Source organism: Chryseobacterium rhizoplanae (genome assembly GCF_900182655.1).
Classification (GTDB): Bacteria; Bacteroidota; Bacteroidia; order Flavobacteriales; family Weeksellaceae; genus Chryseobacterium; species Chryseobacterium rhizoplanae.
The window spans coordinates 173,015-230,685 of record NZ_FXTC01000002.1; the positions used below are offsets into that span (position 1 = coordinate 173,015).

Consider the following 57,671-nt stretch of genomic DNA (forward strand, 5'->3'; position numbering starts at 1 on the left):
ATTCAGAAATAAAATAGGTATCGCTGATCTCAATTCTACCTACCGGACCACCTGATTTCTCTTTGGTTTCATAATAATTATTCTCGGTTTTAAAATGATTGATCTCAGCAAAATCATGATCTTCTGATGCCATCCAATAGACCGGGACAAAATTAAAATCCGGAAAATTTTCTTTCAGATAGGTACATGTCTTTATGGTCTGAAGAATTTTATAGACAAAGAAAACAGGCCCCGAAAACAGGTTCAGTTGATGTCCTGTTGTAATGGTAAATGTATTAGGCTGTCTAAGATTTTCAAGATTTCCCTTCTGTTTTGAAGAGAGGGAAAGGCTTGAAAGCTGACCTTCAAACACCTCTGATAAAATTTCTCTCTTCCCTGATGAAAAAGAGTCTTTTTTCAAATGAATCTGTTGTTTAAAATGATCTAAAGAAAATGTATTATTCTCAAAACCCTCAATTTTCTGATTCAGAAAATCTTTTACCAATTGAGGAATGCTTTCTATATCGTTGAATGATATTTTATTTATTGTTTTCAACCTGTACAGTTTTTAGTTGAACAAATACCACACAATCCCGATATTCAATCTGAAATCATATACCGGATAATGTGGAAATGCATATGCTTTGTTATTGGAAATAACAGTTCCTATCTGCTGACCTTCTATGAAAAAGAACATCTTTTTCACTTTCATATTGATATAAATATCGGCGATAGGCTGTCCTCCAATTGAAAATGAATCTGCTCTTGGGAGGATATATTCGTTAAGAACAGGGAAATAATCTCTTGATGCAAACTTAGAGAAGTAATATACTTTAATACCTGCCTGAATTTCTGCAGCTTTTTTGAATGCCTGTGTCTGGTAGAAAAAATTAGCTCTACCAATAAAACCTGGCATAGGAAGCAATTCTTTATTCGTTAAAGTATTTTGGAAATGTACCCTTGTATTCAGATGGAATTTGTTGAAGCTGAATGTAGCATCACCTCCGATCTGAGAAATATTCACAGAATTATCACTTTGTTTTGGATTTCCGTTGCTGTCAAAATAAGTAAAGTTATCTATTCTGAAATAGTTGGCAAAAATCTCTGTTTTGAACCATTTCAAATTGATACTTCCTCCCACTTCCATGACAGACTGGTTCTTTGCGTTTTCAAGATAATAATTGAAATTATTGTAAACGGAAGTATTCAACAAATAATTAAATGAAGGATAAGCACTTTGGAAATTTACTTTGGCATTAACAAAATAATCCTTAATAGGCTCGAACTTTAGGTTATTGGTTGTTTTCAGATAGCTTTTAAACTGACTCCCGTTTGAAAATTCAAGGAATGAATTCAGCTGGATTTTATCCCAAAGTTTCACCTGTAAGTTTCCTACCGCTCCGATTCTGTTTTCTTTAAGTTCACCAGGAAAAGGAACGCCGTTAAGGGCAACAACATCTCTTATTCCCAATTTGATCATCTGATAACGCACACCAGCATCCAGTTTGAATTTTTCATTATTAAAAATCAAGCTTACCGTATTGCTGAAGTTTTCAGAATATTTTTTTGTAGTCAATGGGAAACCATTAACCAATTCAGTAGGAGCATCATACCAATAAGACTCTAAAGCTGACTGGTTATAATAATATTTATTCCCCTGATGCGAAATAATATGTCTTATGCTGAAAGGAAATTTTCCGGAATTAAATGGAGTGAACTGATGGCTCAGGTAGTATCTTCTGTAAGAAAACTGTGAGCTGCTGGATGCAAGATTTACCTGGGCATTTTGCCTGTTGCTATAATTACTGTCACCATTCATAAAAAGGTTATCTTCTGTAATACCCCCACTTTCCTGATTGTTTACATTCTGGTGAAGATAGTGAGCGAAAATTTCATAGTTTCCACTTTTTGAGATATAGTGACCTGAAAATAAAGTATTGTTATTCGCTGCTAATGAGTTTCTGTAAAGTCCCTGAGAACGAAGCCCCATATACTCAAGAGCAAAATTGAATCTTTTTCCAATATTCTGGGTATAAGTAGATGTTAAAGCCGCTCCGTTTCGCATTGCATTGTGATAAACAAATGTTGCGGTAGGAGTTTTTACGTCATAATATTTCACATCATTGGCCCCAATGATCATATAAGATTTGTTGGATGGCAGCAAAGATAGGTTCTGCTCATCATTCACCTCAAATACAAGAGGATTGAATCCCGATCCTATATTAGCAGTCTGTACTCTCCCAAAATTATCTTTATTATTTTGTTGCGAAAAGATATAGGTTTTATCAAAAGTCATTACCGTATCAAAAACTTTTTTTTCAGAAAACTGAGTCTGATACTGGTAATCATTAATAGTAGGTTTAAAAATTTTCAGGGAATCTTTTTTCCCGGAATCAATTACAAGAGTGTCTTCTTTTTTAGGCTGAGGCTTTGTATCAGCTTTATTAACGACCTGAGCCCTGGCTACAAAACTTAAAGAGAAGAGTATGAAAAGGATGTACTTCATTATTCATTATTGTACAGCAAAAATAAGAAATAAAAGGACATAAAAAACCCCACAATAAATGTGGGGTTTTGAGATATTTTTGTTAGAAAAATTTTAGTTTTTCTCTAAGACAAATTTTTGACCACTAGCAGTTCCAGCAGGACCTGAGAAAGTAAGAGAAGAAATATTTATACCTCCAGTACAAAAGTTAACTGTCCCTGTACCTGTTAGGGACATATTACCTGTCGTTCCTCCATAACTGAAAGGTTCATTGGAAGCCAATGTAACACTACCATTAGTTTGAACTGTTACAAGCATGTAAGATGTACCTGGATTGCTAATATAAGGATTGTTCGTTGACAATATCTTAAATTGGTTAGCAGCAGGACCTGGCTGTACAGTAATCAAGTCTCCTGGTGAATAGTCTTCCCAAGTATCAGTTACCACCTTGTATGTTCCGGTGAAACCTGACATATTAAATGGACACTCTAATGAATATTTCAATGTATGAGTTTGATTGAAAGTAGCATTAGGTACAGAAGAAGAAAGTTTAAAAGTAATCACTTTTTGTGTTTCCTTAGCACCACTTTCTAATAATTGTATTTTAAAACTACCAACCTTTTGCCCTTCAGCAAGGTTATCCGTTTTATTTAGAATCTTAAAATCTACTCCTTCTACTGCTGTAGAATTAGCAGCATCAACAGCAATTTTTACTTCTGTATTTTGCTTTGCTTCACTTAAAGTAGTATATACAATTGCAACTTCTTTAGATGTTGAACCTTTTACTACTGTTGCCTCTGAGCTTGTAGCACCAAAACTCACATAATTATCACCGTCATATACTGCATCATCTCTTTCTGAACAAGCAGAGAATAATAATGCAAAAATCGGAATACTTAAATATTTTAAAATTTTCATAGCTAAAATTCGCTTTTAATTATATTAATAACCAGGATTTTGTTGCACTTGAGGATTTAAATTAATCTCCTGAACCGGGATAGGCAATGTATACTTGTAGCTATTGTTCGGAAGGTTTGTAACTGTCACAACATCATCTGTCTGGTTTCTATCCATAGTAACACCTGCTGCAGTAGCCAATCTTTTTAAATCGATGTATCTGTGTCCTTCTAACGCAAGATCTACTCTTCTCTCTTTCAGGATATCCGCATAAGCTGCTGTTGATGAAGCATATACAGGAAGAGGAGCCGTTCCACTATTATATCTTTTTGCTCTTACTTGTTGAATTAATGCTGCTGCACCAGTAAAATTGCTAGCTGCTGTTTCACATTCTGCTAAGATGAAATACATTTCTGATAATCTAAATACCTTTAAATCATTTCTTGTTGCAGCACTTGTTTTACCTGGATATTTATCCACTACTAGTTGATCAGTATCTCTAGGAGAAGTACTTGTTAAATAATTAGGATCAATTATAGATGAAGGATCAACATATACTGTTCTTCTAACATCACCTGGAGTTGTATTAATGATATTAAACAGGTTTCTGCCTAAAGCCCACATTGGGTTCCCTGTAATACTAGAACTGTTAGTGTTCCATCTTGTTCCGATTGAGCTTCCGTTTCCTGTAGCCAATCTGTTTAATGCAAAAATAATTTCACCTCTTGCAGTATCATTCCACATTGTTGGATATGCTGAAGCAGCAGTTAATGTCAATCCGGCATTAGATATTACATCCTGTGCATATTGCTTAGCTAAAGTCGTATTCCCTCTGTAAAGGTTAAACCTCGCTGAAACTGCGTTTACAAATCCTTTATCTACATAAAATCTACCTGTTGGAGTATTATAAGCTAATATTCCTCTCGCATAGTCTAAATCTGCATTAATAAAATCATAAACATCTTGATTTTTGCTTCTTGGTAATTTTACATCTATTACCGGAACGTCTTTTAAAAGTAAAACTCCCAAACCATTAGGATCTTTCATATCCGGAGCAAAAAAAGTTTCCAATTGAAGGTAGCAGAAAGCTCTGATCGCTCTCGCTTGAGCAATTATTGAATTATACTGAGCTACTTCACTAGCAGCTGGAGTAACTTTTGCAGCACCGGCAATTAATCTATTTACACGGTTAATTACCAAATAATGCTGAGCCCAAATTCCAGTAGTCAAGCCCGTTGTAGGATCAATAAAATAACGGTGTATTTCATATTCCTGACCTCCACTACCTGCTCCAGGTTTTACCTCATCCGTAAATACCGCAGAGAAATAGATATCATTGTTGGTATCCATGTTAGCATACACAGATCCTACTAAATAATCATTCAGATTTGATACACTTGTAAATAATGTCGCATCATCTAGTAATCCAGGCTGCTCTATATCAATAGCATCCTTACAACTGTTTAAAGTAAAACCAACTGACGATAGACATACTGCTATCACTAATGCTTTTTTATATATTTTATTCATTTTTTTCTTTTTTTTAAAAATCTACATTAACCCCTACAGAATATGTTTTAGGATTCGGATATACGTTAAGTGAATACGTTGTAATCGGCTCTACATCGAAACCTTTCCATCCTGTGAAAGTATAAATGTTTTCAGCTTGCGCAAAAACCTTAATAGAATTAATTGGTAAATTACCTAATGCTTTTTTGTCGAAAGTATATCCAACGCTTACATTCTTCAATCTAACAAAATCAGACTTGAAAAGGAATCTATCAGAAGAACCTTCTAATGTTGAATTCACAGCTGATAAACTTGGTACTGTAGCATTCGTATTATTTGGAGTCCAAGCATTCAATAGATCAGCTGAAACGTTAAGTCCAGAAGCAGCATAAGAAGGATTCATTACCCACGAATATAGGTTATCATAAATATATCCTCCTTTCTGATAAGAAAATAATGCATCTACAAAGAACCCGTCATGCTGGAAGTTAAATCCAAATCCACCTGTATATTTAGGCATAGGGCTTTTCCCCGTAAGTCTTCTATCGCCTGCTGTTGGTGTTTGAGTTACATTTCCATTTATGTCTAAAAACAACTGTTCTCCGTTAGCTGGATTAACTCCTAGATAAGGATAAAGCTGCCATTGATCTGCTGGTCCTCCAATACCATCAACAAAATCACCAGTAAGATCAGGAGCTTCCATGCTGATAATCTTGTTAGAGTTATACCCCACATTCCCAAATACAGATAGTTTTGTATTCGCTTTTCTTAGTATGTGAACTCTTAGTGATCCTTCAACCCCTTTGTTATCCATAACACCATTATTTCCTCTTAATGAACCTTGGCCTGTAACATAAGTTACCGGAATAGAGTTAAATAATCTTGATGTTCTTTTTTGATAATAATCAAACGTACCTTCTACTAATCCTTTGTAGTTGAAATCTACTCCTAAATCAAGTTGTTTTACCTCTTCCCATTTCAAATTCTTATTTCCAAGGTTTGCCAAATAATATCCAGGTAAGCTTTGGTAAGCCGGAGCTGTAGTAGGGTTCGGTCCATTATAATCTAAATATGAAGAAGGACCTACTGTTAATACATTGGTATTGTTAGCAACTGTAAATAAGTTTTGGTTACCTGTTGTTCCTAGTGAAGCTCTTAGTTTCAATAAATTGAACCCAGATCCTTCCATAAAGTTTTCTTTATCAATATTCCATCTTGCCGCTACTGACCAGAAAGTTTCCCATCTGTTATCTTTAGGGAATCTGTATGATCCATCTCTTCTTATCACCCCAGACACACCATATTTTCCTTGGTAGTCATAATCTACAGTTCCAAAATAAGCCAGCGTTCCTGCAGTAACTTTCAATGCACTTGCAGAAGGACGGTAGATATTTGGTGTAGCAGGGTTAAAAGGAACATATCCGGTTCCTGCACCGAATTCCCAAACTAAAGGATCAAGACCGTTCTGCTGTTGAGTATAACTTTGCCAGTTTACTTTAATATAATCTAGATAAGCAGCAGCAGTAATAGTATGATCACCAAATGAATGGTTATACGTAATATTTGTAGTGGTATTGAAAGTTAAATCGTTTACTGTATTAAATTGCTCAAATCCACCATATTTTGCTCCTTGTCCTGCAGCCACTACTAAAGATAAGTAACCGTTTGCGGCTCTTGCAAATTGTCTTTGATAATTTTTATAGTCAACACCTGTTCTATTTCCAATACTTAAATCTGATGTAAGTTTGTAATTACCACTTACGTTAGCTGTTAAGCTGGTTTCCGTAAACTGGTTTCTAATACCCCCCATGATATTATCATAAAGAATATATGCTCCGTTTCCGTTACCACTAGCCGTTCCGATTTGATTAAATAAACCCAATCCATTGCTAAATGTTGGCGCTGCTAAGTAAGGTGCAGAAAGCACTGTTCCAAATAGTGGATTCTGTACAGTGTTTGCATTAATAGCAGTATTGGTTTCGTCGTCCAACTGATTTCTTTTAGAAAATCCTAACCCAATTATTGCACCGAAGGTTAATTTTCCATCGCTGCTTTTTCCATTAAGGTTATTTCTCAGGGTAAATCTTTTGAAATCTGTCCCACGAATGTTACCTTCGCTATCAACATAACCTAAGGAAACAAAGTTACTTATATTTTCTCCACCTGCACTCACCGATAGTGTATGTTGCTGGCTCATACCAACTCTTGAAAATAGATCTCTCCAGTCTGTATTAGTGGTGAAATTATTGATATCATTTTGAGACATAGTAGCCCCTTTTCCTCCTCCGGCATTTTTCTGAACTTGTAATAGTTCTCTTCCGGAAGACATGTTATAATCCGTTTTTGGCAAAACAGAAAAAGAAGTTAATGCATCATAGGAAATTCTAAGCTTTGAGTTAAACTTACCACCTTTAGTAGTAATCACAACAACCCCGTTAGCAGCTCTGTTTCCATAAATTGCAGTAGCCTGTGCATCTTTTAGAATACTAAACGTATCAATATCGTTAGGATTTAAGTTTCTAAACTGTGATCCAGATGTAATGATCCCGTCTATAACATATAAAGGATCCGTAGAACCATTTAGGGAACTAAGTCCTCTGATGATAATATTAAACTTACCAGAACCCGGAGATCCAGATGCCGAGTTCGCTACTATACCAGGTGCTGTACCCTGTATAGAGTTAAGAACAGAAATATTGGGTCTGTTCTCTAATGTTTCAGAACCAATGGTTACTGAAGAAGCACTAGATTTAGCCTTAGTAGATGTCTTGCTATAACCTAACACAACAATTTCATCAATTTTCTGTTCTTTGTCCTTTTTAGAACCTGTTGTGTCTTTTTGAGCAAATACTACCTGCCCTGTGAAAAATAACACACCGGCTGTCAGTACACGTAATTTAACATTCATATTAACAAATTTTAATATATTTAATGGGCAAATATGTTAATAAATATTAACATCTACAAATCAAACCATTGTTTAAACTACGCTTTTTTTTTATATTTCATTTAAATTCCACACAAATTAAATAAGATTCCTTAATAATAGATACTTTTTATTATATGAAAATTATTTTTTTTACACTTTTAGTTTATTTTAACAAATTATTGATAATTGAAAAATTATTATTTAGAATTATTATAAATTAATTGGATTTAAAAAATAGAAACACACCCTTATAAAAAAGTGGTTTTCACCTATTTAGGATATAATTATTTAAATTTTAATTGACAGCGATATTTATTAAACTTCAAAACATATCGATTTTGATGTTATTGTAGCCTTCAGATTTATACCAAATTATAAGTCTTTAAAAATTCAAACTTTAAACTTCACCACAAAATTAAATATATCATCCCTCGGTTCTCATACTTTAAAAGTTCCTGCTCCTATTCTTAAAGAAATACATAATAACTAATACAAATCCAAAAGAAAACCAAGTATTAAAATTACAAAAGCAAGCTAAATTTAGCTAACCTATTTTTTCAAATTTTTGAAAATGAAATTTTGAAGCGTGCAAAACTATATTTCAACTGAGATTAACTTTTTCAGGACAAATCTCCAAAATATTATCTGGTGAGATTTATAACAAAAACAAATCAATAAATCTAAACTGTATCTTATAGATTCATCATTTTTTATTAACTTTACGATGAAAAACTAATTAATCATATAAAATAATTAAAAATATCTTAAAAATGAAAAAAATATTAACTATCGCATTATTTTTACCATTTGTACTTGTAAATGCTCAACAATCTTTAAACATAAATAACATAACTGGTAGCCAGTCTGTATTTGAAAGCGTAGCTTCAGGAACCGGAACTCCTTTAAGATATGAAGATATACAAGGTTCTCCATATCAATCACCACTTTTCCAAAAAGCTTCTGTTGGAGAAAAATATGGAAATATTGAAGTAAGATATAATGCTTACACCGACGATATGGAGTTTTTAAACAATGGAAAGACTGAAGTTTTACCTAAACAAGACGATTTCTCCAGAATTGAAGTTCTTTCGTCTAAACAAGCTTTTGTTTATTTTAAGAACTCTACAGAACCGAAAGGTTACCTTATCGAGATTGCAAAAGGAAAAAATTCCGTTTATAAAAAGGAAAAAACTATTTTTAAGGATGCAGCTGCAGCTGCTAACACCTATCAGACAGGGAAACCCGCTATGTTTGTAAAACAAGATCCTGTTTATTATATAAAAACAGCTTCAGGAATCACAAGTAAAGTATCATCATTAAAAAAAATAACAGATCTTTTTCCAGAAAAAGAGAAAGAGTATAATGCGTACATTAAGTCTAATAATTTAAAATTTAATGATGCTGATATAGTTAAATTAACAGCTTTTATCAATCAATAATTAAAGATTAAATTATTCTGAAATTAATAAAATCCGAGTATAAATAAATTATACTCGGATTTATATATAGCCCATATTCAGCGTACATCAAATATTAGAGGTATCTTCAGCATTTTGCTGGTAGTTTTCAATGTTTTAATTAAGGCAATTTGATATTATTAACTTTATTTTTTATGTTCAAAAACCATCATCATTAATAAACCTTTAAAACACCAGTAACAAAAAAATCCACCTCAAAAGTGAGATGGATTTTTTGATATTTGTAATTATTAGTTTCAGACTAATATCACCTATTATTTCAATTTCTTCTTAACTGCTACCTCTTCATAAACTTCAAGAATATCACCGATTTCGATATCATTGTAACCTTTCAAGTTCAGACCACATTCGTAGCCTTTTGTGACTTCTTTAACATCGTCTTTGAAACGCTTCAAGCTTTCAAGTTCACCGTCAAATTTAACAATACCATCTCTTAACAGACGTACTTTCGATTGTCTTGTAACTTTTCCGGTAAGAACCATACATCCGGCAATTGAACCAACTTTAGAAATCTTGAATACCTCACGGATTTCAACATTACCAATTACCTGCTCCTGAATTTCCGGAGAAAGCATTCCTTCCATTGCTTCTTTTACCTCGTCTATAGCTTTATAGATTACAGAGTATGTTCTGATTTCAATTTCCTCACGGTCTGCAAGTTCTTTTGCATTAGCACCTGCTCTCACATTGAATCCAATGATAATTGCATCTGACGCCGCTGCTAAATTGATATCAGATTCTGTGATCTGTCCTACACCTGAGTGAAGAATTTTCACGCTGATTTCCTCTGTTGACAATCTTTGTAACTGATCAGAAAGTGCTTCCACAGAACCATCCACGTCACCTTTAAGAATAATATTCAATTCTTTGAACTCTCCTAAAGCAATACGTCTACCTAATTCTTCAAGTGTTGTATGTTTTTTCGTTCTGATAGAAAGTTCTCTCTGAAGCTGTTCTCTCTTGTTTGCAATAGCCTTACCTTCACTTTCGTCAGCATATACACGGAACTTATCACCAGCTGTTGGCGCTCCATCTAAACCTAAGATTGTTGCAGGAATTGAAGGCCCCGCTTCCGCAAGGTTTTTCCCTCTTTCATCAAGTAAAGCTTTTACTTTACCATGATTTTTACCAGCTACTACATAGTCTCCAACTCTTAAGGTTCCGGTTTGTACTAACATTGTAGCAACATAACCTCTACCTTTATCTAAAGACGCTTCAATAACAACACCGTTTGCTGAACGATCAGGATTCGCTTTTAATTCAAGCATTTCAGCTTGTAATAAAACTTTCTCCAATAATACATCTACATTATTACCAAACTTAGCTGAAATTTCCTGCGCCTGAACATTTCCTCCCCATTCTTCAACTAAAACCGGTGGGTTTAAGCCTGAAAGCTGTTGACGGATGTTATCAGGATTTGCATTTGGTTTATCAACTTTATTGATTGCAATAATCATTGGTACCTGTGCAGCCTGTGCGTGAGCAATTGCTTCTTTCGTTTGTGGCATTACATCATCATCGGCAGCAATTACAATAATCGCAATATCCGTGATCTGTGCACCTCTCGCTCTCATTGCTGTAAAGGCTTCGTGACCAGGAGTATCTAAGAATGTAATTCTCTGACCGTTTTCCAGTTTCACGTTATAAGCACCAATGTGCTGTGTAATACCTCCGGATTCACCTGCAATTACGTTAGTTTTTCTAACATAATCCAATAATGAAGTTTTACCGTGGTCAACGTGTCCCATTACAGTAACTACCGGTGCTCTTGACACTAAGCTTTCTTCGCTGTCGATTTCATCTTCGCTATCGCCTTCTTCAAGGTCAGCATCCGAGAATTCAATTTTATAACCAAACTCATCTGCTACTAATAATAAAGTATCAGCTTCAAGTCTTTGGTTCATGGTAACCATTACCCCTAGTGAGAAACAAGCAGAAATTACTTCAGTTGGAGAAACATTCATCAAACTTGCCAATTCACCTACAGTGATGAATTCTGTTACTTTAAGAGTTCTGTCTTGTGCCTCAAGCTCTTGCTGACGCTCATCCTGCTCTCTACGGAAAGTTCTTTTGTCTTTTCTGTGTTTTGCAGATTTAGATTTACCTCCTTTATTAGTAAGCTTTTCTAATGTTTCTTTGATCTGGTTTTTAACTTGCTCGTCAGTCAGCTCAACTGGCATAACTCTTTGTCCAGGTCTGTTGTTGTTCTGGCCTCCTTTTTTGAAGCCACCGCCACCTTGCCCCTGACGGTTTCCACCACCTTGGTTGTTTCCAAAACGGTTTCCGCCCTGACCCTGGCCGCCCTGGCCTTGAGGACGATTTCCTTGTCCTCCCTGACCTTGACGGTTTCCGCCTTGTCCACCATTGTTATTATGCGGACGGTTTCCTTGGCCTTGACCTTGTCCACCTTGGTTATTATTATTTCCTGAGTTTTGATTATTCCCCTGACCTTGTTGGTTATTCTGGCCACCAGGTTTTTCAATTCTCTTTCTTTTCTTTTTTGCCCCTGCACCTGGTTTTGGTGCAAATTGAGTCAAGTCAATCTTTTCTCCAACGATCTTAGGACCGTCAAGTTTTTGATAAACTGTCTCAATTTTCTGAGGTTCCTGAGATTCAGGTTCAGCCTCTGCTTTTGGAGTTTCCACTTTTTTCTCCTCTACAACAGCTGGTTTTGGAGTTTCTTTTACTGGTTCCACAGGTTTCACTTCTTCTTTTTTCTCCTCCATTTTTGGCTTGTCTTTTTTCACAGGTCTGTTTCTAGATTCTATTTGAGACAAATCAATTTTATCCAAAACTTTGAATTCCTGCTTTTCAGGAGCTGCTTTCACTTCCGGCTGTTCTTCTTTCACAATTTCTTCTTTCTTTTCTTCAACCGGTGTTGCAACAGGAGCCACAGGAGCTGCAGGAGCTTCTTCAACTTCAGGCTTCTTAGGTTCTAGATCAATTTTACCTAAAATTCTAGTTTCTGGTTTATTTGCTTTAGCTCTTATCACTTCAGGGGTTTTCTTTTCTTCAATTTCCAGTTTTTCTTCCGGAACTTTAGTGATCACCACCTCATGGGAAGCCTTTCTTTGTTCGCCGTCTTTAGCAAACTCAGCCTCCAATGCAGAATATGCCGATTCTTCCAATTGAGCGTTAGGATTGCTTTCAACTTCAATACCCTTTGATTGTAAAAACTCTACTAATCTGGACATCGAAATGTTGAATTCCTTAACCGCTTTATTTAATCTAATTTTTGGCATCTATATTATTTACTGTTTTTTAATTTTTAAAATTAAAGTATTTCCTTTTTACTGTTTATTAAGATTTATTTAAATCTTAATCTTCAAATTCTTCTCTTAAAATACGTTTTACCTCTTCGATTGTTTCTTCTTCAAGGTCTACCATATTTAAAAGACTTTCAGTTTCTTTATCCAATACTGATTTTGCAGTTGTAAGTCCTACTTTCTTAAACTCATCCAAAATCCACTGCTCGATATCGTCATTAAATTCTCTCAATTCAACATCGTCATCCTCGCTGGACTCTCTGTATACATCAATTTCATATCCTGACAACCAAGAAGCCAGTCTAATATTCTGTCCTTGTTTTCCAATTACTTTAGAAATCTCTTCAACAGGAGTATATACTAATGCATAATTTTGATCCTCATTGATGTCAATTTTATTGACCGTAACGTTTCCTAAAGCTCTCTTCACCAAAATCTCAGGGTTTTTAGACCACTGAATAACATCGATGTTTTCATTTCTCAACTCTCTTACAACCCCATGAATTCTGGACCCCTTAACACCTACACAGGCACCTACCGGATCAATTCTGTCATCATAAGCATCTACTGCAATCTTCGCCTTTTCACCAGGAATTCTTACTACCTTTTTCAGCATAATTGTTCCGTCCTGGATTTCAGGAATTTCCAGCTCTAATAATTTCTCAAGGAATTTAGGCGCAGTTCTGGAAATAATAATCTGTGGTTTAGAACCTTTAAAGTCTACTGTTTCAACAATAGCTCTGATATTCTCACCCTTTTTAAAGAAATCGGATGGGATCTGGTTTTCTTTTGGTAAAATAAATTCATTTCCTTCATCATCCAGCAGAATTACGTGCTTGTGACGGATATGGTGGATTTCTCCTACAACTATTTCTCCAATTTTATCTCTAAACTGCTCGTACAGCATTGCATTATTGTGCTCCTGAAGTTTTGTAGCCAGGATCTGCTTAAGGGTAAGAATATTTCTTCTTCCCAATTGAGCAACAGGAATTTCCATTGTAAAGTCCTCACCTACTTCGAAAGTAGGGTCAATCTTCTTTGCTTCAGAAATTTCAATTTCCAAATCATCATCTTCAGACATTTCGTCCTCAACAATTGTTTTATTTAAAAATATCTGAAAATCTCCTTTATCCGGGTTTACAATCACATCAAAATGATCATCTGAGTCAAATCTTTTTCTCAAAAGAGTCTTCAGAGAATCTTCAATAATTGCCATAAGATCAATTTTACTGATCCCCTTTTCGTCTTTAAAATCACCAAAGGATTCAATCAACGCTATATTATCCATCTATTCTTTTTTCTTTTTAAAATTTAATTACTACTAATGCTTTCTTGATGTCAGAGTAAGAAATCTCTTTCTCCTCTTCTACATCTACTTTTCCTTTTCCGATATCTTTCGGCTTACGGTAACGCAAAGTAAGTGTGATCTTTTCATCATCTACTTTTGACAATTCTCCTTCTATTTTAGAAGAATCTTCCAGCATCACCTCAATCTCTCTTCCAATGTTTTTACCGAACTGTCTTGGTGTGGATAATGGCTCGCTCAATCCGGCAGACATCACCTGAAGGCTGAAGTCATGCTCTTCACGATCCATATTGAATTCTATTGCACGGCTTGCATCAAGACAGTCCTGCAGCGAAACTCCGTTATCACCATCTAAAATCACTGTAATATCATCCCCCGCAGAAATTTTAAGATCAATAAGAAAAAGATCTTTTCTGGTCTCAAGGAATTCATTTAATAATTCGTCAATTCTTTTTCTAAACTCCATATAATTTTATCTTGATTTACAGTACGAAAAAAGGCTTTCTTCCGAAGCCTTCCCATTTTTTCCCGTAAATCCATTGCAAATATAAGCATTTTTTCCAAAAACACAAAATTATCTTAAGTATCAAGCAAATAGCGCCAGATTCATTTACAATAAATTAAAGGAATATGTCACAGGATTTTTATTACTTTTGTCTTTAGAATTTTAAAACAAACATTTTGAACATAACGATTGTAGGAACAGGTTATGTAGGGTTAGTTACAGGAACTACTCTGGCAGAACTTGGTAATTCAGTATACTGTGTTGATATTGATGAAAAAAAAGTAAAAGGTTTGAAAAACGGCATTGTTCCCATCTATGAGCCGAACCTTGAAGAAATGTTTTTAAGAAACATCCAGTCTGAAAGATTATTTTTCACTACCGATCTTAAAGAAGCCTTAGACAAAAGCGAAGTCATATATCTTGCATTACCAACTCCTCCGGGAGAAGACGGCTCTGCAGATTTATCTTATGTACTTCAGGTAGCCAATAATATTGGTGAAATGATGACGGAATACAAAGTTGTTGTCAATAAAAGCACTGTTCCCGTAGGAACTGCGGACAGGGTAAGAGAAACCATCTCTTCCAAAACGAATCTCCCTTTTGATGTCGTTTCAAATCCTGAATTTTTAAGAGAAGGTTTTGCCGTTGAAGACTCTATGAATCCCTCAAGAGTAGTTGTAGGCGCCAGCTCAGAAAGAGCAAAAGACATCATGTCTAAAATTTACCAGCCTTTTACCAATACAGGAATTCCAATCATCTTTATGGATGAAAAGTCATCGGAGCTTACAAAATATGCTGCGAACTCATTTTTAGCGGTAAAGATCACTTTTATGAACGAAATTGCCAACTACTGCGAAAAAGTAGGTGCAGATGTTGATAAAGTAAGACTGGGAATGGGTAGTGATGACAGAATAGGGCACAGATTCTTGTTCCCGGGAATCGGATATGGAGGAAGCTGTTTTCCTAAAGATGTAAAAGCTCTTATAAAATCTGGTAAGCAGGAAGATTTTAACTTTCAGATTCTTGAAGCTACTGAAAATGTAAATACCGCTCAAAAAGTAATTTTAGTCTCGGAAATAGAGAAGTATTTCGGCGGCAATATAAAAGGAAAGAAAATTGCCATGTGGGGACTTGCCTTTAAAGCCAATACAGATGACATCAGAGAAGCTTCATCTTTAGATAATATTGCTCTTTTATTAGAAAAAGGAGCAGAAATCATAGCATATGACGCTGTTGCCGAAAGCAATGTTCAGAAACTCCTTGGCAGTAAAATACAATATGCCAAAGGAATGTATGATGCACTGGAAGATGTTGATGCATTATTTATTGCTACAGAATGGCCGGAGTTCAAAAATCCAAATTTTGAACTTATGGCTAAAAAAATGAAAAACAAAGTCATTTTTGACGGCAGAAATATGTATCCGCTGGAAATCCCTGAACAAAATGGATTTCATTATAAAAGCATAGGAAGAAAGACCATCTCAAAATAAATCAATGAAAAACATTATCATTACAGGAGGTGCCGGCTTCATCGGCTCTCATGTTGTAAGAGAGTTTGTAAAAAACAATCCGGACATTACGATCATCAACCTTGATGCTCTTACCTACGCCGGAAATCTGGAAAACTTAAAGGACATAGAAAATGAACCTAATTATGTTTTCGAGAAAGCAGACATCACCCAGCCTGAAGAACTTAGAAAAGTTTTTGAAAAATACAATCCTGATGCTGTAGTACACCTGGCAGCAGAAAGTCATGTAGACAGAAGTATAACTGACCCTATGGCGTTTATTAACACTAACGTAAACGGAACAGCTAATCTTTTGAATCTTTGTAAAGAGTTTTGGACATTAAACCCTGACCACACTCATGGCAGATTCCCAAATGAAAAGAGAACCAACCTTTTTTACCATATTTCTACTGATGAAGTATATGGAAGTTTAGGGGAAACAGGATTCTTTCTAGAAACGACGTCATACGATCCTCAATCTCCATATTCCGCTTCAAAAGCAGCTTCTGACCACCTGGTAAGAGCTTATGGAAATACATATGGAATGCCGTTTATCGTATCTAATTGTTCAAACAATTATGGACCAAATCATTTCCCTGAAAAACTGATTCCTCTTTGTATTTCAAATATTATCAACGAAAAACCTCTTCCTATTTATGGTGACGGCAAGTATACCAGAGACTGGTTATTTGTCATTGATCACGCCAAAGCGATTCATCAGATCTTTAAGGAAGCAAAAACCGGTGAGACTTACAATATCGGAGGATTCAATGAATGGCAGAATATTGATCTTGTAAAAGAGCTGATCAAACAGATGGATGCTAAGCTGGAAAGACCGGAAGGTTATTCTGAAAAACTGATCACTTTTGTAAAAGACAGACCGGGCCATGACAAACGTTACGCTATTGACGCAACAAAGCTAAATAAAGATTTAGGCTGGAAACCGTCGGTAACCTTTGAAGAAGGATTGGGGAAAACCATCGACTGGTATCTTGAAAACAAAGAATGGCTTGAAAATGTAACTTCAGGAAATTATCAGGATTACTACAGCAAACAATACAGCTAAAGATCCTGCTATTGAGAAAAATAAAGAATGAATTACAGCAAATTTCCATTCTTTATCACACCTCTGAATAGCAAAAAAATTCAATTTATAACACAAAAGAAATAAGCGTAATACGCACCACCAAATGAAAGGAATAATATTAGCCGGGGGATCCGGAACAAGACTTTACCCTCTAACGATAGCAGTGAGCAAGCAGCTGATGCCTGTTTACGACAAACCAATGATCTATTATCCGCTTTCTACCCTTCTTTTAGCAGGAATCAAGGATATTCTGATTATCACTACACCACACGACCAGGCAGGTTTTATCAAACTTTTGGGCGATGGTTCACAAATTGGCTGTAATATAGAATACGTTGTACAGCCAAGCCCTGATGGTTTAGCACAAGCATTTATTTTAGGAGACCAGTTTATCGGCAATGATTCTGCGGCCCTGGTACTGGGCGATAATATTTTCTACGGCTCCGAAATGGGAACTTTACTAAAAAATAAAACCAATCCGAATGGAGGAGTTGTTTTTGCCTATCATGTTGCTGACCCGGAAAGATATGGCGTTGTAGAATTTGATAAAGATTTAAAAGCAGTTTCTATTGAAGAAAAACCTCTAAACCCTAAGTCAAATTATGCAGTACCAGGTCTTTACTTTTATGATAACGATGTGGTAGAAATTGCTAAAAACATCAAGCCTTCTGCAAGAGGCGAACTGGAAATCACCGATATTAATAATGTCTATTTAAAAAATGAAAAGCTTGAAGTAGCTGTTCTTGACAGAGGTACTGCATGGCTGGACACCGGAACTTTTGATTCTCTTCATGACGCTTCAGAATTTGTAAGTGTAATAGAAAAAAGACAGGGATTTAAAATCGGATGTATTGAAGAAATTGCGTTCAGGAACAAATTCATTAATGAAGAAAAACTGCTTGAAACTGCTGCAAAATATGGCAAAAGCGGTTATGGTGAGTACCTGAAACAACTTATCGGCAAATAACAAATACAATTTATAAAAATCATAGACTATTGGCTTTATGGCCAATAGTTTTTGTTCATACCGCCAATTATCAATATATTAGTTGTTGATTTTTAGTTTTATTTACCATGAAAATTTATAAACAAAGAGATACAGTAAGAATTAATTATTATAAATTTGCAAAAACTTACACAGATGAATGAACCACAACAGAAGTGGACTGAGACGATTGATGCAGATCATTCGTTATTTGACTTGAAGCTAAAAGAAGTCTGGAGATACAAAGATCTTGTTTATATGTTTGTAAAAAGAGATTTTGTATCCAGTTTTAAGCAGACTATTTTAGGACCTATATGGTTTTTTATCAATCCCATTCTAACGACCATTGTATATCTTGTTATTTTTGGCAGAATTGCAAAACTTCCAACAGATGGAGCTCCGCCTCTTCTTTTTTATCTGGCAGGCGTTACCCTTTGGAATTATTTTTCGTCCTCATTACTGGCGACATCATCTACTTTTACCGGAAATGCCGGAATCTTTGGGAAAGTATATTTTCCAAGACTGGTTACCCCGCTTTCAATTGTCATTTCTAATCTTATGCGATTTGGAGTACAGTTTGTTTTATTCATCCTGGCGTGGGCATATTATTACTATAAAGGAGAAGCTCATCCTAATATCTGGATCCTTGCAACTCCATTTCTTATACTTCTGATGGCACTTTTCGCATTAGGTGTTGGAATGATATTTTCTTCACTTACTACGAAATATAAAGATCTGGCAATGCTTTTGGGTTTTGGGGTAAGTTTATATATGTATGCTACACCAGTAATTTATCCGGTATCTTCATTGCCTGGATTCTTCAAAAATTTAGCCTATTACAATCCGTTAACAGGTATTTTTGAATGTTTCAAATATGCGTGGATCGGCGTGGGAGATTTCTCTCCTGCTATGCTTGGAATCAGTACTGGCATTATTCTTATCCTTTTAATGATAGGAATTGTGATCTTCAATAAAGTTGAAAAGAGCTTTATGGATACTGTATAGTATTTACTAGTACCTTTTTATTAATTTAAATCAATTAAGAATATGCTGGCTTTAAAAGCAGAAAATATATCTAAACAATACCGCCTGGGACAAGTGGGTACAGGAACCCTTTCTCATGACCTCAACAGATTCTGGTATAAAATAAGGGGAAAAGAAGATCCTTATCTGAAAATTGGAGAAACAAACGATAGAACTACAAAAGGAGATTCTGAATATGTGTGGTCTCTTCGCGATATTAATTTTGAAATCGAACAAGGAGATGCTGTTGGAATTATCGGAAGAAATGGAGCTGGGAAATCAACCCTACTAAAGGTTTTAAGCAAAGTTACAAAACCTACAACAGGACATATTTCTACCAATGGAAGAATTGCCTCTCTATTGGAAGTAGGAACAGGATTTCATCCCGAAATGACAGGGCGTGAAAATGTTTTTCTTAATGGAGCCATCCTGGGAATGACAAGAAAGGAAATCAAAAGAAAATTTGATGAAATTGTAGATTTCTCAGGTGTTGAACGATATATAGATACTCCCGTTAAAAGATATTCTTCAGGAATGTATGTGCGTTTAGCTTTTGCTGTTGCTGCTCATCTGGAATCTGAAATCCTTATTGTAGATGAAGTTTTAGCTGTAGGTGATGCAGAATTTCAGAAAAAATGCCTTGGTAAAATGAATGATGTAACGAGAGGAGAAGGCAGAACTATTCTTTTCGTTAGCCATAATATGACAGCTGTTAAAGAATTATGCACCAAAGGAATTCTTTTAACTCATGGGCAGATTGATTACCAGGGTGATATTCTTAGCACAATTATAGAATACCAGAAAAGCAGTGCAAGAGAAAGCTCCTATATTTATAATGGAAATCTTGATGAAGCTATAGGTAATGAAAATATCAGAATAAAAGAATTTTCCGTTTCACCAATTAAAGGAAATTTGTTAGATATAGATTCCGGGGTGCATGTAAAGCTTACTTTTCATAATTACTGTCCTGATATTACACTTGACACTACCTTTGAATTGAAAAATTACGATGAGCTCGTGATTTTCCATGTTGGAAAATTTGTTTCAGCAAAAGGAGATGCAAAAGTAGGTGAATATACTGTAGAATTTGATATTCCTACAGGGCTCCTGAATGCAGGAAATTATTATTTCAAACTTTATTTTGGAAAAGATCAGAAAACACTTCTATATGGAATTGATAATTTTATCGGATTTGAAGTAGAAAATGTAAAAGTAGGAGACATCATGTATGTTTACCCTGGAGTGACCAGACCTCAATTTGAATATAAAGTACAAACACCATAACTGCCTATAACATTCGTTTTATCGTCTTATCAAAAACAACTTTATGACAGGCCCTCACATAATAAATTTAAACAAAATAGGTTCTCCCGAACTTGGATATATCACTATTTCTGAAGCACAGAAAGATGTACCTTTTGATATTAAAAGGGTATATTGGACTTATTACACCCCACAGGATGTCAGCCGTGGAGGACATGCCCATAAAAACCTTCAACAACTCATTGTTGCCGTAGCAGGAACAATTACGTTCAATACAGAAGATAAGGATGGGAAAAAAGAGATTTTCGTATTAGACAGCCCCAATACCGGTTTATATATTCCTAAATTAGTATGGAGAGATATAAAGTTCAGCCACAGCGCTGTCTTATTATGCCTGGCATCCGAACTATACGACGAGGATGACTATTTCAGAAATTATCAGGATTTTAAAAATTACCCGAATGAAATTTAATAATAAGAATGTATCTATAAGCGATAAAGCCAGAATAGGCAAAAACGTAAAAATAGGCGACAATACCGTAATTTATGACAACGTTATTATTGGTGATAATTCTATTATTGCGAATGACTGTGTCATTGGAGAACCGCTTAATGATTATTATTTTAAAGATGATTATGTAAATCCTGAAACTATAATTGGTGAAAATGCATTAATAAGAAGTCATACGATCTTATATGCAGGTTCCCGTTTTGGTAATAATTTTTCTACAGGACACAGGGTTACGATAAGAGAAAATTCTGTTTTCGGGAATAACTGTAGATTGGGTACGGTAACAGATATACAGGGACATGTTACTTTTGGTAATAACTGCTGGCTTCACAGTAATGTTCATATTGGTCAAAAGTCTACCATAGGAAACTTTGTTTTTATTTATCCTTATGTAGTACTTACTAATGATCCTACTCCTCCTTCTGATGTGTGTATAGGTGCTACCATCGGAGATTTTTCTCAGATAGCTGTAGGCACTGTTTTACTTCCGGGAACAGTAATCGGGAAACATTGTCTGGTAGGAGCCCAATCACTGGTAGGGGGTAATTATGAAGATTATTCTTTAATTCTTGGAAATCCTGGAAAAAAAATCAAGGATGTCAGAGAAATGAAATCGAGAGAGACAGGAAAATCACATTACCCATGGCCTTATAATTTTTCAAGAGGCTTACCTTGGGAAAAACAAGGGTTTGATGAATGGAAAAAAGAAAACGGATACGAAAACGATTAAGCAAAATAATTGAAAAACAATAGTTTCAGATACGACATTTCTTTTCTGCGGGCATTTTCTGTACTCGCTGTTCTTTTCTATCATTATAAATTTCAATGGTTTAAATCCGGATTTATCGGCGTCGACATATTCTTTGTTATTTCAGGGTTTTTAATGACCAAAATTATTTTGTCTTCTTTTGATAAAGGAAGCTTTAATCTCTGGGATTTTTACAGAAGAAGAATTGTCAGGATTATTCCCGCACTTTTGGGGTTAGTTGTTACTTTCTCATTGGTCATCTTCTTTTTCCTTCAACCGCAGATTGTCAATTTTTTCAGAAGTGCTTTTTCCAGTGTCCTGTTTTTTTCTAATATTTATTATTACTTAAACAACGGATACTTCGACGCTTCATCTCAGTATAACTTTCTATTACATTCATGGTCGCTTTCCGTAGAATGGCAGTTCTATTTAATTTATCCACTCATATTACTTCTCTTAAAGAAATTATATACCACTAAAAAGAACATCTTTATTGCAGCCTTTTTGGCATTAGCTTTTATTTCGTTTGCTACCATGCTAATCCATAGAAGTTATGATCCTGATTTCTCTTTTTACATTTTTTATCCCAGAGCCTGGGAAATGATGTTGGGTGGACTTGCATTCCTGTTGGAAGATAAAATGCAGTATATTCCAAAGAAAGTAAAGCTAGTTTTGGCTTTGACTTCTCTTTCAGCAATAATATCTTTTATTTTTCTTTTTCATGCATCCTCATGGCCATCGTTGTACACCATCATTCCAGTATTCTTTACAGCATTGCTTATCAGCCTGAATTATGAATTCACAGCGTACAAAAATAAAATAGTTACCTACCTTGGAAATATATCTTATTCCCTGTATCTATATCACTGGCCATTGTATGTATTGATCCTGTTTTTTGAAGTGGATATCAGTTTGAAATATCGTGTTCTGGCGATATGTGTTTCATTTATTCTTGCTATACTTTCCTACGAGGGGATTGAAAAAAGAAATTATTCTAATAAGGCTAAATCAGTTCTGGCAGTGAGTCTGCTTATATTTATTTTTTCATTCTCAATTACAAAAGTAGATGCTGAGAATTATACAAATGAAAATAAAGATCTGATCAATACTACCTCAAACTATAAGTATAGTAAAAAAGCTGAAGATCAATATAAAATTGACACAAAACACCTTACCCATAAAAAGGACTATAAAACAATTATACAGAATTTAGATATTCCTGTTTCTGATAAAAAAAATGTTGTCCTTTTAGGAGACAGTCATGCAGGAATGTTTTCAGAAACAGTTAATAATATCTTTGCAGATCAAAAAGATATTAATCTTATCCAGATCACTGCTGATGCTACCTATCCAATGGAAAATTCCAAAGGTATTTATCCTAATCCTGTACAATATTTCAATTATATATTCACGGAATATTTTCCCAAATACTATAAAAATATAGACCTTATCATTATTAATGCTAATTATTCGGGATACCCTGAAAAAGAGATAAAAAATAATCTCAAAATAACCGAAGAATATTTTTCAAAATATAAAGTGCCTACCCTTTACATAGGCATGACTGATTTCTACGTGATAGATTTCCCTACATACTATTACATCAAGAAAAAGTATAATGCCAATATGTATACAGAGGAAAAGAAAATCAAAGAGACTGAAAAATTCAATACCTTTTTAAAAAACTATTTGGGTGATCAATATATTGATCTTCTTAATGTAAAGATTAATAAAGTATCTCCAGAAAACTACCCATACATCTATGATACCAATCACTTAACACTGTTTGGTACGGAGCAATATAAAAATATATTATCACAGAAAATATACAAAACACTGAATAACAACACAAATAAAGATAATTAAAGAGATGATTAAATTTTTAGACTTACAAAAAATCAATTTAAAGCATCAGGAAGAAATTGAAACAAAACTTTCACAGGTTTTCCGTTCCGGATGGTTTCTTATGGGGCAAGAGCTTTCATCTTTCGAAAGTAATCTTTCTCAATATATCGGAGCTAAACATGCTATTGGTGTAGCCAATGGGTTAGATGCTTTACGCCTTATTCTTCGTGGATATATTGAAATGGGAATTATGGATCGTGGGGATGAAATCCTTGTACCATCCAATACTTACATTGCCTCCATTCTTGCTATTTCAGACAATGGCCTGATTCCTGTTCTTGTAGAGCCTGATATTAATAATTATAATATTGACATCACAAAAATTGAAGAAAAAATCACTTCAAAAACAAAAGGAATCCTGATTGTTCATCTCTATGGGCGCACTGTTTTCTCAGATCAACTTAAAGATTTAGCAGACAAGCACCAGTTAAAATTAATAGAAGATAATGCTCAGGCTATCGGTGCAATATGGAATGGACAAAAAACAGGTAATTTAGGAGATGCAGCAGGTTTTAGCTTCTATCCCGGAAAGAATCTGGGAGCTATAGGGGATGCAGGAGCTATTACAACCAATGATGATGATTTGGCAAAAGTTATCAGAGCATTGGCCAACTATGGATCTAATCAGAAATATGTCAATATTTATCAGGGATTAAATTCAAGATTGGATGAAATTCAGGCTGCAGTCCTGGACGTTAAGTTGAAATATATTGATGAGGAAAATACGGTAAGAAAAAATATTGCAAAAAGGTATATTGCAGAAATATCAAATCCAAAAATAATTCTTCCGGAAAACCCAGCAGATGTAAATGAGCATGTTTGGCACTTATTTGTCATCAGAACAGAAAAACGCGATGAGCTTCATAAATATTTAACAGAAAATGGTATTCAAACACTGATACACTATCCTATTCCTCCCCATAAGCAGCAGGCTTATAAAGAATGGAATGATCAGTCTTTCCCCATCAGTGAAAAAATCCATGAAGAAGTATTAAGTTTACCTATTTCCCCTGTAATGACAGAGGAAGAAATTAAAAAAGTAATAGAAATTGTAAACGAATTTTAAAGTTTTTTAACTCTTATAAAAAAGCTTGAATTCAATAAAGTAAAATATCATGACAGAATTGCCTCTGGTTTCAATTTTATGCCTTAGTTACAACCAGGAAAGGTTTGTAACAGAATCTTTAGAAAGTTTCAAATCTCAGAAATACAGTAATATTGAGATTCTGATTTGTGATGACTGCTCTAAAGACAATTCTGTTGAAGTCATCAATAACTGGATTAAAAATAATCCCCAATTGGATATCCGGTTTATTCCTCATTCTCAAAATAAAGGAATCTGTAAATCGTTAAACGAACTATTGAATATATCAAAGGGTAAGTATATTATTACCATAGCTCTTGATGATCTTATGGAACCTGATAAAATAGAAAGACATGTGACTATTCTTGAAAATTCATCTCCTAACGAAGCTCTGGTATTTTCCAATGCTCACATCATAGATGATAATTCAGTACGATTCCAAAATACTTTTATCCCTTATTTCCACAGATATCTGAGTATTGAATCAGGAAATTTTTACAAAAGATTGCTTGAAGACAATTTTCTTCCTGCAATGTCATGCGTCACCAAATCTTCTTTGATAAAAGAGATTGGAGGATGGGATGAAACTTTAACGTTTGAAGATTGGGATATGTGGTTGAGACTGAGCCAAAAATATGACTTCATCTATGATGACACCAAATCATGCAGCTATAGAATGCATGCGACGAATTCTCATAAAAAGAAAAACTTTTTAGATGTCTCATTTTTTGATATCTACCTGAAACACAAAGAACAGCCTGAAATGAAAAAGAGAATCCAAAAACTTATTCATGAGGCTTACAAAGAAAACAGATTGACTGAAGCTCATAAAAAATACCTTAGAGAACTTGATAATAAAACACTTAGTGAAAAATTAATTCTGAAGAATGTAGGTAAGTTCACTTACAATACAATGCTTTATCTTCAAAAAGTTTATTATAAAAGTTGGTAACATTATTCTTAATCGATTATGAAAAAAATAAAACCCCTTGCATTTTACCTCCCTCAATACCACCCCGTCCCAGAAAATGACGAATGGTGGGGAAAAGGTTTTACAGAATGGACGAATGTAGGAAAAGCCCAACCTTTATTTGAGGGACACGAACAACCTATTTATCCGGGAGAACTGGGATATTATGATCTACGCGTTCCTGAAGTAAGAGAACAGCAGGCTCAGATGGCTAAAGACTATGGAGTACACGGATTTATCTATTATCATTACTGGTTTGGTAATGGTAAACAATTGTTGGAACGTGTTGCCAACGATGTTCTAAAATCAGGAAAACCGGATTTCCCATTTTGCTTCTGCTGGGCCAATGAAACATGGTCAGGCATATGGCACGGATTATCAGAAAAAATTCTGGCTCAACAGGTTTATCCTGACGAGCAGGACTTAGTGGCCCATTTTGAATATCTTCTCCCTTTCTTCAAGGATCACAGGTATATAAAAGTGGATAACCAACCTCTTCTCATTATCTATGATCCCAACCATTTGAATGACGGAGATCCTCACTATATTTCCAGATTCAGAGAGCTTGCAAAAGAAAACGGATTTGATGGCTTGTACGTCATGGCATCCAACAAGCTTCGTGATGATTTGGATTTTAAATCTATGGGGTACGACAGTAAGATTTCCAATGCTTTTCAGAAAGCATGGATCCCATATATTGACAAAAAAGAATATATCTCCCATTCTCAATATTATAAAAACAGAATAAAAGGATTAATCGGAATTAAGAAAAAAGAACAGCCTAAAGTAAGAATTCAGGATGCACAGGCAGTTGTAAACGATTTAAAGTTTGAAGAAAGCAACGTTCCTACCTATCCGTGTATCCTGCCTAATTGGGACAATACACCAAGAAGCGGCTACAGAGGCATCATACTTGCTAATAATTCCCCGGAAATATTCGAACAGCAGGTTGAAAAGGCTGCAAAATATCTTGAAAATAAGAAAGACTATCCTGAACAGTTTTTAATTGTTAAATCCTGGAACGAATGGGCAGAAGGAAATATCCTGGAACCAGATAGAAAAAATGGTTTCGGATATCTGAATGCATTAAAAAAAATCTTGAATAAACACAGTCGAAATGAGTAAATTCAGCGTACTTATTGCCAATTATAACAATGGCCATTTTTTTGAAAAATGCTGCCAAAGTTTAGTTGCGCAGACTGAAACTGATTGGGAAGCTGTAATTCTGGATGACGGCTCTACCGATGATTCTCTTGAAGTTATCAAAAAAATCATAGGTAGTGATTCCCGGTTTAAAATACATCAGAATGACCAAAACAGGGGAATTGGATATACAAAAAGAAGATTAATAGATCTTGCCGAATCAGAAGTATGTGGTTTTCTGGACCCTGATGATGCTTTGGCTCCTCATGCTCTGGAAATTGTTTTAAAAACGCATTCCGAATATCCTGAAGCAGGCCTGGTTTATTCAAATTTTGTCCGTTGTGATGAAAATCTTAATCCTCTCTCTGTTCATAAAGCAAAACAGATCACAGAATTGGATCAGTCTTACTATAATTTCAATGCGGAGATTTCACATTTCGTCACTTTCAAAAAGAAGATTTATGAAAAAACGTCCGGTATTGATCCTTTTTTAAAAATTGCTGAAGATAAAGACTGGTACATGAAAATGTGCGAAATCGCTCCTGTAAAATATATTGACGAAGATCTATATTTATACAGAATCCATGACAGTGGGATCTCTACAACCAAAAATGCAGAAAAAGCATTGTTCTGGCACTGGGTTGCCCTGATCAAAATGGCGGAAAGAAGAAACATCAATGTTGAAGATCTTTTTCTTCAAAGCTATGTTCCGAAAAAGAAATATGACCAGGCAATCAATCAATTGAATCATGTGAAAAATTCAAGATGGGCAAAACTGGGAAATACAATCGGACTTTTTAAAATCTTTAAAAAACTTTAAATCTGTTGGTGTACTTAAAAGATTTAAAACTAACATCTAATGAGAAAAGAAGCATATGATAATTGGTAGTGGAATTCTGGCAAACGCCGTAAGACTTTATGATAAAGAGGATGTTGTTTTTTTTGCATCAGGGGTTTCCAATTCGCTGGAAAAGAATCCTGCGGAATTTGAAAGAGAAATATCCCTGTTGAAATCGGTTATTAGCCAAAATCCGGATAAAAAGCTGATCTATTTTTCCACATGCAGTATTTATGATCCCACCAAAACCGACAGTCCTTATGTAATTCACAAAATTGCGATTGAAAAAATAATTGCAGAGCATTGTACAAGCTTCATTATTTTCAGAGTTGGAAATGCTGTAGGCCGTGGAGGAAATCCCAATACGCTGATCAACTTTCTTAAAAACTCAATTCTATCTGAACATAAACTCACCATTCACAGCAATGCAAGAAGAATCCTGATTGGTACAGATGATATTGCATCATTTGTCGGGAAGTATATGCAATACCTCAACAATGAGATTGTTAATCTGGCCTATCCTTACCAGTATTCATTACCGGAGATTTTATCTCAGCTGGAGAATCATCTTGCCAAAAATGCAGATTATGAAACGGTGGATGAAGGTTCCTTTTATAATATAGAATTCAACACCCTTACAGAAGATTTTTTCGAAGGTTTGTCTCCCGATGAATACCTGAAGAAACTTTATTCATCTTATTTATAAAAAGAATCATGATCTATTCTGAAAAATACCATTCTGTACCGGGAAAAATAATTTTTGTACCTTCGGCCAGAAAGCTTCAGATAGTATTAAGGCCAAGAAAAAACAATTAAAAAGTAGTGGTTTTACGACCATATGAAGCATAAAAAACACATTAAACCTATTGAATAAAAAATGAAAATGAATCCCAAAGTATCCGTAATTGTCCCCTGCTACAAACAGGCTCAGTTTTTAGATGAATGTCTGCAGTCTATACTGGATCAGACCTATGAAAACTGGGAATGTATCATTGTCAATGACGGATCACCCGATAATACTGACGAAGTAGCCGATAAATGGGTAAAAAAAGACAGCCGTTTTAAATATCTTTATAAAGAAAACGGAGGTTTGTCTTCTGCAAGAAATGCAGCCCTGGAAATTGTAACCGGAGATTATATACAGTTTTTGGATTCTGATGATCTGATACACCGTGAAAAATTCTCAAAAAGCCTTTCCGGAGACAAAGAATATCCGTTGATTGTAAGTCAGTACACCATCTACAGAAATCAAACCCATCTTCCGGGCTATAAAGATATTGAGCAAAATTTCGTGACCTTTGAAGGAATTGTATACGATTGGGATCTTAAATTTTCCATCCCGATACACTGTGCTTTGATAGGCAAAAAACTGCTTGAAGGTTTTCTTTTTGACACTACCCTTACCAGCTGTGAAGATTGGGTCATGTGGATTTATATCACCAAAGATCATCCTGATGCCCTTTTGATCAATGAAGCTCTTGCCCATTACCGAAAAGACGTCAATGACAATATGTCTGCTGACCCGATCAAAATCATGAAGCAGCGCCTTAAAATTTTACCAACCTTAAAAAAACTTTACGGTGAAGAGGTACACGACAAACTGGCCTACCATATCATAGACGTTCGTACCACACAGCTTATACAGCAAAGAAAGGAATTTCAGAAAATGATTCCTCTGGCCGTAGTTGCAAGATATCTTTCTTTCAAAAGATTTTACTACAAGCTTTTCAGAAAGAAAGTAGATGGTTAAACTTAAACTTCAATGTACTTCGGACAACTATATTTCCATAAAAACTACACAAATGAGTGGGTACTGCCAAACAGAAACACAGCAGAAACCCTTGTAAATTATATAACTTAAAATAAATTTATTTAGATGAGTCAATTTGTACACGTAATCATGACAAGATTCAATGTTCCTACAAAAGGCTGGAACGAAACACGTTCAGGATATAAACCTCTTACTGAAGAATGGCTGGATGACCGCTTCAAATTATTCAGAACTTACGTGCTTCCTTCTTATAAAAATCAGACCAATCAAAACTATGTCTGGCTTACTTTTTTCGACACCAATACATCGGATAAGTTTAGAAAAATTATCAAAGAAATTGAAACAGAATACCCAACTTTCAAAGCGGTATTTGTAGAAGATTTTGATGTAATGAAAACAAAAGCAGTAGAAATAATCCCTCAATATTTCACCCCTGAAACAAAATTTGTAATCACCAGTGAGCTGGATAATGATGACATGCTTCATCAGGACTATATAAAAACGGTACAAGAGCATTTCAAACCAATTCATGACCTGGTCATAGATTTAAGAAGAGGATACCAGCTTACCATGTTTCCGGACCGTAAAGCGGTAGTGAATGTTTACAATGCTGTAGTAAACCCGTTTGTAAGCTTAGCAGAAAGTGTAGACAACTTCAAAACGATGCTAAAAGAAAGAGCGCACAACAGCTATCGTCATTACCCGAATTTTTCTGTGGAAGACAGTAAAGAGATGTATATCCAGGTCATCCATCAGTACAACTTAATGAATGTTACCTTTAAACATAAAGCTGTGCCTGAAGTAGATTTTTCTGAATATGGAATGACAGAAGATACTAAATTTACCATAGACGGGTTCAAGACGTTTCAGCATAATATTGCCAGAGTACCATTTGTAATGGGACTTATTTTGAAAAAGATATTTAAAAAATAAGATTCATCCAGTCATGAAGCTTAACAATCTCCAGATATTAAGAGGGATTTCAGCCTTATTGGTATGTTGCTTTCATTTCCGTGAAACAATAAATCTGCCCGGACTGAATCTTGGCGATATTCTCTTTAAAAAAGGTAGTATCGGTGTTCCTGTATTTTTTATTATCAGTGGATTTATCATGGCTTTCACCACTCAAAAAATAAATTTCAGTAAAGATTCTTTTCAGCAGATCACTTTATTTTATAAAAGAAGGGTGATCAGAATTGTTCCGCTGTATTATCTTCTGACCTTCGCAGCAATGATACCAGGAGGCAGTTTTCTCCTGTATTTTCATGGCGCAGGACTTTATGAACTTATCCATTCATTATTATTCCTTCCCACAAAGAAAGAATTCCCGGTGCTTTTTTTGGGCTGGTCCTTAAATTTTGAGATGTTCTTTTATCTCATATTCGGGCTCTCATTATTTTTTAAAGAAAAAAGATACTATTTCATTGCAGGCTTCTTCATCCTTACTTCAATCCTGGGATATTTTATCCATTTTGAAAGTCCATACCTTCGGATGGTAACTCATTCACTGAACCTTTATTTTGTTGTGGGAATTCTTTTTTCACTTCTACTAAACAGGTTTACAATTCCAAAGAATTGGGCTGCATTACTTTCTGTAACAGGAATCGTATTATTTACATTGGTACTGCTTAGCATTATCCCTGTAGATAATGATATGGTTAAGCTGGCCATTATCTCCCTGTTTGTATTTTCTTTCTTAACTTTTGATTATGTATTTCAGTTTAAAGGAAACAAAGCCTTTATTTTTCTGGGAGACATTTCCTATTCACTATACCTGTCACATCCTTTTGTAGAAATTGCTTTAAAAAGATTTAAAGTTGGAGGTTACCTCAGCTTTCCCTTTTTCCTATTTAAGATTGCTCTGGTCATTATAGTGGCATCACTTCTGTATTATTTGGTTGAGAAAAGAGTAACCAATTATTTAAAAATTAAATTAAAAGCATAAATCCGATACCAATGAAAATTTCAGTAATTATTCCCGTTTACAATGCCGAAAAATATGTTTCACAGGCCGTAGATTCCGCGCTTCAGTTTGAGGAGGTATATGAAGTGGTACTGGTAGAAGACAAGTCTCCGGACAACGCACTGCAGGTCTGTAAGGAACTTGCTGAAAAACATAGTAGGGTAAAGCTTTTTCAACATCCTGACAAAGGCAATCACGGAGCAGGTGCCAGCAGAAATTTAGGACTGGAAAAAGCGGAAGGAGATTTTATTGCTTTCCTGGATGCGGATGATTACTATCTCCCCAACCGTTTTGATGCAGAAAAAGAACTGTTTCCTAATAAAGATGTAGATGGGGTGTATGGTGCCATCGGAGTTCACTATTATTCGGAGAAAGCAAAAGAGCAGTATTATAAGGTCTTTGGAGACCGTCTGACTACAGTTTACAAAAAGCATTCTCCAAAAGATGTATTTCCGGGACAGCTTAATATGATAGGAACTTTCGGACTTTTCAGCATCGATGCTTTGACCATCCGTAAGAGTTCTTTAAAAAAGATGGAGTATTTCTTTAAAACTCATTTAAAGCTTCATCAGGACACTGAATTCCTTTTCAGACTCTCCTACTACCTGAATTTATATCCGGGGATTCTTGATAAGGCAGTAGCCGTAAGAGGAGTTCATGAGAATAACAGGATTACCAAAATAGATTCCAGAGAAGTGAAACCGGCCTCCACAAGAGTTGTATTGTGGAAAGAGGTTAACCATTGGGCAGAGAATGAAAATACCATTCCCGATGATGTTAAGCTTCATATCAAAAGAGTATACAGAAGTTTCCAGATCGCCAATGCTCCTCTATTCAAAAAATGGGGAATGATAACGAAATACCTGCTTACGGATTATAAAAGTATACGTTCGGGGTTGTATAATATTAATTTCAGAAACGATTTGTTCTAACAACACAATCAAACTAAATATTTAGTTTTTATTTTTTTTATCGCTTACCAAAATGAATCTTTCTCAAAAGATCACGCATTGGTTTTTCAATACACTGATAAAAAATTGCAGAACTGAGCAGCATAACAATAATGTAAATTACAAATACAATATCAATACTGAACGTGTAGTTCTGCCACTTTAAAAACTCTCTGACCAGATAAAGAACTGGAATATGAGTAATGTATATACCATAACTTATTTCTCCCAGATATTCTAGAGGTTTAAGTGAAAAGAGCTTACTTACTTTTCCATTGTTAGCAGAAATCAGAAGAATTGCCGGGACAAACAGTAAAGCCATCAACCCGTTGTGGTAAAAAAGCGGAACAAACATCAGCGACACGAGGATCAGTAAAAAGACCGCAATCACCTGACGATCGTAATTTTTCTGCTTATAATTTCTCACGAAAAATATTCCTGCCAGATTTCCGATCAGAAATTCATTAAGATGCCAGAAAGGAAAATAATAAAGAAGCTCATGGCTTTTCGTATGTGGCCCTTCATACGCTCCATACATAGGATAAAGGTTTGAAAACACCTGAGTAATCAGCCAGAGTCCAATGGCAAATACCCAGATCATTTTATTTTTCTTTGCGTAGAAATAATTATATAAAAACGGAAAAAGCAGGTAAAAGAAAAACTCAACAGAAATAGACCATCCCGGAAAATTAAGAATCATGGCTTCTCCCGGTATCCAGCTCTGAATGCCCAATCCGTATAAAACCAGCTTATACCAATCAAACATTTCATATCTGGTCATAAAATACAGCAGAAGTCCCAGCATATAAAGCGGATAAATTCTGGCAAACCTGTTTTTATAAAACTCCAGATAATCAATTTTTTCCTTTTTATGATAAGCAATGATCATGATAAACCCTGAAAGAATAAAGAAATAACTTACCCCTACATTCGCTCTCAGAAAAAGATTGGAAATGTAATCTATCTTATATAAAAACAGATCTTTATTGAAATGGGAAATAACAATTGCCATAGCGGCAACAAACCGGGTAAATGTAATCTGACTTATCTTCACAGAACCGCAAAATGCTTTACTTTATCAAAACACAGGAGACTCAACGCTGAGGACTGTTTTTATTACTATAAAGTGTTAATTTTAAGGCACAAAAATAAGATTTATTATTATAATTATGTAAAACAAATTATATTTGTAGGCTACAAATGTGAAAATAAATTCAGGTATGCTTTATGAAATTTTAGCAAAACTTCAACGGAAAAGCCAGATTTCACTTCTCAAAAAACACCCTAACGTTTCTTTCAAGGGGATAAAGCTTGGGATCAGTGATCATTTCATTCTGCATGAAAATGTAAAGAAAGTGACTATTGGTAATGGTGTCAGTTTCAGAAATTATGTACACGTTCTTGTACAGCAGAATGCCACTTTAGAAATCGGGAACAATTTTTTCATGAATAACTTCTGTTCCATCAATTGTCTGGACAGTATTTCAATAGGTGACAATACATTATTCGGAGAAAATGTAAAACTGTATGACCACAACCATGCATATCAGACCCATCCGGATTTTAAACTGTCTCATGCTGAATTTACCACATCTCCCATCAGAATAGGAAGCAATTGCTGGCTTGGAAGTAATGTTACCGTTCTAAAAGGAGTCACTATCGGGGACAACTGTATTATTGGGGCAGGATGTACCATTTACAAAGATGTGCCTTCCAATACAACCGTAATCAATCATCAGGAATTAATATTTAAGGAACATTCATGAAGTTTTCTATTCTTATAGCCCATTATAATAACGCTCATTTTTTCAAAGACTGTTTTGAAAGCATACTTCAGCAGACGTATACAGACTGGGAAGCCATTATTCTGGATGATGCCTCCTCTGAAAGCGAAAAGAAAATGATCCGGGAAATGATTTCAGGTGATAAAAGGTTTAAATTTTTTGAAAATGAAAAAAATTCCGGTGTAGGTGTTACGAAAAGTAAACTGATTGAGCTCGCAGAAGGGGAAATCTGTGGATTTTTAGATCCTGATGATGCTATCAACCCTACAGCCATTCAAAAATGTATGGAGATTTTTCAGACTAAAAAAAATACAGTCCTTACCTATTCAAGGTTTATGACGTGTGATCAGAATCTGAAACCTATTTCTCCGTTCAGATCTGCAATGCAGGTACCGAATGGTGATCCTTATTTTTTTAATTTCCCGATTCAGATCGCTCATTTTGTCACTTTCAGAAAAGCAGTGTATGAACAGACTGAAAAAATGAATCCGGATTTGAAAATCGGTGAAGACCAGGATCTGTACCTTAAAATGTATGAAAAGGGAAAAGTTCAGTTCATTAATGACACCAACTATCTCTACAGAACCCACCAGGGGGGAATTTCCCAGAATGACAATAAAAAGAAATCCCATGAGTATTTTGCACAGGTGATTTTCAACACCATGAAGCGCAGAGGACTTACCACCATCAATGGCCAGAAAATTCCGGATCATTATACAGGTGCGGATGAAATATTCGGTCTGCTACAATATCAGCACAAGCTTCCTTTCCGTATCAAGAAAAAAATAAAAATTACTTTACAATCAATCTTCGGATAATGATAGAAAAAAAAATAAAAATTTTGTTCAGACACCGCTCCATGGAAATGGGAGGCGTAGAAAAAGTACTGTTGGGACTTCTCAACAATCTGAATCCTGACAAATTTGAAATGACGGTATGCCTTACCCTTAATCAGGGCAAGTTGCGTGATGAACTTCCGAAACATATCAGAAAAATATACCTTACTGATGGAAAAGAAGATTTTTCAGACAATGCTCTGCTTCAAAAACTTCAGCTTGCCAAGAGAAGGTTAAAACTTCGTAAACTGAAAAACAACCCAGCCATTGCTGACAGGCTTATCAATGATACCTTTGATATAGAAATCGGGATGGATTACAGGGATTATGATGCTATTCTCAGCTCTACCCATAAGAATTCAAAAAAAATCGGATGGTTTCACTCTGAAATCAATGTTCCTAAATTTCAACCTTTGGTCCCGGATATTTTAAAGAGTTTTCCTCAGTTTGATCATATGGTCTATTGCTCTCACAAAATAAAGGATATGATGCATCAGTATTATCCTGATCTTAATTATCCCGCTGAGAGCGTTATTATCAATCCAATTCCTATCGAAGAAATAAAGCGAAAGGCTGAAGAAAAGCTTGACAACTTCCCTGAAGGACCTGTTTTTGCGTCTATCGGAAGGCTTCATTCAAGAAAAGGATATCATAAACTTATTGAAGCCCATACAAGGCTTATCAACGAAGGATTTCATCACACTATCATTGTCATTGGCGATGGTGATGAAATGAAGAACCTTAAAGCTCAGGTCGCAAAAAATAATGTTGAAAATACATTTATTCTGGCCGGAAATCATATGAATCCTTATCCGTACATCAAAAAAGCAGACTACTTTATCCTTCCTTCCGAATCTGAAGCATGGCCTTTGGTAATTGCTGAAGCATTAATCCTTCAAAAGCCTATTATTGCAACGAATGTAGGTGACGTAGGGCTGATGATCAAAGACCGGGAAACAGGCTATCTCATCAGCTATGAGGTTGATGAAATGTATTCGGCAATGAAGACATTTTTAACAGATCCCAGCCTTGTTCTCCATATCAGAGAAAATCTTAAAAATATTGAAAGTCAGTTCGACAATAAGAAAATATTTGACAGCGTAGAAAATATAATAGAAACGCTGTACAAAAAATAAATTACTGTGCAGAATATCCTCCGTCAATGACAAGATTGGTTCCTGTAACCCATCTTGAAGCATCGGACAATAGAAAAATACAAGCATTCGCTACATCTTTAGGATCACCTATTCCCAGCGGATGCTTTTTTATGATTTCTGCTGAAGCTTCTTCACCAATATCTTCAAACATTTTTTCCAGAATCGGGGTATTCACCATGGCAGGGCTTATGCTGTTGACGCGGATATTACTTCTGCAAAGTTCCATTGCCAACGAACGGGCACCTGAAATGACAGCCCCTTTACTGGCAGAATAAGCTGCTTTTCCAGCCTCTCCTACCATTCCTGCAACGGAAGAAATAAATACAAAACTGGACGTCTCTTCTTTATATTTTTTTAGAGAAAGGATTTTAGCAATTTCAAGTCCGGCAATGACATTCACTGCAAATATATCCTGGTACAACTGAGGATTGTGCTTTTTTAACGGTAATGTTTTCTCAATACCGGCACAGTGTATCAATCCTGAAATCTTGCCTAAAACTGAAACTTTATCTGCAATAACTGCTTCAAGATTTTCAGATTGGGTAATATCTTCAGCAATGATCTCAAATTTGGTTTCAGGATTCAGCAGAGCAACGGTTTTCATCAGTTCTTCCTGGTTTCTTCCCACAAGAATCAAATCTGCGCCGCTTTTGCTGCATTCTACAGAACAGCTTCTCCCTATTCCGGAAGAAGCGCCTGTAATGAGAATAATTTTATTTTTTAATGAGAAAGCATCCATTAATCTTCAAAATTTTCTTTTCCTATAACATTCATCAGATCTGAAACAGTTTCGATATCTTTAAAATGCTTGGTATCAATTTTTTTGCTGAAATTTTCGTCTACAAATGCAATAACGGAAAGTAAACTGATAGAGTCATAGCTTTCCAAAGATTTTAAATTCGTTTCAGTGGTCAATGTTTCATCTTCCTCCAATTCTTCCTGTAGTTTTTCTAAAAAAACGGATGTCTTCATATTTTATAATTTTAAATGTTTGTTATTTTAAATTTCCATAATGGTTGCTCCCCATGAATACCCAACTCCAAAGCCTGCCATTAAAACTTTATCTCCTTCCTTCAGCATCCCTTTATCCATCATGTTTTTAAGGGCAATAGGAATGGTTGCAGAAACAGTGTTTCCGGTATTTTCCATATCAATATAGAACTTTTCAGCCGGTATTTTTGTTTTCTTTCTTAAATAATTCAGCATAAAAGAATTGGCCTGGTGAAAAACAAAATGATCAATATCATCCATGGTCATTCCGTTCACTTCAAGGGTTTCTTTTACCAATCCCGGGATATTTTCAATGGTAAAATTAAAAATCTCAGGACCATTCATATAAATATTTTCAGGGCTGAATTCATGTTCTGGGTTCAGCTCAAAGTCTTTTTTGAAAGCTCCTTTCTTCACGATAAGGTTTTCAGCACCGCTCCCATCTGTTCCCAGACAGAACTGATAATCATTTCCCTCTGCTTTTTCAACAATTGCTGAAGCTGAAGCATCCCCAAATATGCTTCGGTTTCCTTTATCATCGGGATGAATATGTTTAGTGTACGTTTCTGAAGTCACCAAAAGAATACTCTTTGCAACTCCAGCAGCAATCAATCCTTTCGCAAACGCTAATCCATACACAAACCCTGAACAGCCAAGATTAAAATCTATAGCTCCGATATTTTTTCTAAGCCCCAATCTGTCCTGCAAAATACAGGCCGTTGTAGGCAGAAAATACTCCGGACTCTGTGTACAGAACAAAATAAAATCTACTTTGTCCCGGTCATAGTTTTCGAAAATTTTTTCTGAAGATTGTACAGCCATATCCAGCACCGTTTCGTTGTCTGAAGAAATATGACGTTGAGAAATACCTACTTTCTCCTTGATGCGTTCGGAACTCCATTCGGGGAACAATTTTTCAAGTCCCTCGTTAGTTAACACCTGCTGAGGCAGATAATATTCTATTTTTGAAATTTTCATCATATTAATAAATTCTCTTTCTTTGCAAAAGTAACGAAAACAACTTTACACTTGTGATGATTTTTATATTCAGAATCTTATTAAAAATAGACGCTCTCTATCAATCTTTTTTGAATAGAGGCAGTCTTGAAGTGGCTAAATATAGAGGCATGAAGGTAGGAAAAAACTTCAATATGCCCGATAAAGTGTATTTTGGAACTGAACCTTACCTTATTGAGATTGGTGACAATGTGAATATTGCCGGAGACGTAAGATTTGTAAATCACGGCGGAACCACTACTCTGTTGAGAAGACTTCCCGGATATGAAGATGCCAGAATTCTTGGAAGAATAAAAATAGGAAACAACTGTACAATTGGTCTCAATGCTGTAATCATGCAGGATGTACAGATTGGTAACAACTGTATTCTGGGAGCTAATTCTGTGCTGTCACAGTCTATGCCAGACAATACGGTGTTTATTGGAAACCCGGCCCAATTCTTGTGCACCATTGAAGATTATGGTGATATTGTCCTTAAAAACAACCCGGAATATCCCCGTGAATTGGAAAAAGACAGGAAAAAACTGGATGCCTATATCAAAGAAAATCTTCCTCACAAGTATAAAAAAGCAAGAAAAATTAAATAAATTTAATCTTGTAAAATCATAAAAGAAACAAATTGAAAAAGAAAAAACTCCTCATTCGTATAGGTTCATTACGTCATGGTGGTGCAGAAAAAGTATTAATCAACTTTCTGAAAAATCTTCCTCCCGATAAATATGAAGTAGACCTGCTGGTCAACCTCTATTCGGGATTATATATTAAAGAAGTCCCGTCATGGGTTACTTTATACTATTTGACAAAAGGAGAAATGATAACGACCAACAGGCCGCAGGATATTCCTGTGAAAGCTTACAGGGTTCTTTATCAGAAAATGTTTCTTTGGTTCCCTTCTCTTCTTTATAAATTTGTTTTAAAAGATAAAAAATATGATGTAGAGATTGCAGCCATTCATGCCATGCATCAGGAAATACTGTCCAGCCCTCAAAAGGATTCCAAAAAGATTATCTGGGTACAGAATGATATCTTCAATCTGAAAGAATATACTCCGGAAGTCATCAGACAGTTTTTCAGGTTTGACAGAATTCTTGTGATTTCCAACAAACTGCAGGAAGGAATGCATAATCTGGCTAAAAATGAGGCGGAAAAGGCTTCTGTGATTAAGATTTTTAATCCAATTGATAGGAATGACACCTTAAGAAAGGCAGATATTGAAATCAATGATTATCCTTTCAACAGTGATCTTCCTACTTTTGTAACGGTAGGAACCGTGTATCCTCAGAAAGGGTATGACCGATTGTTGAATGTTCATAAAAAACTGATCAATGAAGGGTTGAAACATCAGCTTTTGATCATTGGTGACGGTTATGATTTTGATAAAACCCAGGATCAGCTCAATGCACTGGGGCTTCAGGATACGGCAAAAATGCTGGGCTTCAGCAGTAATCCGTACCCGTATATGAAAAAGGCGGATTTCTATATTATGTCATCAAGGCATGAGGGATTCCCTACGATCATTGCCGAAGCTCTTATTCTCAACAAACCCATTTCTGCAACGGATATTTCCGGTATCAGAGACCTTCTGCAGGACGGGAAACTGGGCAATATCACTGCAAATTCTGAAGAAGGAATATACGAAGGAATGAAAAAATTTCTTACCGATAAAAATATCACTGAAGAATATAAAAAACAGATCTCAGCAACAGAACTGCCGTTTGTACTGGAAAAATCTGTGGAACATCTTCAGAAAATAATTGATGAAGTATAAAAACATTGACAATGGCTGATTATTCTATCATTCAAAAAGACTTTTACCGGGAAAGCGGAAAGTGGCTTTCAACATTTCAGATCTGGAAAAAGTGTATTAATCCCAATCTTCATTTTGTTTACATTCTGAGAAAGGCTCAGAAGTATCAGAAAAGCCCTTTTTTGAATACGTTCTGGAGAATTGTATTAAGACATTATCAGATCAAATACGGATTTCAGATTTATCCTGAAACTCAGATCGGGGAAGGTTTTTATCTGGGCCATTGGGGAAGTCTTGTCATCAATCCGAAAACAGTCATTGGAAAGAACTGCAATATCGCACAGGGAGTTACCATCGGCCAGCAAAACCGTGGAAAGAACGAAGGTTCCCCAATTATTGGTGATGAAGTCTGGATAGGTACCAACGCAGTTATTGTAGGGGCTATCATTATCGGAAATAATGTATTGATTGTTCCTAATTCTTATGTCAATTTTGATGTTCCATCCAATTCTGTTGTCATTGGAAACCCGGCAAAAATCATCCCTACTCCTAATGCCACAATGGATTATATCAACCGTAAAGTATAGTCATTTCAGCCAGTTATAGTAAAAATTCTACTTGTATTTATCGGTAATTTCGTGTAAATTTGTAAAAAAGGCATTGTTTAGTTATGAAATAACGATACAATTACCCGGCTTTATAAACAATATCATGTTGTATAATCCGTATGGTTCCAATGTCACTTTTTCTAAAAAAAATCACTTAATATTAAAAACACAACCCAAACGTATTATTAATTTAAAAAAATAAATTTTGATGAAAAAAATACAATTCAAATACCTCTATTCCTACCTGCGCAATCACCTTTATAAAGCGCAAAAACACAACCAGTTATAAACTGTAAAACTGATCTTCAAAAGTTTCTTTTTGAGTTGATACAATATCCGCAATCTCTAAAGAATTATTATCTGATATTAATTCTTCCTATGCAACATATGATTCTGATATTCAGCTCTCACGTTGAAAATTCTTAAGAAAGATTATAAAAACGATCTTAACAGCCCCGAAAACATATACACAAACATGCTCAAAAAAATAATTCCCATTCTTCTCATTATAATATACCTAACAGGTTTTTTGATTTCATTCCCTTATATCTTTGATAATTTGTTTGGACCCGAAAAATTAGACAGTATCCGGAATATTTTTGAGTATGGAATTATGTTTTGTTCGTTTCTTGTATTCAATGCACTTCTTTTTAAGAATAGGTATACGTCTGTAATTGCTGTTATTCTCTGTTTATTATTGAGCATTAACTTTCTGATATCAGTATCCTGTTTTCTTATCTACCATTCCGGATTTAATGTAGGAATGGCGATCAGTATTCTTGAATCTAATCCTGATGAAGCAATGAGCATGTCTTATATGTTTATTCTTCCAGGCATTTTGTTTTTCATTTTTCTGGGAATGGTACTGTATTCTGTGAATTATCTTAAAAAAAATGTAGTCAAGATTGATGCTAAATTTATCATTATTGCGCTACTGTGGCTTATTTTACCATTCGGATATCACCTTAAACATACCTATGTAAGCAATAAAGGAGGAGGCAGGATGATCAAGAATGTTTATTATCATTTATCTGATTTCAATACCGCTTTGAATATACAAAGGGACATTAACGAAATAAAAAAGAATATTCCGGTTTTCAACATCAAAAAAATACAGCCGGGAATAGAAAATGTAATTCTGATCATCGGAGAGTCTGAAAGAAAGCAGAATATGTCACTGTATGGCTATCATCAAAAAACAACTCCTTATACTGACCAGCAGGCTCAAAACATGATGATTTTTGACAATGCGGTTTCTCCTGCAGGAATTACCAACCTAAGTGTTCCTTTAATGTTGTCCAGCATTCATCCGGATGAATTCAGATATCGTTATGACAAGCTATCCTACAATATCATCAATCTGGCTAACCAAACCGGATACAACTCTTTCTGGCTCAGCACACAGGCAAGCGCAAGAGGAATAACGGCCATCGCTTCGATGTCTAAAAATAAAAAATGGGTAAACGGTTATGATGAAGTGATTGTTCCGGAACTGGAGAAGGTCATTCAGAAAAAAGAGGATAAATTTGTGGTTCTCCACATCATGGGAAGCCATCCAAATCCATGCAACAGACTTCCTCCCAACTGGAATTCCGAGAACCTAAACTGTTATGACAGCTCTATAAAATATACCGATTATGTCTTCAATAATATTTTCCGAACGTTGAAAAACACCAATTCTGTAGTCATCTATGCGTCAGATCATGGACTTAAATTACAGGGTGACAAATTACTGCACATAGACTCTAAAGAATCTACTCAGGTTCCGTTTTTTGTGTGGTATGGTGATAAGGTTCCAGCAACGTATAGAATCACCGGACATGAAACCAAGCAGACCCAAACGACTTATATCTATCCTCTGATTATGAAATACATGGGTCTTGAGGCACCTCAGCATTATAAAAATGAAGGAAATAAATATTTAAACTTAGAGATGAGAAGTCTGGAATATGAAAAACTGCCGGAGTAGAATATAATTTCTGTATGAAAGGAATCTATATCACAGCTATTCTTTTATTGATCAAATAAGCAATCAATAGATTAGGAACCCAGCACAGCCAGGCAACGGCGATATAAGAATTCTCGGGATCCCCGGTAATATTGGTTAACAAAGGATACCACAATCTCAGTGTTACCGCAGCAAAAGTACAGGCATAACTGTAAATCATAAACTGTTGATGCATCACAACATTACCTTTTCTTATCTGCCCAACTGCGATAAGAGTTGTTATCAGCCAAGTACATCCTAAGCTGATAAAACCCATTGCGGAAATCACTCCGCCATTGGCATAAAAGCCCATATAAACAGCTGAAACAGAACTTATGACCACTGCAATTACGTAGATACTTCCAAGCTTCCTATGGATCTTGACATATTTATTCCTGAATGAACTGCCAAACTGACGCCAACCCATAAAAAGCGCCAGTCCTCCGAAAATGATATGGGCAAAAAATGCAGTTTTCCAGATGATATTATGAAGCACTTCAGGAGATTTGGAACCTAAAAAGGTATGTTTATGCTCCACAAAAGCATAAAGAAGAGGATAAGCACCAATAAGCAATGCCAACACACACATGATTACAAATAATAATTTTCTCATAGAGGTCTGATTCAATTTTTCTGTAAAAATGAGGATTATAAACGCTTCATCTGTTCCAAAATGAAAGGTGGAACAAATATTTAAACCACTAGAATAAAACAACTTATCCTTTAAAAAACAATAAGGATGTTATTCCATAGTAATACTCTGACTTTTTAAAAATTCTCTCGGCGAGCAGTTCATGTATTTTTTAAAATTCCGGTTAAAAGAGGTTTTTGAATTAAATCCACTCTCAAATGCCAATGAAAGAATTGTAAACTTTCCATTTTCAGGTAATATTGCTATTCTCTTGAATTCTTCAATCCGCTGACGGTTGATGTAATCGTAAAAGTTTCTATTTTCAACAAAATTGATGGTTTGAGAAAGTATATTCGGGTGAACACCCAAAAGCTTTGCAACATAATTAAGGTTCAGTTCAGGGTCTTTATACAATTTTTCCTTTTCCATCTGAATCACCAGTTTATTATATATACCCTGTATTGCTTCTTCTCCGGCAAAAGTTTTCTCATATTTTGAAACTTCGGGACTATTTTCAACTGCAGTTTTTTCAATAATACCCTCAGTTTTTACTACTGAATAATCCAGAATACCCACCCAGCTGATTCCAAAATAAGCTGCAACCAGGATAAATAAAACAACCATGAAAAAAATAAGAATATCATTCCTGATCACAACGGCAATCCATATCAGTGCTATTCCGATAATAAGATAATATATCCAATTCAGATTGATTTTCTCAGTATTTGAATATTGATTGGAAATTGCTTTCTTATATTTTCTGACTGCAATAAGGCTTAATCCTACATACAGAACCCCAGAGACAATCATAAGTATTTTGATTACCTGGCTCAAGGTTTCATATCCTTTTCCTTTATTCTGATATACTGCTGCTCTATCTTGAGGAGTGAGAAATAAAAACTGAGATAAGGCGATATAAATCATCACAACCGGAAGCCAATGCAGCAGCCAGATCTTTTTAACGGAGTTTGGGTTGGTGACACACAAAATATACAAATACAGCATCGGGCCATGCATAAAAGGAAAGGGAATCTCGAAACCAATGAGGGAAGGAAAATTCAAATAACCATCTCCACGAAATAAAACAAAGAAAATAAGATGCATTCCTATGATCATAAACCATATCGCCAGCACATAATCTGCAGTCACCTTTTTGGATTTCCCCAATATCAGAAAGGATGAAAAAAAGGCAATAAAAATTCCTGCCCAGTAAAATAGTGGTGATAAAGATTGTAAACCAAACTCAGACATCAAATAGATAGATTATCAAGGTGTTAAATTATTCATTTTTTGACATATATGACCGCTTTTAATGTGCTTTTCTTGAAACATCTCTATGATCAGACGAATAAATTAAGAATATTTTAATTTACAAATCCCGAATTTTAATTTATACTTCGTAATTTTATCCTGGTTTAAACGTTTGGATTACCCTATAAGCCTAACGGCTGTAAAACAAAGTATACCAGAATATCAGATATGATTTTAAGCATATTTTAATATTAAACTTTGTTAAAAGTGATTGAATTTTTAACAAAAAGTATATTTTTGTACAATTATTGATTTAGTCTATTGATTTTGGAAATAATTTAAACGAAATAAATAATTATAAACTTTTAAAAATTTAAAATTATGTCACAATCGTACGAGGTTATTTTCGAAAACAACAAAAAATGGGTAGAATCCAAAGTAGCTGAAGACCCGAATTTCTTCAAGGAACTTGCAAAAACTCAGCACCCTGAATTCCTCTATATCGGATGTTCAGACAGCAGAGCCACAGCAGAAGAACTGATGGGAGCAAAGCCGGGCGAAGTATTTGTTCACAGAAACATTGCCAATGTTGTCAATACTTTAGATATGAGTTCCACAGCCGTTATTCAATATGCTGTAGAACATCTGAAAGTAAAGCACATTATTGTGTGCGGACATTACAACTGCGGTGGTGTAAAAGCAGCGATGACGCCTCAGGATCTGGGATTATTAAATCCCTGGCTGAGAAACATCCGTGACGTTTACAGATTACATCAGGTAGAGCTGGATTCTATTGAAGACGAAAGCAAGCGTTATGACAGACTTGTAGAGCTTAATGTTCAGGAGCAGTGCATCAACGTAATCAAAATGGCCTGCGTACAGGAAAGGTATATTTTAGAAGAACAACCTATTGTACATGGCTGGGTATTTGACCTTAGAACAGGTAAAATTATTGATCTGAAGATTGATTTTGAGAAAACCTTAAAAGACATCCAGAAGATCTACAATCTTACGAGTTCAGATTGGGTAATGAGCAGAAAGACCAAGTAGTTTTTCTAAAAAGAATGTAAAATGAAATTCTGGAGTATTATTGTATTAACGTTTTTTCTGAATTTTACAGCGCTGCCAGGCATTGCTGCGGTAGCGGGCTGGGATATTGCAAGAACGAATATAATAATCAACGAAGAAGAACCACATTCTCATCCGTCCTCATTTATTGTTTACGAAAAGACTATTCCGAAACCTTTGGACGTTTTTGACTATCTGAAGTTTTCCGAACCTGATTTTCAGGGCGTTTCTTTTGTACTGATAGATGATTCTTTTCATTTATCACCTTTACTTACTATATTTTCTCCCCCTCCGGAAGCGTAACTCCTATAGTTAGATTTTTTTGATACTATTTCCATATCATTTTTGATATCGGATACGCACGTACTTTAAAAATTATTTTTTCTCAACTTTTTATAATTGACTTATTTAAAAACAAATAAGCCGGTTATACTTTACAGCTTCGCATTATGAAAAAGACATCATTAATAGGAGGAATCAAGGAGAATTTTCCTTCAGGACTCGTGGTATTTTTAGTAGCACTTCCGTTGTGTTTAGGAATTGCTTTAGCATCAGGTGCTCCCCCATTATCCGGTATTATTGCCGGTATTGTAGGCGGCCTGGTAGTAGGAACAATCAGTAATTCTAATATCTCAGTTTCCGGGCCTGCAGCAGGTTTAACGGCAATTGTTTTAACAGCTATAACAGATCTTGGTGCATTTGAGCTTTTCCTTTGCGCAGGGATTATTGCAGGACTTATTCAATTGGTTTTAGGGTTTGTAAGAGCCGGAAGTATTTCCAATTACTTTCCCAATAACGTGATTGAAGGAATGCTTGCTGCCATAGGAATCATTATTATTCTAAAACAGATTCCGCATGCTTTAGGATTTGACAAAGATTATGAAGGTCATGAATCTATTTTTGATAATGGATTAAACTTCGGCTATTTTACAGAATTATTGGGAGCCATCCATCCGGGTGCCATTGTTATTACCTTAGTTTCTGTAGCAATTCTTATTGCATGGGATAAAATCCACGTACTGAAAAGGATGAAAATGCTTCCGGGAGCACTAGTTGCCGTAATTGTAAGCATTCTTCTGAATCAACTCTTTAAGATGTCCGGTAGCTCTCTGGCTATCCAAACCCAACATTTGGTTTCTTTACCTGTTCCACAGTCTTTTGATGATTTCAAAAACCTGATTACCACTCCGGATTTTAATGGTTTCACAAATCCCAAAGTATGGATTGTAGGAGCAACAATTGCTATTGTAGCCTCTATTGAAACGTTACTTTGCATCGAAGCATCAGACCGATTAGACCGACAGAGAAGAATTACAGACACCAATCTAGAGCTTAAGGCGCAGGGAATCGGAAACCTTATCAGTTCATTTATTGGTGGTCTTCCAATGACGTCTGTTGTCGTAAGAAGTTCTGCCAACGCAAATGCCGGAGCAACTTCTAAGATGTCGGCTATTATTCACGGGATATTTTTATTGATCTGCGTACTTTCTATTCCTGTTATTTTAAATTTAATTCCATTGGCGACTTTGGCTGCGGTATTAATTTTAGTAGGATATAAATTGGCAAAGCCAGCTACATTCAAGCATTTCTGGAAGTTAGGAAAGTTCCAGTTTATTCCGTTTGTAGCAACGGTGGTAGCGGTAGTGGCAACAGATTTATTAAAAGGAGTCGGAATTGGTCTTACCATCTCTGTTTTCTATATTCTTCAGGGAAATATGAAAAGAGCTTATTATTTAAGCAGAGAAAGGCTGGATGATGCAGATGGAATCAACATAAAACTGGCTGAAGAAGTTTCATTTTTAAATAAAGCGGCGATCAAAAAAACACTTAAAAATATAAAACCAAACTCTACAGTGATTATTGATGCCAGAAGCACTTCCTACATCGCAACCGATGTACTGGAAATGATTCAGGACTTTGCCAATATCCGTGCAAAGGAACAGGATATCAATGTAGAGCTTATAGGCTTTAAAACTTCATACAGAGATTACGAAAGAAGTGAGGATTCCCATATTCTGGTTACTCACAAAAGAGCCATGTAATCTCAATAATTAATTAATTTTTTTAACTTTAAATTCGAAAACAATACATAATATGAAAGCACATACATACGAAACCCAGTCTACTATCACTCCGGAAAAAGCATTAGAATTCTTAAAAGAAGGAAACCAGAGATTTGTAAATAATCTTAAAGCAAACAGAGACCTTCTAGAACAAGTGAATGCTACCCGTGAAGGACAGTGGCCGTTTGCTGTAGTTTTGAGCTGTATAGACAGCCGTACTTCTGCGGAACTTATCTTTGACCAGGGATTGGGAGACGTTTTCAGTATCAGAATTGCCGGTAATTTTGTTAATCAGGATATCCTTGGATCTATGGAATTCGGCTGTAATGTTGCCGGGTCCAAGCTTATCGTAGTTTTAGGCCACACGAAATGCGGTGCTTTGAAAGGAGGCCTTGATGCGGCGCAGATTGAAGGATTGGGAATGGATAACCTTAACCACCTGATCAATCATTTCAACCCTATCATCAATGACATCATTGAAGAAAATGAAGAACGTTCATCAAAAAACAGTTCACTTCTTGAAAGACTTAATCATCAGAACGTAAAAAGTGCGATTGAAGATATCCGTAAGCAAAGCTCAACCCTTAATAAGCTTGAAGCAGAGGGTAAAATTAAAATCGTTGGAGCAAACTATGACGTTGAAACAGGGGCAGTAACCTGGTTATAAAAAAGTAAAACTCTTACATTTCAATTATAATTTACAGAAAATGCCATCGGAATCCGGTGGCATTTATTTTTTGATGCAATTGTACTGAGACAAGCCAGAATTAAATTTTCACTCTTCTATCATCTGCTGCCTACAATCTGTTCACTACTTCCCGTTAAAGGCAGACATCGTATTATTCAGGCCTGCAAACACAAAAGAAAGACTGGCTTTTGAAAAGGTTTCAATTCTCTCGGCAAGCTTTGCCGCTTCTTCCTCATTCCAGGTTCCTAATACATAATCTACCTGTCGTCCGGCAGAGAAATCAGCAGAGATCCCGAAACGAAGCCTTGCGTAATTCTGAGTCTGCAATACTTCATTAATATTTTTAAGCCCATTGTGGCCTGCATCAGAACCTTTTCCTTTCAATCTTAAAGTCCCGAAAGGAAGGGCGAGATCATCTGTCACAATCAATACATTCTCCAAAGGAATATTTTCTTTCTGCATCCAGTATTTCACTGCATTTCCGGAAAGGTTCATATAAGTATCGGGTTTAAGGATAAAAACTTTTCTGCCTTTATGTTTTCCTTCTGCCAGCCAGCCAAAATTGGAGGTATTGAATGATACTTCAAGCGTTTCAGCTATTTTTTCAGCTACTTTAAAGCCTATATTATGTCGTGTATTTTCATATTCTGAGCCTTTGTTGCCAAGCCCAACGATTAAATATTTCATCAGAAATTTTTTGCAAAATTAAGAGATAAAAAATAAAAACTCAACCTTATGAAAGATTGAGTTTAAATATTGTTAAAAAAGTCTTCTATTGTGGTTTGTAGATATAATTAACGCCATATCCTTTTGTCATGTAAGTCTGAGGATCATAAACGTAATTGGTACTCTTCACAATCGGAGTTGGAATAGGTGGCGAAAGATCTGTCACTGACCATCTCTTAGGATTGTTTGGAGATAAAATAAGACTTTCTTTATCATTGATTACTGTAGATAATAGTCTTGAAATCTTATATACGTGCGGCAATAATGTGAACGGGCTCACCTGATCGTCATACGCATAATACTCATAGCTATATTTTCCTGTAACAGCACCGAATGCACCTCCTGTCATCGTTCCGTAGTATCTTACTACTTTAGATACATTGTCTCCTACATAAGTATAGGCTGTTTTAGAATAATCTGTGAAATTAAGCGGTGCTCCCGGAACGTCCGGACCGTTTCTCATAATGATTGAATCCAGTTTCCCTGTAGCAGTACTGTACTTAACCTGGTAAGCCGTTTTCTCTTTTTTCAGTAATGTCTGTGGTCCTGGAGGATCTCCCGGTATTATAGGCGGAGGTCTTCTGAATATTGAACGGTTTTCAGAAATCAGCTGCAGTTTGTTATTATTTCCATAAGTGAACAATTGACTGTATGATACACTGTCCTTATCAAGTTTTCCGTTTCCGTCAAGATCCAAAAAGCCATTGAAATTAATCTGGCTGATCTTATCTCCACTGTACATGATATTAGTAACTGAAGCACTGTCTGTAAGCACTTTAGTTACTAAAAGTCCGCTGTATTGATATTCTGCGATAGTATCTTTATCTGTAATTTCTCTGTATAATGCTCTGGGACCGCTTAATCCCCCTGTATTATTAAGATCCAATAATGGATTCCCATCCTCATCGAGCATGTCCTTGCAGGAATGTATTGAGGAAAATCCTGCGATGAGTAAAATAAAATAGAAAATTTGTTTCATTTCCTTGTAATTGATTATTTTTTTGACAAATATAATTTTTTTTACCTAAAAATTATATGATTATTTTATATTCCGGTAAGATTAATGATTATCTCTCTCCTATAAATTTTTATAGGTGAAAACAACATTCTGATTTTTCTCTACGACCGCATACCCCTGATTATCATAAGAATAACTCTGGGCTGTATTCACTGAAGAAGCCGGTGGCGGCAATTCTATATACATTGAAGTAGGATTATTCGGAGAAATCTTATAGAACTGAGCCGGATTTATCAGACTTCGTGTGATGAAATAAACCGGTGAAAGTGTAGAGTAAGGGCTCTTCTGAGCATCATAGTTCTGAAAGCTATACTTGCTTACTACTGCAGTACCCATATTCGGGTTCCCATTGATATCCAATATTCCTTTGGAACAAACTACCTGAATAACATTTTCGCCGTTATACACGAAAGTATAATCTATAAATTTGTTATAAGCACTGATTCCGCCTTCTTTTCTCTTCTCAAGAATCTTAGTAAGTTTATTGGTCGTTGCATTATAAGTAAAAGTATAGTCACTTATGACAGAAGCTGATGGTGTGGCGCCCGTTGCAGTAGAAGTGGCATTGTAAATCTTTTTACCTGTAGCATCAGGAACAATATTAAATTCATACACCAGGCTGGTTGCCGCGGAACTTACATATTTAATTTTTGTAATATCCTTGTTGGTATACGTTATCGTTCCTGTATAAAAAGCACCTGAAGCAGATTCATCTTTAGAGACTGCAGTCTGCAAATCTCCGGTTACTGCTGCTGTAGTATATTCTTCCTGAGAAATATTATTAGCACTCACTTTTGCTAAAACCTTTTTAGGCGGCGGCCCATCATCCGGATTCGGGATAGATTCTGTGGGATCTGAGGTAGTATTACATGCTGCCAGCAGCCCAAGAAAAGCGATACCGGCAAACATTTTTAAAAAATAGTTTTTTACCATATAGAATTTTTTTAGCTTGCCCAAATATAATTCAATTTTCGATAATACACTTCAATTTATATGGACAAATTCACAAGAAATAGAGTTAATAAACAAAAAAAATCTAAAAACATAACGTTTTTAGATTCCTAATTATTGTATTATTATAAAAATTAATAAGGCTGCAATATAGATGTTGTCAAAACAGATTGTGACATATCACTATTGAGATAGTTAGCATCCACAGCTCTTCCTATGCCCAGTGTTGTTCCTGAGAGAGCTCTTTTGATACAGGCCACCTTCACACTATATTGGTTTTGAGGAGTAAGGTTTGTAAGCGTAGCGTTAAGATTAAAAATCTTATATGCACCACTATCACCTAATAAAACATCTGTTCTTACTGCTTTAAGTTTATCATTAATAAAAATGCCGCAGGCAAAACTTGCTGAGCCTGTTCCTGTTTTTTGAACCGTAGTCTGAAAGGAAAATGTAGCTTTATTTACCATATTGGTTACAGAGAACGTATCCACTGTTCCCGGAAGCACAGTCCAGTTCCCCGCTAAAGCATCTCCATCATTATAAGGAGTAGTTGCTCCGTTTGGCGCCACAAAAGTAACTCCTGTTTTATCAGCAACTGTATTGATTGAAAAAACAGACATACTTCCTTGTCCATCTGCAATTTTTATCGCCTTCCAGTCATTGGTAGCCAGGTCTGCATTATTGTGAAATATATCACCTGCTGTTCCGGCAGATCCTCTCAGTACATCTGTACCTCCTGTTCTTAATTCTTTTCCAACATTCAGATCTCCGTTTACATCCAGCATGTTAGTCGGATTAGGAGTATTAATACCCACTTGGGCAGTAGCTGCAACAGTGAACAGAAGTGACGTTGCAAATAATATTTTTTTCATAATCCGCTTTAGTTTATAATGGTGTTAAACACTTCTGGAACTTCATACACATCTACTTTAAGAGATGACTGTGAAATAAAGCCATTAATATTGGTATATACATTCGTTCCTATCGTAAGGGTATTGCCGGACGCTCCATAAGAACCCAATCTTGTACAGGCAACATCTACGGTGTGATCTCCTTTCGCAAGATTATCTACAATACCAATCTGAGTATGGGTAAGGAAAGGATATGTACTGCTGATTGCTTTTAAGTTTCTCTGTCTCAGATTCACCAGTTTATTGTCTACAAAAATTCCACAAGCATAATCTATTGAAGTATCTGTAGATCCAGCCGCTCCGAAGTCCGCCTGCACAACCGTTTCAAACTGGAAGTACGCTTTACTCTGAGTACTGAATACACTGATCACTTGTGAAAGATTGTTTATTTTTTTAAAATTAGTAAGAGTGCCGATGTCTTTTCCTTTGGTAAAAGTTCCCCCTCTGGAAGTTAAACCTACCGATGAATCCTCAGAAGAAGAAAATGAAACCCCTACTTTATCTGAAAAAGAGTTGTTATAAATCAGGTAAAATTTATTAGGCTCATATTCGGGAATACGAAGCGATTTCCAGATCGGGGCATAGCCTTCTCCCTGGGAAACCAGCAATTGGTCATTATTCCCCTGAGAAATTGAGTTATCGGTGGTGTTAAGAACCGCAATTTTATTTCTTAGATTTACATCTCCGTTTACGTCAAGCGTGGCTTTAGGAGTATCTGTTTTTATTCCTACCTGAGCTGAAGCCAAAAGCCCTATGGTAAGAAACAGAGTTGATAATAGTTTTTTCATCATTAGTTGGTTTTATAGCTCACGTATTCAATAACGTCCATTTTCATAGTAGATTCCAAAGTAAATGCACTTGAAGCTCCGTTTGAAGCCTGTACATTACGTCCGATAGCAAATTGTGAATTAGAATTTGAAGTATCAATCTTTCTGCATGCAATATCGATCGTATGAGCTCCAACAGGAACGTTCTGTTCTGTATAATTAAGGGTAAAGATATAGTCCTGAAGACCATTCTTTCCGCTGTTATTATTAGAAGCAATTCTGTCCGGGCGTACCGCTACCAGAGTTCCGTTTCTGAAAACACCGCAGGTAAATCTTACACTTTCCATCGTTGTAGAGGTAGGCGCTTTGATTTCGATCCCTGTCTGAAACTGATAGGTAAGTCTGTTCTTACCATTTTTGATAGTGAAGGTATTCTTTAGCCCATCAATTTTTTTCCATATTCCTTTGGTAGCATCAGTAATATTATCTCCAACACTGTTTTTGTAAACACCATCACCGGCAGTACCATCAGTAAGTGATATAATACCTGCTTGATCTGACGACAGATAAGAGTTGATCAACTTATACTGTCCCTCTTCCATAAAGGAAATGTTCAAAGACTTCCACACGGGAGGCAAACCCTCACCCTGAGAAACCAAAACCTGGCCGTTTAACCCGGCATTTCCAGCCTGAGTTGAAGTCCCGCCTACTCTAAGTTCTTTTCTTAAGGTGGTTTTTCCATTCACGTCAAGAACAGATTTAGGTTTTGCAGTACCTATTCCCACCTGTGCGTTAGCGCAGAGTGAAAGAAGTCCAGCTGCGCAGCAATATATAATTTTTTTCATAATAAGGACTGCAAAGGTACGCAATGAAGTCCTAAAAATTCCAGTTATATATCCATAAACCTATAGAAGTAAACACATTACAGCATAGAATTAATCACACATAAAAGTAGAATTATTTCTACATAACTCCACTTTTTACTTAAAAAAAAGATCCATTAAGGTCTCAAACCCTTACTGTACGGGAATCTACAAGGTATTTTTAATCATATGAAGGTGATTTTAAACCCCTTTAAACGGCCTTAATTCCCTTCTCAAGGAATATTTCTCAACAAAAACATGATAACAATCACAAAAAAGCGTATGAAAATTTAAGATTTTCATACGCTTTTCACATCTTTTACAAATTTCTTTACAATAAACGAAACCTATAATTTAATTATGTTCAATAATGGCTTTTAGCAGCATATTAACCTCATCTACGTTTTTTACCCTTTCCTTCCTCATCATCAGTTGATTACCTTCTTTTCCGGACTTCTCTTTAAGCTGTGCTTCAGCTGGATTTCGGGTTAAGTAATTAATAATATGTCTGAATCTATCCGTCTGGTAGAATTTATCCTGAGGATTTCCCGGAAAGTATCCTAAGAACACTCCATTTTTCATAACAATCTTCTCAAAACCTATATCTGCGGCAAGCCATTTCAGAGAAACGCTTTTCAACAGATTAACAGCTTCTTTCGGCAATACTCCAAAACGGTCAATCAGCTCAAGTTCAAACTGATGAAGATCTGATTCATTATTAATTTCTGCAATTTTCTGGTACAGCATCAATCGTTCCTCGGTATTGGAAATATAGAAATCAGGTAACATCAGCTCCAGATCAGTATCGATATTAACATCTTTCACCGATTTGAAAAGCTTTTGTCTATCTTCCTCATTGTCGAAAAGATTTTCAAAGTCAGCGTCATCTTTCAGCTCTTCCAGCGCTTCCTGCATTAGTTTCTGATACGTTTCAAACCCCATTTCGTTGATGAATCCACTTTGTTCAGCACCCAACAGGTCACCGGCACCACGGATCTCAAGGTCTTTCATTGCAATCTGGAAACCACTTCCCAGATCCGAAAACTGTTCAATGGCTTCCAGACGTTTTCTGGCATCGGAAGTCATCATATCATATGGCGGCGTAATCAGATAACAGAACGCTTTTCTATTACTACGTCCTACCCTTCCCCTCATCTGATGCAAATCTGCCATTCCAAACCGCTGTGCATCGTTGATGAAAATGGTATTGGCATTCGGGACATCCACCCCACTTTCTACAATAGTTGTAGACACAAGAACATCATATTTTCCTTCCATAAAATCCAGAACGTTCTTCTCCAGCTGCTTGCCTTCCATCTGCCCATGTCCTGTAATCACTCTTGCATCCGGAACCAATCTCTGAATAAGTCCCGCAATATCTTTCAGGTTTTCAATCCTGTTATTAATAAAATAAACCTGCCCATCCCTCTGAAGCTCATAAGAAACAGCATCACGGAGAATCTCTTCATTAAATCCGATCAATTGCGTATCTACAGGCTGTCTGTTCGGTGGTGGTGTTTTGATAACAGATAAATCCCTCGCTGCCATTAATGAAAACTGTAAAGTCCTTGGAATAGGAGTAGCTGTCAGCGTAAGCGTATCCACATTATTTTTAAGTGTTTTCAACTTATCTTTTACTGACACCCCAAACTTATGCTCTTCATCAATAATCAATAAACCAAGATCTTTAAACTTCACAGAACTGCTTACCAACTGATGGGTTCCAATGATAATATCTACTTTTCCATTCTTTAAAGCATCTAAGGTTTCCGATTTCTGCTTGGCAGTTCTGAATCTGTTAACATAGTCTACATTTACAGGAAAATCTTTAAGCCTTTCTTTAAAACTTCTGTAATGCTGAAAAGCGAGAATAGTTGTTGGGACCAATATAGCAACCTGCTTACCGTCTGTCGCCGCTTTAAATGCCGCACGGATGGCAACTTCCGTTTTACCAAACCCTACATCACCACAAACCAGCCTGTCCATAACGGTATCAGCTTCCATATCTTTTTTTACGTCTACAGTAGCTTTTTCCTGGTCCGGAGTATCTTCGTAAATAAAACTGGCTTCCAGTTCATTCTGCAGATAAGAATCCGGGGTATAAGCAAAACCTTTTGCCGTTTTTCGCTGTGCGTATAATTGAATAAGGTCAAAGGCAATTTGTTTTACCTTCGCTTTTGTTTTTTGTTTCAGGGACTTCCAGGTAGGAGAACCCAGTTTGCTCAAAACAATCTCTTTTCCATCCGGTCCGTTGTATTTCGAAATCTTATGCAGGGAGTGGATACTTACATATAATAAGTCTCCGTTTTTATAAGTCAGTTTAAAACATTCCTGAATCTTACCGTCATTATTTACTTTGACCAGTCCCATAAACTTACCGATCCCGTGATCAATATGGGCAATATAATCCCCTATTTTCAGAGACATGAGATCTTTCAGTGTAAGCTGTTCCGACTTTGCAAAAGTATTCTTCGCCTTATATCTCTGATAACGGTCAAAGATCTGGTGGTCAGTATAAACAAGAAGCTTGTGGCCGTTGTCTACAAATCCCTCATGCAGCTCAGATTTAAAGCTCTTAAAAGGAAGTTCATGTTCCAGCTCTTCAAAAATAGACTCCAGTCTTTCTTTCTGCTTTTCTGTTGAAAAGGAAATCCAGGTATCAAATCCGCTGTTCTGTTTTTCTTCAATATCTTCAATCAGCAGTTCAAAGTTTTTATGAAAAGAAGGCTGAGGAAGCTGCTCCATCTTAATCTCAGTAATTTCTTTCAATCCTTCAATCACTGACCCGCCAAAATCAATTGTTTTGAATTTTTTATAATCGAATAAAAACTCCTGATCAGAAATAAAAAGCTCCTGAGGAGTTCTGTGGGCAATATCTTTACTTAATGTATCATACTTTTCCAGGGACTTTTCATAGAATGTTCTGATTTTCTGCATTCCTATCATTCCATTTTTAGAGACTACAAAACTTTTATCTGGCAATAACTGCAGCAATGACACCCTGCTTCCTGTCACAGAAAAATTCATGTTGGAAACCAATTGAAAATCCTTTACCTTATCCACAGAAAGCTGGGTTTCGATATCAAAAGTTTTAATGCTTTCCACTTCATTACCGAAGAATGTAATCCTGTATGGCTTTTCGTACGAATAAGAAAATACATCTACAATTCCTCCTCGTACAGAAAATTCTCCTGGTTCCGAAACAAAATCGGCCTGCTGAAAATGATAATGCGTGAGCAGTTCATCTACAAAATCAAAGTCAAGCTGGTCCCCTACTTTTATATGATGGGAGATCGCTTTAAAGTCTTCCTTTTTCAGCACCTTTTCAGATAAGGCTCCGGCATAGGCCACAATAACTTTCGGAGATCTTCCGGAATTGATCTTATTTAAAACTTCAGTTCTTAAAACCAGATTGGCATTTTGTGTTTTTTCTACCTGATAAGGCTCAAGATGAGTGGCCGGAAAATACAGCACCTTATCTTTACCAAGAAGATCTTCCATCTCAGTATTGGCATACAATGCATCCTCTTTATCATCTACCAGATAAAGAATATTTTTCTTTTGAACTAAAAAAAGCTCAGCCACAAAAATAGAAACCGAAGATCCCGCACTTCCCTTTACGGCAATATGCTGGCTATTTTCTAACTGGGTGAAAATTTCTTTCCCGAACTCTTTCTGCATCAGATCTGGAAGAAACTTTTCGTTGATGGATTTTAATTGCATAAATAGTATTGGTATAAACGACAAAAGCGATTTCGGGAGTTTTCCGAAACCGTTGATGATATACAAAGGTACGGATATTTTTTTCTTTCATTAAAAACCTATGGACTTCGGCGTTAAAATGAATGACTTAGCATAATAAATCTTAAATTTTTACAAATTCATGTAAGAACCCGTTAAAAAAACCGAATTATTCCTTCATGGCATAGTGTTTGGAAATTTAAGCCTAACCAAACATTTAAGTATTATGAAAAAAGCAATTAAAATCTTAGGAGTTATGATGCTGTTAGTATTTACAGCATTATCTTTTTCGTCGTGCAGTAAGGATGATGACCCGGTAAACAACGAATTCTTTGCGGGAACATATAAAGGAAGTATTTCTTACAAAGATGGCGGGTCTACCAATATAAGTACAGATAACGGAAGTGTTTTTGTAACGAAGATCGCCAGCGGCACAAAGTATAATTTCGCTTTCTCAAACAGCATTCCGGATCTGAACGGAATAGAGTTTAATCAGGAAGGAGATCATACTCTTGTTATGATTGGTTCTACAGCAACCTCTTATATCAGAATTGACAACAATACGTTAAAAATACTCTACGCAAAGGATGGTAAAACGTGGACAGCCAACTGTACGCGCTAACCTCCTGTCTATTTATATATTATTGCAAGCCTGTTTTCATCTGAAGACAGGCTTTTCTATTGTAAATGAAGCGTTTTAATTTTTTTTTAAGCAGTAATAAACTTTAGTTAAGTTTAAAAATCCAACTTTTCCAGCCTGCTTT

General features: G+C 35.7%; 51 protein-coding genes (1 of these 51 cut by a window edge). 30 read left to right on the plus strand and 21 right to left on the minus strand.

What is annotated here, in order from left to right:
* From bshC to FN817_RS06100, 5 genes are all read right to left on the minus strand, one after another.
* Positions 1-535, minus strand: partial view of a bacillithiol biosynthesis cysteine-adding enzyme BshC gene (bshC, locus tag FN817_RS06080; RefSeq protein ID WP_142717163.1) — the beginning only. It extends 1,052 nt beyond the left edge of the window; 535 of the gene's 1,587 nt are visible here — the first part of the coding sequence; the start codon lies at positions 533-535; its stop codon lies off the left edge, out of view.
* A 12-nt stretch (positions 536-547) separates the two neighbouring features.
* The gene (locus tag FN817_RS06085; protein WP_142717164.1) at positions 548-2,485 is read right to left on the minus strand and encodes a putative porin; all 1,938 of its coding nucleotides are present in this window, start codon (positions 2,483-2,485) and stop codon (positions 548-550) included.
* 93 nt (positions 2,486-2,578) lie between these two features.
* The gene (locus FN817_RS06090) at positions 2,579-3,382 is read right to left on the minus strand and encodes a hypothetical protein (RefSeq protein ID WP_142717165.1); all 804 of its coding nucleotides are present in this window, start codon (positions 3,380-3,382) and stop codon (positions 2,579-2,581) included.
* A gap of 24 nt (positions 3,383-3,406) precedes the next feature.
* Positions 3,407-4,891, minus strand: a complete 1,485-nt coding sequence (locus tag FN817_RS06095) for a RagB/SusD family nutrient uptake outer membrane protein (RefSeq protein ID WP_142717166.1) — start codon at positions 4,889-4,891, stop codon at positions 3,407-3,409.
* 13 nt (positions 4,892-4,904) lie between these two features.
* Positions 4,905-7,778: a SusC/RagA family TonB-linked outer membrane protein gene (locus tag FN817_RS06100; RefSeq protein WP_142717167.1), complete on the minus strand. Its 2,874-nt coding sequence runs from the start codon at positions 7,776-7,778 to the stop codon at positions 4,905-4,907.
* 791 nt (positions 7,779-8,569) lie between these two features.
* Between FN817_RS06100 and FN817_RS06105 the strand changes: the two genes are divergently transcribed.
* The gene (locus tag FN817_RS06105) at positions 8,570-9,238 is read left to right on the plus strand and encodes a hypothetical protein (protein ID WP_142717168.1); all 669 of its coding nucleotides are present in this window, start codon (positions 8,570-8,572) and stop codon (positions 9,236-9,238) included.
* Between the two features lie 293 nt (positions 9,239-9,531).
* Here FN817_RS06105 and infB read toward each other — a convergent pair whose 3' ends face one another.
* The 3 genes from infB to rimP all read right to left on the minus strand — a co-directional run bounded on the left by infB (position 9,532) and on the right by rimP (position 14,315).
* Positions 9,532-12,519, minus strand: coding sequence for a translation initiation factor IF-2 (gene infB / locus FN817_RS06110; RefSeq protein WP_142717169.1), 2,988 nt, complete (start codon positions 12,517-12,519; stop codon positions 9,532-9,534).
* A 76-nt stretch (positions 12,520-12,595) separates the two neighbouring features.
* Positions 12,596-13,831, minus strand: coding sequence for a transcription termination factor NusA (gene nusA / locus FN817_RS06115; RefSeq protein ID WP_047097519.1), 1,236 nt, complete (start codon positions 13,829-13,831; stop codon positions 12,596-12,598).
* 16 nt (positions 13,832-13,847) lie between these two features.
* Complete coding sequence (rimP, locus tag FN817_RS06120) at positions 13,848-14,315, minus strand: ribosome assembly cofactor RimP (protein WP_142717170.1); 468 nt, start codon at positions 14,313-14,315, stop codon at positions 13,848-13,850.
* A gap of 215 nt (positions 14,316-14,530) precedes the next feature.
* Here rimP and FN817_RS06125 point away from each other — a divergent pair, with 215 nt between their 5' ends.
* From FN817_RS06125 to FN817_RS06205, 17 genes are all read left to right on the plus strand, one after another.
* A complete protein-coding gene (locus FN817_RS06125) occupies positions 14,531-15,844 on the plus strand; it encodes a UDP-glucose dehydrogenase family protein (protein ID WP_142717171.1) in 1,314 nt (437 codons plus the stop codon).
* A gap of 4 nt (positions 15,845-15,848) precedes the next feature.
* A complete protein-coding gene (gene rfbB / locus FN817_RS06130) occupies positions 15,849-16,928 on the plus strand; it encodes a dTDP-glucose 4,6-dehydratase (protein ID WP_142717172.1) in 1,080 nt (359 codons plus the stop codon).
* A gap of 124 nt (positions 16,929-17,052) precedes the next feature.
* Entirely contained in the window at positions 17,053-17,916 is an 864-nt protein-coding gene (rfbA, locus tag FN817_RS06135) for a glucose-1-phosphate thymidylyltransferase RfbA (RefSeq protein WP_047422318.1), read from the plus strand.
* A gap of 174 nt (positions 17,917-18,090) precedes the next feature.
* Positions 18,091-18,939: an ABC transporter permease gene (locus FN817_RS06140; protein WP_142717173.1), complete on the plus strand. Its 849-nt coding sequence runs from the start codon at positions 18,091-18,093 to the stop codon at positions 18,937-18,939.
* Between the two features lie 42 nt (positions 18,940-18,981).
* Positions 18,982-20,241, plus strand: a complete 1,260-nt coding sequence (locus FN817_RS06145; RefSeq protein WP_142717174.1) for an ABC transporter ATP-binding protein — start codon at positions 18,982-18,984, stop codon at positions 20,239-20,241.
* A gap of 43 nt (positions 20,242-20,284) precedes the next feature.
* On the plus strand, positions 20,285-20,692 hold the full coding sequence (locus FN817_RS06150) for a sugar 3,4-ketoisomerase (RefSeq protein WP_142717175.1): 408 nt from the start codon (positions 20,285-20,287) through the stop codon (positions 20,690-20,692).
* Positions 20,682-21,461 carry an acyltransferase gene (locus FN817_RS06155; RefSeq protein WP_142717176.1) on the plus strand — a complete coding sequence of 260 codons (780 nt, stop codon included), beginning with the start codon at positions 20,682-20,684 and terminating at the stop codon, positions 21,459-21,461. The genes FN817_RS06150 and FN817_RS06155 overlap by 11 nt, the downstream gene beginning before the upstream one ends.
* A gap of 9 nt (positions 21,462-21,470) precedes the next feature.
* Positions 21,471-23,345 carry an acyltransferase family protein gene (locus FN817_RS06160; protein ID WP_142717177.1) on the plus strand — a complete coding sequence of 625 codons (1,875 nt, stop codon included), beginning with the start codon at positions 21,471-21,473 and terminating at the stop codon, positions 23,343-23,345.
* A gap of 4 nt (positions 23,346-23,349) precedes the next feature.
* Positions 23,350-24,450 carry a DegT/DnrJ/EryC1/StrS family aminotransferase gene (locus FN817_RS06165; protein WP_142717178.1) on the plus strand — a complete coding sequence of 367 codons (1,101 nt, stop codon included), beginning with the start codon at positions 23,350-23,352 and terminating at the stop codon, positions 24,448-24,450.
* A 49-nt stretch (positions 24,451-24,499) separates the two neighbouring features.
* On the plus strand, positions 24,500-25,420 hold the full coding sequence (locus FN817_RS06170; protein WP_142717179.1) for a glycosyltransferase: 921 nt from the start codon (positions 24,500-24,502) through the stop codon (positions 25,418-25,420).
* 18 nt (positions 25,421-25,438) lie between these two features.
* On the plus strand, positions 25,439-26,563 hold the full coding sequence (locus FN817_RS06175; protein WP_142717180.1) for a glycosyltransferase WbsX family protein: 1,125 nt from the start codon (positions 25,439-25,441) through the stop codon (positions 26,561-26,563).
* Positions 26,556-27,401, plus strand: coding sequence for a glycosyltransferase family 2 protein (locus FN817_RS06180; protein ID WP_142717181.1), 846 nt, complete (start codon positions 26,556-26,558; stop codon positions 27,399-27,401). The genes FN817_RS06175 and FN817_RS06180 overlap by 8 nt, the downstream gene beginning before the upstream one ends.
* A gap of 55 nt (positions 27,402-27,456) precedes the next feature.
* Positions 27,457-28,125, plus strand: coding sequence for an NAD-dependent epimerase/dehydratase family protein (locus FN817_RS06185; RefSeq protein WP_142717182.1), 669 nt, complete (start codon positions 27,457-27,459; stop codon positions 28,123-28,125).
* A gap of 177 nt (positions 28,126-28,302) precedes the next feature.
* Positions 28,303-29,169, plus strand: a complete 867-nt coding sequence (locus tag FN817_RS06190; RefSeq protein ID WP_142717183.1) for a glycosyltransferase family 2 protein — start codon at positions 28,303-28,305, stop codon at positions 29,167-29,169.
* Positions 29,170-29,295: 126 nt separating this feature from the next.
* A complete protein-coding gene (locus tag FN817_RS06195; protein WP_142717184.1) occupies positions 29,296-30,123 on the plus strand; it encodes a glycosyltransferase in 828 nt (275 codons plus the stop codon).
* Positions 30,124-30,136: 13 nt separating this feature from the next.
* The gene (locus FN817_RS06200; RefSeq protein ID WP_142717185.1) at positions 30,137-31,135 is read left to right on the plus strand and encodes an acyltransferase family protein; all 999 of its coding nucleotides are present in this window, start codon (positions 30,137-30,139) and stop codon (positions 31,133-31,135) included.
* Between the two features lie 11 nt (positions 31,136-31,146).
* The gene (locus tag FN817_RS06205; protein ID WP_142717186.1) at positions 31,147-32,085 is read left to right on the plus strand and encodes a glycosyltransferase family 2 protein; all 939 of its coding nucleotides are present in this window, start codon (positions 31,147-31,149) and stop codon (positions 32,083-32,085) included.
* A 37-nt stretch (positions 32,086-32,122) separates the two neighbouring features.
* On the opposite strand, the gene FN817_RS06210 is transcribed toward FN817_RS06205, so the two are convergent.
* Positions 32,123-33,157, minus strand: a complete 1,035-nt coding sequence (locus FN817_RS06210) for an acyltransferase family protein (RefSeq protein ID WP_142717187.1) — start codon at positions 33,155-33,157, stop codon at positions 32,123-32,125.
* A gap of 166 nt (positions 33,158-33,323) precedes the next feature.
* On the opposite strand from FN817_RS06210, the gene FN817_RS06215 reads away from it, so the two are divergent.
* Genes FN817_RS06215 through FN817_RS06225 form a run of 3 tightly spaced genes read left to right on the plus strand, consistent with a single transcriptional unit; the run spans position 33,324 to position 35,859 of the window.
* Complete coding sequence (locus tag FN817_RS06215) at positions 33,324-33,869, plus strand: acyltransferase (protein ID WP_142717188.1); 546 nt, start codon at positions 33,324-33,326, stop codon at positions 33,867-33,869.
* Complete coding sequence (locus tag FN817_RS06220; protein ID WP_047422307.1) at positions 33,866-34,705, plus strand: glycosyltransferase family 2 protein; 840 nt, start codon at positions 33,866-33,868, stop codon at positions 34,703-34,705. Before FN817_RS06215 ends, FN817_RS06220 begins: the two co-directional genes overlap by 4 nt.
* Complete coding sequence (locus tag FN817_RS06225) at positions 34,705-35,859, plus strand: glycosyltransferase (RefSeq protein ID WP_142717189.1); 1,155 nt, start codon at positions 34,705-34,707, stop codon at positions 35,857-35,859. The genes FN817_RS06220 and FN817_RS06225 overlap by 1 nt, the downstream gene beginning before the upstream one ends.
* A gap of 1 nt (position 35,860) precedes the next feature.
* Here FN817_RS06225 and FN817_RS06230 read toward each other — a convergent pair whose 3' ends face one another.
* From FN817_RS06230 to FN817_RS06240, 3 genes are read right to left on the minus strand one after another with little or no spacing between them, the layout of a single operon-like run.
* Positions 35,861-36,619 carry an SDR family NAD(P)-dependent oxidoreductase gene (locus FN817_RS06230; RefSeq protein ID WP_142717190.1) on the minus strand — a complete coding sequence of 253 codons (759 nt, stop codon included), beginning with the start codon at positions 36,617-36,619 and terminating at the stop codon, positions 35,861-35,863.
* A complete protein-coding gene (locus tag FN817_RS06235; RefSeq protein ID WP_047380387.1) occupies positions 36,619-36,852 on the minus strand; it encodes a phosphopantetheine-binding protein in 234 nt (77 codons plus the stop codon). Before FN817_RS06235 ends, FN817_RS06230 begins: the two co-directional genes overlap by 1 nt.
* A 27-nt stretch (positions 36,853-36,879) precedes the next feature.
* Positions 36,880-37,851 (minus strand): 3-oxoacyl-ACP synthase III family protein, encoded by a 972-nt coding sequence (locus tag FN817_RS06240; protein WP_142717191.1) that lies wholly within the window; start codon positions 37,849-37,851, stop codon positions 36,880-36,882.
* Positions 37,852-37,997: 146 nt separating this feature from the next.
* Between FN817_RS06240 and FN817_RS06245 the strand changes: the two genes are divergently transcribed.
* The 4 genes from FN817_RS06245 to FN817_RS06260 all read left to right on the plus strand — a co-directional run bounded on the left by FN817_RS06245 (position 37,998) and on the right by FN817_RS06260 (position 42,211).
* Positions 37,998-38,474, plus strand: coding sequence for an acyltransferase (locus FN817_RS06245; RefSeq protein ID WP_228408609.1), 477 nt, complete (start codon positions 37,998-38,000; stop codon positions 38,472-38,474).
* A gap of 32 nt (positions 38,475-38,506) precedes the next feature.
* Positions 38,507-39,655, plus strand: coding sequence for a glycosyltransferase (locus FN817_RS06250; protein WP_142717192.1), 1,149 nt, complete (start codon positions 38,507-38,509; stop codon positions 39,653-39,655).
* Between the two features lie 11 nt (positions 39,656-39,666).
* Positions 39,667-40,221, plus strand: a complete 555-nt coding sequence (locus tag FN817_RS06255; protein WP_142717193.1) for a serine O-acetyltransferase — start codon at positions 39,667-39,669, stop codon at positions 40,219-40,221.
* A gap of 634 nt (positions 40,222-40,855) precedes the next feature.
* Positions 40,856-42,211 (plus strand): phosphoethanolamine transferase, encoded by a 1,356-nt coding sequence (locus tag FN817_RS06260; protein WP_167498820.1) that lies wholly within the window; start codon positions 40,856-40,858, stop codon positions 42,209-42,211.
* A 25-nt stretch (positions 42,212-42,236) separates the two neighbouring features.
* Here FN817_RS06260 and FN817_RS06265 read toward each other — a convergent pair whose 3' ends face one another.
* Both FN817_RS06265 and FN817_RS06270 read right to left on the minus strand, forming a co-directional pair.
* Positions 42,237-42,842, minus strand: a complete 606-nt coding sequence (locus FN817_RS06265) for a DUF2306 domain-containing protein (RefSeq protein WP_142717195.1) — start codon at positions 42,840-42,842, stop codon at positions 42,237-42,239.
* Between the two features lie 129 nt (positions 42,843-42,971).
* Positions 42,972-44,111, minus strand: coding sequence for a helix-turn-helix domain-containing protein (locus tag FN817_RS06270; RefSeq protein ID WP_142717196.1), 1,140 nt, complete (start codon positions 44,109-44,111; stop codon positions 42,972-42,974).
* Positions 44,112-44,492: 381 nt separating this feature from the next.
* Here FN817_RS06270 and FN817_RS06275 point away from each other — a divergent pair, with 381 nt between their 5' ends.
* The 4 genes from FN817_RS06275 (at position 44,493) to FN817_RS06290 (ending at position 47,909) form a co-directional block, all read left to right on the plus strand.
* Positions 44,493-45,161, plus strand: a complete 669-nt coding sequence (locus FN817_RS06275) for a carbonic anhydrase (protein WP_142717197.1) — start codon at positions 44,493-44,495, stop codon at positions 45,159-45,161.
* A gap of 21 nt (positions 45,162-45,182) precedes the next feature.
* Positions 45,183-45,482: a hypothetical protein gene (locus FN817_RS06280; protein ID WP_047380370.1), complete on the plus strand. Its 300-nt coding sequence runs from the start codon at positions 45,183-45,185 to the stop codon at positions 45,480-45,482.
* A gap of 146 nt (positions 45,483-45,628) precedes the next feature.
* Positions 45,629-47,221 (plus strand): SulP family inorganic anion transporter, encoded by a 1,593-nt coding sequence (locus tag FN817_RS06285; RefSeq protein ID WP_142717198.1) that lies wholly within the window; start codon positions 45,629-45,631, stop codon positions 47,219-47,221.
* Positions 47,222-47,273: 52 nt separating this feature from the next.
* Positions 47,274-47,909, plus strand: a complete 636-nt coding sequence (locus FN817_RS06290; protein WP_142717199.1) for a carbonic anhydrase — start codon at positions 47,274-47,276, stop codon at positions 47,907-47,909.
* A 144-nt stretch (positions 47,910-48,053) separates the two neighbouring features.
* On the opposite strand, the gene pth is transcribed toward FN817_RS06290, so the two are convergent.
* From pth to mfd, 7 genes are all read right to left on the minus strand, one after another.
* A complete protein-coding gene (gene pth / locus FN817_RS06295) occupies positions 48,054-48,617 on the minus strand; it encodes an aminoacyl-tRNA hydrolase (protein WP_142717200.1) in 564 nt (187 codons plus the stop codon).
* 85 nt (positions 48,618-48,702) lie between these two features.
* A complete protein-coding gene (locus FN817_RS06300) occupies positions 48,703-49,635 on the minus strand; it encodes a hypothetical protein (protein WP_142717201.1) in 933 nt (310 codons plus the stop codon).
* A gap of 99 nt (positions 49,636-49,734) precedes the next feature.
* Positions 49,735-50,607: a hypothetical protein gene (locus FN817_RS06305; RefSeq protein WP_142717202.1), complete on the minus strand. Its 873-nt coding sequence runs from the start codon at positions 50,605-50,607 to the stop codon at positions 49,735-49,737.
* A 152-nt stretch (positions 50,608-50,759) separates the two neighbouring features.
* A complete protein-coding gene (locus tag FN817_RS06310; protein ID WP_142717203.1) occupies positions 50,760-51,497 on the minus strand; it encodes a hypothetical protein in 738 nt (245 codons plus the stop codon).
* 8 nt (positions 51,498-51,505) lie between these two features.
* Positions 51,506-52,324 (minus strand): hypothetical protein, encoded by an 819-nt coding sequence (locus tag FN817_RS06315; RefSeq protein WP_228451491.1) that lies wholly within the window; start codon positions 52,322-52,324, stop codon positions 51,506-51,508.
* A 2-nt stretch (positions 52,325-52,326) separates the two neighbouring features.
* Positions 52,327-53,148, minus strand: coding sequence for a hypothetical protein (locus tag FN817_RS06320; RefSeq protein ID WP_142717205.1), 822 nt, complete (start codon positions 53,146-53,148; stop codon positions 52,327-52,329).
* Between the two features lie 372 nt (positions 53,149-53,520).
* Entirely contained in the window at positions 53,521-56,889 is a 3,369-nt protein-coding gene (mfd, locus tag FN817_RS06325) for a transcription-repair coupling factor (protein WP_142717206.1), read from the minus strand.
* Between the two features lie 244 nt (positions 56,890-57,133).
* On the opposite strand from mfd, the gene FN817_RS06330 reads away from it, so the two are divergent.
* The gene (locus FN817_RS06330; RefSeq protein ID WP_142717207.1) at positions 57,134-57,529 is read left to right on the plus strand and encodes a hypothetical protein; all 396 of its coding nucleotides are present in this window, start codon (positions 57,134-57,136) and stop codon (positions 57,527-57,529) included.
* The last annotated feature ends 142 nt before the right edge of the window (positions 57,530-57,671 follow it).

Excerpts from the sequence above, each read along its gene's own strand:
- FN817_RS06085 (WP_142717164.1), bottom strand. The coding sequence starts at position 2,485 with ATGAAGTACATCCTTTTCATACTCTTCTCTTTAAGTTTTGTAGCCAGG.
- FN817_RS06090 (WP_142717165.1), bottom strand. The coding sequence starts at position 3,382 with ATGAAAATTTTAAAATATTTAAGTATTCCGATTTTTGCATTATTATTC.
- FN817_RS06095 (WP_142717166.1), bottom strand. The coding sequence starts at position 4,891 with ATGAATAAAATATATAAAAAAGCATTAGTGATAGCAGTATGTCTATCG.
- FN817_RS06100 (WP_142717167.1), bottom strand. The coding sequence starts at position 7,778 with ATGAATGTTAAATTACGTGTACTGACAGCCGGTGTGTTATTTTTCACA.
- FN817_RS06105 (WP_142717168.1), top strand. The coding sequence starts at position 8,570 with ATGAAAAAAATATTAACTATCGCATTATTTTTACCATTTGTACTTGTA.
- infB (WP_142717169.1), bottom strand. The coding sequence starts at position 12,519 with ATGCCAAAAATTAGATTAAATAAAGCGGTTAAGGAATTCAACATTTCG.
- nusA (WP_047097519.1), bottom strand. The coding sequence starts at position 13,831 with ATGGATAATATAGCGTTGATTGAATCCTTTGGTGATTTTAAAGACGAA.
- rimP (WP_142717170.1), bottom strand. The coding sequence starts at position 14,315 with ATGGAGTTTAGAAAAAGAATTGACGAATTATTAAATGAATTCCTTGAG.
- rfbB (WP_142717172.1), top strand. The coding sequence starts at position 15,849 with ATGAAAAACATTATCATTACAGGAGGTGCCGGCTTCATCGGCTCTCAT.
- rfbA (WP_047422318.1), top strand. The coding sequence starts at position 17,053 with ATGAAAGGAATAATATTAGCCGGGGGATCCGGAACAAGACTTTACCCT.
- FN817_RS06140 (WP_142717173.1), top strand. The coding sequence starts at position 18,091 with ATGAATGAACCACAACAGAAGTGGACTGAGACGATTGATGCAGATCAT.
- FN817_RS06145 (WP_142717174.1), top strand. The coding sequence starts at position 18,982 with ATGCTGGCTTTAAAAGCAGAAAATATATCTAAACAATACCGCCTGGGA.
- FN817_RS06150 (WP_142717175.1), top strand. The coding sequence starts at position 20,285 with ATGACAGGCCCTCACATAATAAATTTAAACAAAATAGGTTCTCCCGAA.
- FN817_RS06155 (WP_142717176.1), top strand. The coding sequence starts at position 20,682 with ATGAAATTTAATAATAAGAATGTATCTATAAGCGATAAAGCCAGAATA.
- FN817_RS06165 (WP_142717178.1), top strand. The coding sequence starts at position 23,350 with ATGATTAAATTTTTAGACTTACAAAAAATCAATTTAAAGCATCAGGAA.
- FN817_RS06170 (WP_142717179.1), top strand. The coding sequence starts at position 24,500 with ATGACAGAATTGCCTCTGGTTTCAATTTTATGCCTTAGTTACAACCAG.
- FN817_RS06175 (WP_142717180.1), top strand. The coding sequence starts at position 25,439 with ATGAAAAAAATAAAACCCCTTGCATTTTACCTCCCTCAATACCACCCC.
- FN817_RS06180 (WP_142717181.1), top strand. The coding sequence starts at position 26,556 with ATGAGTAAATTCAGCGTACTTATTGCCAATTATAACAATGGCCATTTT.
- FN817_RS06185 (WP_142717182.1), top strand. The coding sequence starts at position 27,457 with ATGATAATTGGTAGTGGAATTCTGGCAAACGCCGTAAGACTTTATGAT.
- FN817_RS06190 (WP_142717183.1), top strand. The coding sequence starts at position 28,303 with ATGAATCCCAAAGTATCCGTAATTGTCCCCTGCTACAAACAGGCTCAG.
- FN817_RS06195 (WP_142717184.1), top strand. The coding sequence starts at position 29,296 with ATGAGTCAATTTGTACACGTAATCATGACAAGATTCAATGTTCCTACA.
- FN817_RS06200 (WP_142717185.1), top strand. The coding sequence starts at position 30,137 with ATGAAGCTTAACAATCTCCAGATATTAAGAGGGATTTCAGCCTTATTG.
- FN817_RS06205 (WP_142717186.1), top strand. The coding sequence starts at position 31,147 with ATGAAAATTTCAGTAATTATTCCCGTTTACAATGCCGAAAAATATGTT.
- FN817_RS06215 (WP_142717188.1), top strand. The coding sequence starts at position 33,324 with ATGCTTTATGAAATTTTAGCAAAACTTCAACGGAAAAGCCAGATTTCA.
- FN817_RS06220 (WP_047422307.1), top strand. The coding sequence starts at position 33,866 with ATGAAGTTTTCTATTCTTATAGCCCATTATAATAACGCTCATTTTTTC.
- FN817_RS06225 (WP_142717189.1), top strand. The coding sequence starts at position 34,705 with ATGATAGAAAAAAAAATAAAAATTTTGTTCAGACACCGCTCCATGGAA.
- FN817_RS06230 (WP_142717190.1), bottom strand. The coding sequence starts at position 36,619 with ATGGATGCTTTCTCATTAAAAAATAAAATTATTCTCATTACAGGCGCT.
- FN817_RS06235 (WP_047380387.1), bottom strand. The coding sequence starts at position 36,852 with ATGAAGACATCCGTTTTTTTAGAAAAACTACAGGAAGAATTGGAGGAA.
- FN817_RS06240 (WP_142717191.1), bottom strand. The coding sequence starts at position 37,851 with ATGATGAAAATTTCAAAAATAGAATATTATCTGCCTCAGCAGGTGTTA.
- FN817_RS06245 (WP_228408609.1), top strand. The coding sequence starts at position 37,998 with ATGAAGGTAGGAAAAAACTTCAATATGCCCGATAAAGTGTATTTTGGA.
- FN817_RS06255 (WP_142717193.1), top strand. The coding sequence starts at position 39,667 with ATGGCTGATTATTCTATCATTCAAAAAGACTTTTACCGGGAAAGCGGA.
- FN817_RS06260 (WP_167498820.1), top strand. The coding sequence starts at position 40,856 with ATGTTTTGTTCGTTTCTTGTATTCAATGCACTTCTTTTTAAGAATAGG.
- FN817_RS06265 (WP_142717195.1), bottom strand. The coding sequence starts at position 42,842 with ATGAGAAAATTATTATTTGTAATCATGTGTGTGTTGGCATTGCTTATT.
- FN817_RS06270 (WP_142717196.1), bottom strand. The coding sequence starts at position 44,111 with ATGTCTGAGTTTGGTTTACAATCTTTATCACCACTATTTTACTGGGCA.
- FN817_RS06275 (WP_142717197.1), top strand. The coding sequence starts at position 44,493 with ATGTCACAATCGTACGAGGTTATTTTCGAAAACAACAAAAAATGGGTA.
- FN817_RS06280 (WP_047380370.1), top strand. The coding sequence starts at position 45,183 with ATGAAATTCTGGAGTATTATTGTATTAACGTTTTTTCTGAATTTTACA.
- FN817_RS06285 (WP_142717198.1), top strand. The coding sequence starts at position 45,629 with ATGAAAAAGACATCATTAATAGGAGGAATCAAGGAGAATTTTCCTTCA.
- FN817_RS06290 (WP_142717199.1), top strand. The coding sequence starts at position 47,274 with ATGAAAGCACATACATACGAAACCCAGTCTACTATCACTCCGGAAAAA.
- pth (WP_142717200.1), bottom strand. The coding sequence starts at position 48,617 with ATGAAATATTTAATCGTTGGGCTTGGCAACAAAGGCTCAGAATATGAA.
- FN817_RS06300 (WP_142717201.1), bottom strand. The coding sequence starts at position 49,635 with ATGAAACAAATTTTCTATTTTATTTTACTCATCGCAGGATTTTCCTCA.
- FN817_RS06305 (WP_142717202.1), bottom strand. The coding sequence starts at position 50,607 with ATGGTAAAAAACTATTTTTTAAAAATGTTTGCCGGTATCGCTTTTCTT.
- FN817_RS06310 (WP_142717203.1), bottom strand. The coding sequence starts at position 51,497 with ATGAAAAAAATATTATTTGCAACGTCACTTCTGTTCACTGTTGCAGCT.
- FN817_RS06315 (WP_228451491.1), bottom strand. The coding sequence starts at position 52,324 with ATGAAAAAACTATTATCAACTCTGTTTCTTACCATAGGGCTTTTGGCT.
- FN817_RS06320 (WP_142717205.1), bottom strand. The coding sequence starts at position 53,148 with ATGAAAAAAATTATATATTGCTGCGCAGCTGGACTTCTTTCACTCTGC.
- mfd (WP_142717206.1), bottom strand. The coding sequence starts at position 56,889 with ATGCAATTAAAATCCATCAACGAAAAGTTTCTTCCAGATCTGATGCAG.
- FN817_RS06330 (WP_142717207.1), top strand. The coding sequence starts at position 57,134 with ATGAAAAAAGCAATTAAAATCTTAGGAGTTATGATGCTGTTAGTATTT.